Origin of the sequence: Chryseobacterium sp., from assembly GCF_045629545.1 — a bacterium.
Lineage (GTDB): Bacteria > Bacteroidota > Bacteroidia > Flavobacteriales > Weeksellaceae > Chryseobacterium.
Genome location: NZ_JAZQRK010000002.1, coordinates 1 through 57,671, shown reverse-complemented (window position 1 = coordinate 57,671; position 57,671 = coordinate 1). Strand labels below are relative to the sequence as shown.

General features: G+C 33.9%; 52 protein-coding genes and 2 tRNA genes (1 of these 54 running past the window's edge). 23 read left to right on the top strand and 31 right to left on the bottom strand.

The window, feature by feature from the left end; all coding sequences use genetic code 11:
- A protein-coding gene (locus ACKI42_RS00660; protein WP_407401396.1) for a TonB-dependent receptor plug domain-containing protein crosses the window boundary here: on the top strand, nucleotides 1-2,179 show its 3' portion. 206 nt of this gene lie to the left of the window's left edge; only the last 2,179 of its 2,385 coding nucleotides appear in the window; its start codon lies off the left edge, out of view; the stop codon is at nucleotides 2,177-2,179.
- A gap of 56 nt (nucleotides 2,180-2,235) precedes the next feature.
- Here ACKI42_RS00660 and scpA read toward each other — a convergent pair whose 3' ends face one another.
- Both scpA and ACKI42_RS00650 read right to left on the bottom strand, forming a co-directional pair.
- Entirely contained in the window at nucleotides 2,236-4,353 is a 2,118-nt protein-coding gene (scpA, locus tag ACKI42_RS00655; RefSeq protein ID WP_407401394.1) for a methylmalonyl-CoA mutase, read from the bottom strand.
- Nucleotides 4,354-4,507: 154 nt separating this feature from the next.
- Nucleotides 4,508-6,547, bottom strand: coding sequence for a prolyl oligopeptidase family serine peptidase (locus ACKI42_RS00650; protein WP_407401457.1), 2,040 nt, complete (start codon nucleotides 6,545-6,547; stop codon nucleotides 4,508-4,510).
- Between the two features lie 254 nt (nucleotides 6,548-6,801).
- Here ACKI42_RS00650 and ACKI42_RS00645 point away from each other — a divergent pair, with 254 nt between their 5' ends.
- A complete protein-coding gene (locus ACKI42_RS00645; protein ID WP_407401392.1) occupies nucleotides 6,802-7,911 on the top strand; it encodes a Fic family protein in 1,110 nt (369 codons plus the stop codon).
- Between the two features lie 89 nt (nucleotides 7,912-8,000).
- Here ACKI42_RS00645 and prfA read toward each other — a convergent pair whose 3' ends face one another.
- The 3 genes from prfA to ACKI42_RS00630 all read right to left on the bottom strand — a co-directional run bounded on the left by prfA (nucleotide 8,001) and on the right by ACKI42_RS00630 (nucleotide 11,332).
- A complete protein-coding gene (gene prfA / locus ACKI42_RS00640; RefSeq protein ID WP_407401390.1) occupies nucleotides 8,001-9,086 on the bottom strand; it encodes a peptide chain release factor 1 in 1,086 nt (361 codons plus the stop codon).
- Nucleotides 9,087-9,286: 200 nt separating this feature from the next.
- Nucleotides 9,287-9,565 (bottom strand): hypothetical protein, encoded by a 279-nt coding sequence (locus ACKI42_RS00635; RefSeq protein WP_407401388.1) that lies wholly within the window; start codon nucleotides 9,563-9,565, stop codon nucleotides 9,287-9,289.
- Between the two features lie 159 nt (nucleotides 9,566-9,724).
- The gene (locus ACKI42_RS00630) at nucleotides 9,725-11,332 is read right to left on the bottom strand and encodes a fumarate hydratase (RefSeq protein ID WP_407401386.1); all 1,608 of its coding nucleotides are present in this window, start codon (nucleotides 11,330-11,332) and stop codon (nucleotides 9,725-9,727) included.
- Nucleotides 11,333-11,496: 164 nt separating this feature from the next.
- On the opposite strand from ACKI42_RS00630, the gene fumC reads away from it, so the two are divergent.
- On the top strand, nucleotides 11,497-12,888 hold the full coding sequence (gene fumC / locus ACKI42_RS00625) for a class II fumarate hydratase (RefSeq protein ID WP_407401384.1): 1,392 nt from the start codon (nucleotides 11,497-11,499) through the stop codon (nucleotides 12,886-12,888).
- A 49-nt stretch (nucleotides 12,889-12,937) separates the two neighbouring features.
- Here fumC and ACKI42_RS00620 read toward each other — a convergent pair whose 3' ends face one another.
- From ACKI42_RS00620 to ACKI42_RS00585, 8 genes are all read right to left on the bottom strand, one after another.
- Nucleotides 12,938-13,678 carry an ABC transporter ATP-binding protein gene (locus tag ACKI42_RS00620; protein WP_407401382.1) on the bottom strand — a complete coding sequence of 247 codons (741 nt, stop codon included), beginning with the start codon at nucleotides 13,676-13,678 and terminating at the stop codon, nucleotides 12,938-12,940.
- A 21-nt stretch (nucleotides 13,679-13,699) separates the two neighbouring features.
- Complete coding sequence (locus ACKI42_RS00615) at nucleotides 13,700-15,166, bottom strand: DUF5687 family protein (RefSeq protein WP_407401380.1); 1,467 nt, start codon at nucleotides 15,164-15,166, stop codon at nucleotides 13,700-13,702.
- 52 nt (nucleotides 15,167-15,218) lie between these two features.
- Nucleotides 15,219-16,868 carry a DNA repair protein RecN gene (locus ACKI42_RS00610; RefSeq protein ID WP_407401378.1) on the bottom strand — a complete coding sequence of 550 codons (1,650 nt, stop codon included), beginning with the start codon at nucleotides 16,866-16,868 and terminating at the stop codon, nucleotides 15,219-15,221.
- Nucleotides 16,869-16,985: 117 nt separating this feature from the next.
- Nucleotides 16,986-17,888: a DUF4835 family protein gene (locus ACKI42_RS00605; protein ID WP_407401376.1), complete on the bottom strand. Its 903-nt coding sequence runs from the start codon at nucleotides 17,886-17,888 to the stop codon at nucleotides 16,986-16,988.
- 38 nt (nucleotides 17,889-17,926) lie between these two features.
- Entirely contained in the window at nucleotides 17,927-19,129 is a 1,203-nt protein-coding gene (gene coaBC, locus ACKI42_RS00600) for a bifunctional phosphopantothenoylcysteine decarboxylase/phosphopantothenate--cysteine ligase CoaBC (protein ID WP_407401374.1), read from the bottom strand.
- Nucleotides 19,130-19,257: 128 nt separating this feature from the next.
- The gene (locus ACKI42_RS00595) at nucleotides 19,258-19,581 is read right to left on the bottom strand and encodes a DNA-directed RNA polymerase subunit omega (RefSeq protein WP_407401372.1); all 324 of its coding nucleotides are present in this window, start codon (nucleotides 19,579-19,581) and stop codon (nucleotides 19,258-19,260) included.
- Between the two features lie 41 nt (nucleotides 19,582-19,622).
- On the bottom strand, nucleotides 19,623-20,618 hold the full coding sequence (locus ACKI42_RS00590; RefSeq protein ID WP_407401370.1) for an outer membrane protein assembly factor BamD: 996 nt from the start codon (nucleotides 20,616-20,618) through the stop codon (nucleotides 19,623-19,625).
- Nucleotides 20,619-20,715: 97 nt separating this feature from the next.
- Nucleotides 20,716-21,345, bottom strand: coding sequence for a TetR/AcrR family transcriptional regulator (locus tag ACKI42_RS00585; protein WP_407401368.1), 630 nt, complete (start codon nucleotides 21,343-21,345; stop codon nucleotides 20,716-20,718).
- Nucleotides 21,346-21,441: 96 nt separating this feature from the next.
- Here ACKI42_RS00585 and ACKI42_RS00580 point away from each other — a divergent pair, with 96 nt between their 5' ends.
- From ACKI42_RS00580 to ACKI42_RS00565, 4 genes are all read left to right on the top strand, one after another.
- Nucleotides 21,442-22,068, top strand: a complete 627-nt coding sequence (locus ACKI42_RS00580) for a TatD family hydrolase (protein ID WP_407401366.1) — start codon at nucleotides 21,442-21,444, stop codon at nucleotides 22,066-22,068.
- Nucleotides 22,061-22,786 (top strand): ThiF family adenylyltransferase, encoded by a 726-nt coding sequence (locus tag ACKI42_RS00575; RefSeq protein ID WP_407401364.1) that lies wholly within the window; start codon nucleotides 22,061-22,063, stop codon nucleotides 22,784-22,786. Before ACKI42_RS00580 ends, ACKI42_RS00575 begins: the two co-directional genes overlap by 8 nt.
- On the top strand, nucleotides 22,786-23,160 hold the full coding sequence (gene rnpA / locus ACKI42_RS00570) for a ribonuclease P protein component (protein ID WP_407401362.1): 375 nt from the start codon (nucleotides 22,786-22,788) through the stop codon (nucleotides 23,158-23,160). The genes ACKI42_RS00575 and rnpA overlap by 1 nt, the downstream gene beginning before the upstream one ends.
- 96 nt (nucleotides 23,161-23,256) lie before the next feature.
- Nucleotides 23,257-23,868: a DUF4126 domain-containing protein gene (locus ACKI42_RS00565; protein ID WP_407401360.1), complete on the top strand. Its 612-nt coding sequence runs from the start codon at nucleotides 23,257-23,259 to the stop codon at nucleotides 23,866-23,868.
- 50 nt (nucleotides 23,869-23,918) lie between these two features.
- Here the strand turns inward: ACKI42_RS00565 and ACKI42_RS00560 are convergent, their stop codons facing one another.
- The 12 genes from ACKI42_RS00560 to ACKI42_RS00505 form a co-directional block, all read right to left on the bottom strand.
- Complete coding sequence (locus ACKI42_RS00560; protein WP_407401358.1) at nucleotides 23,919-26,123, bottom strand: hypothetical protein; 2,205 nt, start codon at nucleotides 26,121-26,123, stop codon at nucleotides 23,919-23,921.
- A 4-nt stretch (nucleotides 26,124-26,127) separates the two neighbouring features.
- Nucleotides 26,128-26,649: an LptE family protein gene (locus tag ACKI42_RS00555; protein ID WP_407401356.1), complete on the bottom strand. Its 522-nt coding sequence runs from the start codon at nucleotides 26,647-26,649 to the stop codon at nucleotides 26,128-26,130.
- 14 nt (nucleotides 26,650-26,663) lie between these two features.
- Entirely contained in the window at nucleotides 26,664-27,365 is a 702-nt protein-coding gene (locus ACKI42_RS00550) for a hypothetical protein (RefSeq protein WP_407401354.1), read from the bottom strand.
- A gap of 34 nt (nucleotides 27,366-27,399) precedes the next feature.
- Nucleotides 27,400-28,686 carry a sigma-54 interaction domain-containing protein gene (locus ACKI42_RS00545; protein ID WP_407401352.1) on the bottom strand — a complete coding sequence of 429 codons (1,287 nt, stop codon included), beginning with the start codon at nucleotides 28,684-28,686 and terminating at the stop codon, nucleotides 27,400-27,402.
- Nucleotides 28,687-28,727: 41 nt separating this feature from the next.
- Complete coding sequence (locus tag ACKI42_RS00540; RefSeq protein ID WP_407401350.1) at nucleotides 28,728-29,534, bottom strand: tetratricopeptide repeat protein; 807 nt, start codon at nucleotides 29,532-29,534, stop codon at nucleotides 28,728-28,730.
- Nucleotides 29,506-30,015, bottom strand: coding sequence for a hypothetical protein (locus ACKI42_RS00535; protein ID WP_407401348.1), 510 nt, complete (start codon nucleotides 30,013-30,015; stop codon nucleotides 29,506-29,508). Before ACKI42_RS00535 ends, ACKI42_RS00540 begins: the two co-directional genes overlap by 29 nt.
- Nucleotides 30,016-30,039: 24 nt before the next feature.
- Nucleotides 30,040-30,453: a hypothetical protein gene (locus ACKI42_RS00530; protein ID WP_407401346.1), complete on the bottom strand. Its 414-nt coding sequence runs from the start codon at nucleotides 30,451-30,453 to the stop codon at nucleotides 30,040-30,042.
- A gap of 24 nt (nucleotides 30,454-30,477) precedes the next feature.
- Nucleotides 30,478-31,914 (bottom strand): tRNA (N6-isopentenyl adenosine(37)-C2)-methylthiotransferase MiaB, encoded by a 1,437-nt coding sequence (miaB, locus tag ACKI42_RS00525; RefSeq protein WP_407401344.1) that lies wholly within the window; start codon nucleotides 31,912-31,914, stop codon nucleotides 30,478-30,480.
- A gap of 84 nt (nucleotides 31,915-31,998) precedes the next feature.
- Nucleotides 31,999-32,736 (bottom strand): energy transducer TonB, encoded by a 738-nt coding sequence (locus ACKI42_RS00520; RefSeq protein WP_407401342.1) that lies wholly within the window; start codon nucleotides 32,734-32,736, stop codon nucleotides 31,999-32,001.
- 114 nt (nucleotides 32,737-32,850) lie between these two features.
- Nucleotides 32,851-34,050 (bottom strand): diaminopimelate decarboxylase, encoded by a 1,200-nt coding sequence (lysA, locus tag ACKI42_RS00515; RefSeq protein WP_407401340.1) that lies wholly within the window; start codon nucleotides 34,048-34,050, stop codon nucleotides 32,851-32,853.
- Nucleotides 34,051-34,306: 256 nt separating this feature from the next.
- The gene (locus ACKI42_RS00510) at nucleotides 34,307-35,530 is read right to left on the bottom strand and encodes a PolC-type DNA polymerase III (protein ID WP_407401338.1); all 1,224 of its coding nucleotides are present in this window, start codon (nucleotides 35,528-35,530) and stop codon (nucleotides 34,307-34,309) included.
- Nucleotides 35,531-35,635: 105 nt separating this feature from the next.
- Entirely contained in the window at nucleotides 35,636-37,162 is a 1,527-nt protein-coding gene (locus tag ACKI42_RS00505) for a helicase HerA-like domain-containing protein (protein ID WP_407401336.1), read from the bottom strand.
- A 178-nt stretch (nucleotides 37,163-37,340) separates the two neighbouring features.
- Here ACKI42_RS00505 and ACKI42_RS00500 point away from each other — a divergent pair, with 178 nt between their 5' ends.
- From ACKI42_RS00500 to ACKI42_RS00490, 3 genes are read left to right on the top strand one after another with little or no spacing between them, the layout of a single operon-like run.
- Complete coding sequence (locus ACKI42_RS00500; protein ID WP_407401334.1) at nucleotides 37,341-38,750, top strand: rhodanese-like domain-containing protein; 1,410 nt, start codon at nucleotides 37,341-37,343, stop codon at nucleotides 38,748-38,750.
- Nucleotides 38,751-39,116: a rhodanese-like domain-containing protein gene (locus ACKI42_RS00495; protein ID WP_407401332.1), complete on the top strand. Its 366-nt coding sequence runs from the start codon at nucleotides 38,751-38,753 to the stop codon at nucleotides 39,114-39,116.
- A gap of 8 nt (nucleotides 39,117-39,124) precedes the next feature.
- Nucleotides 39,125-39,424 (top strand): thioredoxin family protein, encoded by a 300-nt coding sequence (locus ACKI42_RS00490; protein ID WP_407401330.1) that lies wholly within the window; start codon nucleotides 39,125-39,127, stop codon nucleotides 39,422-39,424.
- Between the two features lie 28 nt (nucleotides 39,425-39,452).
- Here ACKI42_RS00490 and ACKI42_RS00485 read toward each other — a convergent pair whose 3' ends face one another.
- On the bottom strand, nucleotides 39,453-40,205 hold the full coding sequence (locus ACKI42_RS00485) for a nitrilase-related carbon-nitrogen hydrolase (protein ID WP_407401328.1): 753 nt from the start codon (nucleotides 40,203-40,205) through the stop codon (nucleotides 39,453-39,455).
- A gap of 104 nt (nucleotides 40,206-40,309) precedes the next feature.
- Between ACKI42_RS00485 and ACKI42_RS00480 the strand changes: the two genes are divergently transcribed.
- The 5 genes from ACKI42_RS00480 to ACKI42_RS00460 all read left to right on the top strand — a co-directional run bounded on the left by ACKI42_RS00480 (nucleotide 40,310) and on the right by ACKI42_RS00460 (nucleotide 45,379).
- Complete coding sequence (locus ACKI42_RS00480; protein WP_407401326.1) at nucleotides 40,310-40,750, top strand: DUF6646 family protein; 441 nt, start codon at nucleotides 40,310-40,312, stop codon at nucleotides 40,748-40,750.
- Nucleotides 40,751-40,853: 103 nt separating this feature from the next.
- Complete coding sequence (rseP, locus tag ACKI42_RS00475; protein WP_407401324.1) at nucleotides 40,854-42,200, top strand: RIP metalloprotease RseP; 1,347 nt, start codon at nucleotides 40,854-40,856, stop codon at nucleotides 42,198-42,200.
- Between the two features lie 81 nt (nucleotides 42,201-42,281).
- Nucleotides 42,282-42,355 (top strand) — tRNA-Asn (locus ACKI42_RS00470).
- A 194-nt stretch (nucleotides 42,356-42,549) separates the two neighbouring features.
- A tRNA-Asn gene (locus ACKI42_RS00465) sits at nucleotides 42,550-42,623 on the top strand.
- A gap of 224 nt (nucleotides 42,624-42,847) precedes the next feature.
- Nucleotides 42,848-45,379 (top strand): DUF5686 family protein, encoded by a 2,532-nt coding sequence (locus ACKI42_RS00460; RefSeq protein ID WP_407401322.1) that lies wholly within the window; start codon nucleotides 42,848-42,850, stop codon nucleotides 45,377-45,379.
- 410 nt (nucleotides 45,380-45,789) lie between these two features.
- Here the strand turns inward: ACKI42_RS00460 and rpmA are convergent, their stop codons facing one another.
- On the bottom strand, nucleotides 45,790-46,047 hold the full coding sequence (gene rpmA / locus ACKI42_RS00455; protein ID WP_034677604.1) for a 50S ribosomal protein L27: 258 nt from the start codon (nucleotides 46,045-46,047) through the stop codon (nucleotides 45,790-45,792).
- Nucleotides 46,048-46,075: 28 nt separating this feature from the next.
- Nucleotides 46,076-46,453 carry a 50S ribosomal protein L21 gene (rplU, locus tag ACKI42_RS00450; RefSeq protein ID WP_407401320.1) on the bottom strand — a complete coding sequence of 126 codons (378 nt, stop codon included), beginning with the start codon at nucleotides 46,451-46,453 and terminating at the stop codon, nucleotides 46,076-46,078.
- Between the two features lie 164 nt (nucleotides 46,454-46,617).
- On the opposite strand from rplU, the gene ACKI42_RS00445 reads away from it, so the two are divergent.
- Nucleotides 46,618-47,709: an acyltransferase family protein gene (locus tag ACKI42_RS00445; protein WP_407401318.1), complete on the top strand. Its 1,092-nt coding sequence runs from the start codon at nucleotides 46,618-46,620 to the stop codon at nucleotides 47,707-47,709.
- A 32-nt stretch (nucleotides 47,710-47,741) separates the two neighbouring features.
- Here the strand turns inward: ACKI42_RS00445 and ACKI42_RS00440 are convergent, their stop codons facing one another.
- A complete protein-coding gene (locus tag ACKI42_RS00440; RefSeq protein ID WP_407401316.1) occupies nucleotides 47,742-47,993 on the bottom strand; it encodes a hypothetical protein in 252 nt (83 codons plus the stop codon).
- A 146-nt stretch (nucleotides 47,994-48,139) separates the two neighbouring features.
- Between ACKI42_RS00440 and ACKI42_RS00435 the strand changes: the two genes are divergently transcribed.
- The 3 genes from ACKI42_RS00435 to ACKI42_RS00425 all read left to right on the top strand — a co-directional run bounded on the left by ACKI42_RS00435 (nucleotide 48,140) and on the right by ACKI42_RS00425 (nucleotide 50,827).
- Nucleotides 48,140-48,721 (top strand): tRNA-(ms[2]io[6]A)-hydroxylase, encoded by a 582-nt coding sequence (locus tag ACKI42_RS00435; RefSeq protein ID WP_407401314.1) that lies wholly within the window; start codon nucleotides 48,140-48,142, stop codon nucleotides 48,719-48,721.
- A gap of 4 nt (nucleotides 48,722-48,725) precedes the next feature.
- The gene (locus tag ACKI42_RS00430) at nucleotides 48,726-49,343 is read left to right on the top strand and encodes a DUF502 domain-containing protein (RefSeq protein ID WP_407401312.1); all 618 of its coding nucleotides are present in this window, start codon (nucleotides 48,726-48,728) and stop codon (nucleotides 49,341-49,343) included.
- An 80-nt stretch (nucleotides 49,344-49,423) separates the two neighbouring features.
- Complete coding sequence (locus tag ACKI42_RS00425) at nucleotides 49,424-50,827, top strand: tryptophanase (protein WP_407401310.1); 1,404 nt, start codon at nucleotides 49,424-49,426, stop codon at nucleotides 50,825-50,827.
- 43 nt (nucleotides 50,828-50,870) lie between these two features.
- Here ACKI42_RS00425 and ACKI42_RS00420 read toward each other — a convergent pair whose 3' ends face one another.
- Both ACKI42_RS00420 and ACKI42_RS00415 read right to left on the bottom strand, forming a co-directional pair.
- Nucleotides 50,871-51,029 carry a hypothetical protein gene (locus ACKI42_RS00420; RefSeq protein ID WP_407401308.1) on the bottom strand — a complete coding sequence of 53 codons (159 nt, stop codon included), beginning with the start codon at nucleotides 51,027-51,029 and terminating at the stop codon, nucleotides 50,871-50,873.
- A gap of 13 nt (nucleotides 51,030-51,042) precedes the next feature.
- On the bottom strand, nucleotides 51,043-51,267 hold the full coding sequence (locus ACKI42_RS00415; RefSeq protein ID WP_407401306.1) for a hypothetical protein: 225 nt from the start codon (nucleotides 51,265-51,267) through the stop codon (nucleotides 51,043-51,045).
- A 672-nt stretch (nucleotides 51,268-51,939) separates the two neighbouring features.
- Here ACKI42_RS00415 and ACKI42_RS00410 point away from each other — a divergent pair.
- The 4 genes from ACKI42_RS00410 to uvrB all read left to right on the top strand — a co-directional run bounded on the left by ACKI42_RS00410 (nucleotide 51,940) and on the right by uvrB (nucleotide 57,647).
- Nucleotides 51,940-53,637 carry a helix-turn-helix domain-containing protein gene (locus ACKI42_RS00410; RefSeq protein WP_407401304.1) on the top strand — a complete coding sequence of 566 codons (1,698 nt, stop codon included), beginning with the start codon at nucleotides 51,940-51,942 and terminating at the stop codon, nucleotides 53,635-53,637.
- Nucleotides 53,638-53,849: 212 nt separating this feature from the next.
- Nucleotides 53,850-54,221: a BlaI/MecI/CopY family transcriptional regulator gene (locus ACKI42_RS00405; RefSeq protein WP_407401302.1), complete on the top strand. Its 372-nt coding sequence runs from the start codon at nucleotides 53,850-53,852 to the stop codon at nucleotides 54,219-54,221.
- A gap of 2 nt (nucleotides 54,222-54,223) precedes the next feature.
- The gene (locus ACKI42_RS00400; protein WP_407401300.1) at nucleotides 54,224-55,603 is read left to right on the top strand and encodes a M56 family metallopeptidase; all 1,380 of its coding nucleotides are present in this window, start codon (nucleotides 54,224-54,226) and stop codon (nucleotides 55,601-55,603) included.
- A 52-nt stretch (nucleotides 55,604-55,655) separates the two neighbouring features.
- Nucleotides 55,656-57,647: an excinuclease ABC subunit UvrB gene (uvrB, locus tag ACKI42_RS00395; protein ID WP_407401298.1), complete on the top strand. Its 1,992-nt coding sequence runs from the start codon at nucleotides 55,656-55,658 to the stop codon at nucleotides 57,645-57,647.
- The last annotated feature ends 24 nt before the right edge of the window (nucleotides 57,648-57,671 follow it).

The window sequence follows — 57,671 nt, the reverse complement described above, 5'->3', positions numbered from 1 at the left end:
AGATGCGGAAAATTACAACACAGGATTTCTAAACGATATTAATATTGTTCCGAACCAAAACCTAAGTTTTTCTATTGGGTTACAAAAATCTAGCGAGAAGATAGAAGAAGTGGTCATCAACAAAAAAACATATAAAACTACTGCCGAAAGTCCTATTTCGCTCCGAAATATATCCAGCGAAGAAATACAAAAAAATGCGGGCTCCAACCGTGATATTTCCAAAGCTATATTAAGTTTTCCAGGTGTTGGCAGTACTTCTACTTTTAGAAATGATCTTTTCATCCGTGGAGGAAGTTCTTCTGAAAACAAATTTTATATTGATGGGATAGAAACTCCTATTATCAACCATTTTCAAACGCAAGGCTCTAGTGGCGGACCTAGAGGCATTATTACAGTCGACTTTGTGAAAGATGTAGATTTCTACAGCGGCGCTTTTCCTGCAAAAAGAAATGGCGTATTGTCATCTTTGTTTGAGTTTAATCTAAAGCAAGCTAGAAAGGATAAATTGGGTTATAAGGCAATTCTCGGTCTAGATGATATGCAACTTATGGTAGATGGACCACTGAGTAAAGACCAATCTTGGAGTGGATTGTTTTCGGTAAGGAAATCTAATCTACAATTGCTCTTCAAGGCTATTGGCTTGCCATTTTTACCTTCTTATTACGATGCCAACTTCAAAGTTTCGAAGAAATTTAAAAGTGGTGATGAATTGTATTTTATCGGATTGGGCGCAGTAGATCAGTTTAAACTAAATGAAAATGTAGAAAAAACGCCCAATAATCTTTCTTTAATAGATCGTTTACCCGTTTCACCACAATGGAATTATACAGTGGGCGCAGGATACAGACACCTTGCAGAAAACGGTAACTGGCTTTTTACAGTGAGTAGAAATACGCTAGATAACCAATCTACCAAGTATTACAAAAATATAGAAACTCCTGACAATCTTTTATTTAAATATCAATCTCAAGAAATTGAAAACAAAATACGAGTAGACCGAAACTTATCGGTAAAGGATTATCAGGTGAGTTTTGGAGCCAACATGAACGCTTCTACTTATAAAAACAATTCTACAAGCAAGATTGTAAGTCAGAGTGCGATCAATTTTGATCAATTGGATGTAAATCTTAATGTTTTGCAATATGGACTTTATGTGCAAGCTGCCAAAAAATGGTTTGATAATAAACTTCAACTATCTGCAGGTGTAAGAATAGATGCGAGTAATTATTCTGAGCAAACAAATAATCCTCTGGAACAAATTTCGCCAAGATTTTCTTTGAGCTACCGTTTTGCGCCTCAATTTGCCTTTAATTTTAATACCGGAATATTTTATCAATTGCCAACCTATACTGCATTAGGATTCTCTGAAAACAGCAATTTTACCAATAAAAATACTTTAAAATATATTCAGAATTCTCATCTCGTTGGAGGTTTTGAATATAATGGTAAAAATAATCTAAGAATAACGCTAGAAGGATATTATAAGAAATACAAAAATTATCCTTTCTCGCTCAGAAACCAAATTAGTATAGCTAATATTGGAGGCGAGTTTGGCGTAGTGGGTAGCGAACCTTTAGATTCTAGAGGCATTGGAGAAACGTACGGTTTTGAAATATTAGCTCAAAAAAGAACGACAAACAATTTTTATGGAATTGTAGCCTATACTTTTGGTTATTCTAAATTTAGCAACGAAAACAAAGATTTACTCCCTTCATCATGGGATAGTAGACATATTATGACGCTAACTGCTGGAAAATATTTCGGCAAAAATTGGAATATTGGAGCGAGATTTAGGATGCAAAGTGGACTTCCAGAAACGCCTTACGATTTGCAAAGAAGTGCACTTACCCAAATTTGGAATGTTGCCAATGGACCAGTGCAAAACTACAATTACCTGAATACTCTAAGAGGCAATCTAGCGCACCAATTGGACATTAGAACAGAGAAAAAATGGGTTTTTAGCAAATGGCAACTTACTGCGTATGTAGACATTGTGAATATTTATGGCTCTTCGAATCCTAGCGCGCTGCCTGTTGTAAATCTACAAAGAGATGAAAATAACAATGGAATTATTGCCAACCCTAATGACCCCGAGAATCTTCAATATTATAATTTAGAATTAGATAAAAAAGACAAAAGCACACCACTTCCCTACTTCGGGTTGATTTTTGAATTTTAAACAAATAAAAGCTAACCTCACAGTTAGCTTTTATTTTATATGAGCTCTCGATAAGATTAAGAGAGCATTTTTTCTAAAATTTCCACTGCACATTTTGGCAAATTGGTTCCAGGTCCGAAGATATGATCTGCCCCATTAGCAAACAAATAATCGTAATCTTGTTGAGGAATTACTCCACCTACAACGATGGTAATATCATCTGCGCCTAGTTTTTTCAGCTCTTCTACCACTTGAGGCACCAAAGTTTTGTGTCCTGCCGCAAGAGAAGATACTCCAAGAATATGAATATCGTTTTCCACGGCTTGTTTAGCTACTTCCTCTGGCGTTTGGAACAATGGGGCAACGTCTACATCAAATCCCATATCTGCGAAGGCTGTAGCGACTACTTTTGCACCACGATCATGACCATCTTGTCCCATCTTTGCTACCATAATTCTTGGACGACGCCCTTCTTCTTCCTCAAATTTCTGAGTAAGTGTTAGCGCTTTCCCGAAATATTCATTTTTACCTGCATTCATTGCGTAAACTCCTTGTATTGTTCTAATATTGGCTTTATAACGTCCGAAGCTTTCTTCCATCGCATCACTCATCTCACCAAGTGTTACTCTTCTTCTCGCTGCTTCAATGCATAATGATAAAAGATTTCCTTCGCCTGTTTTTGCACATTTTTTTATATCATTGATGATTTCCGCTACCGCTTCAGCATTTCTTTCTGCTTTTATGGTCTCTAATCTTTCAATTTGTTTTCTTCTAACTTCTGTATTATCAATATCTAAAATATCAATTTGACCTTGTTTTAAAGAAGATTTAAAAGAATTTACTCCAATGATGAATTCTTCTCCAGAATCTATCTTCGCTTGCTTTTTTGCTGCAGCTTCTTCAATTCTCATTTTCGGAATTCCTGCTTCAATAGCTTTTGTCATTCCACCTTCTTTCTCTACCTCATCGATGTACTTCATCGCTTCCTCAATCATTTGCTGAGTAAGAGCTTCAACCAAATTACTTCCTCCCATTGGATCTACCACATCGCAAATTCCGCTTTCTTGCTGAAGAATAATCTGTGTATTTCTAGCAATTTTAGCTGAATAATCAGTAGGTAAAGCAATGGCTTCATCTAAGGCGTTGGTATGTAGAGATTGTGTCCCTCCCAAAGCTGAAGAAAGCGCTTCTATTGCAGTTCTTGTAATATTATTAAAAGGTTCTTGCTCTGTTAAAGACCAACCCGAAGTTTGAGAATGCGTTCTTAACGCTAATGATTTTGGATTTTGAGGATTAAATTGCTTCAACAAAGTTGCCCAAATATATCTAGCGGCACGCATTTTAGCAATTTCCATAAAATGATTCATTCCAATTGCCCAGAAAAATGACAAACGTGGTGCAAAATCATCCACATTCATTCCTGCTTTTATTCCTGTTCTCACGTATTCTAAACCGTCAGCAAGCGTATAAGCCATTTCTAGAACAGGAGTTGCTCCCGCTTCTTGCATATGGTAACCAGAGATAGAAATAGAATTGAATTTGGGTATATTTTGAGAGGTATACTGAAAAATATCTGCGATAATCTTCATAGAAGGTGTTGGCGGATAAATATAGGTATTACGCACCATAAATTCCTTCAAAATATCATTCTGGATAGTACCAGAAAGTAAATCTTGAGAAACACCTTGCTCTTCAGCTGCTACGATATAGAAAGAAAGAATTGGCAAAACAGCTCCATTCATCGTCATAGAGACAGAAATTTGATCCAATGGAATTTCGTTGAACAAAATCTTCATGTCTTCTACAGAATCTATTGCCACTCCAGCTTTTCCAACATCTCCCACAACTCTAGCATGATCTGAATCGTAGCCTCTATGCGTAGCCAAATCGAACGCTACAGAAAGTCCTTTCTGTCCTGCTGCTAAATTTCTTCTATAAAAAGCATTAGACTCTTCTGCAGTAGAGAAACCTGCATACTGACGTACTGTCCATGGTTTTTGTACATACATAGTAGAATAAGGTCCTCTAAGATAAGGAGCGATGCCTGGGGAAGTTTGGGTAAGATTTTTATCTTTTATATCATTAGGAACATAAGAAGATTTTAGTTCTAGCCCATCTTTTTCGAAAGGATAAATCTCTAAAGGTCTTTCTGATATTGTAAATTGAGGAGTTTTATTGGTGATTTCTCTTCTCATGAGTTTAGTTGATATTTAAGCGTTAAAAATACGGATTTTTGGAATAAGAAAAATTGAAAATTCGTATTGAACTATTTTCCATCTTACAGATCAATTACAAACTAAGGAAATTTTAGTTTTATAAATAAAAAATGAGCCTTACTCGGCTCATTCCTTATTTCAATTTTGTTATTCCCATTTCGAATAGTGCGAAAGAAAGTAAATCTGCATTTTCACCAATCACTTGCTCTGTAGATCGTCCTGCTCCGTGTCCTGCATTTTTTTCAATTCTTAGTAAAATTGGGTTTTTGCATTTTTGTTTTTCTTGCAATTCTGCCCCAAATTTGAAGGAATGTGCAGGTACTACTCTATCATCATGATCACTTGTAATAATCATAGTGGAAGGATAGCAAATATTCTTCACATTGTGAACTGGAGAATAAGATTTCAAATACTCAAACATTTCTTTACTGTCTTCTGCAGTTCCATAGTCATAAGACCATCCTGCTCCTGCGGTAAATTTATTATATCTCAACATATCCAAAACTCCAACTCCTGGGAAAGCAACTTTTGCTAAATCTGGTCTCATGGTCATCGTTGCGCCCACCAATAATCCACCATTGGAACGTCCAGAAAGTGCCATATATTCTTTTGAAGTATATCCTTTGGATTGCAAATATTCGCCTGCTGCAATAAAGTCTTCAAACACATTTTTCTTTTGCATTTTTGTTCCTGCATCATGCCATTTCTTACCATATTCTCCACCACCACGGATGTTTGGTACTGCGTAGATTCCTCCATTTTCCATCCAAATTGCATTCACTACAGAAAAAGAAGGTTGTAAACTCACATTGAAGCCACCATAAGAATACAGAATCGTAGGATTTTTACCGTCTAGCTTAATACCTTTTTTATAGTTAATCATCATCGGAACCTTAGTACCATCTTTTGAGGTATAGAATACTTGTTCCGAAACATAATCTTCTGGATTGAATTTCACATTAGGTTTCTGATAAACCTCAGATTTACCACTTTCGATATTATATTTGTAAATGGTACCTGGCGTAGTATAATTGGTAAAAGAAAAATACAAATCCTTCTCAGTTTCTTTAGCGCCAAAACCTCCAATATTTCCTTTGCCCGGTAGACTTATTTCTCTAATTAATTTTCCTGAAAGATCATATTGTTTTACCTGATCTATTGCATCTACCATATACGTAGCAAAAAAATAACCACCACCCGTAGATATGCCAAGTACATGTTCTGTTTCTGGGATTACATCTTTCCAAGTATCAGGAGAAGGATTTTTAATACTGGTTTTTACCAAACGCATATTGGGAGCATCTTTATCTGTAAAAATAAATAACTCGTCGCCTTTGGTTTCAACAATATTGGCATTGATATCGAAACCTTTATTGATTTGAACAAAATCTCCACCATTTTTAAGATCTTTAATGAAAATTTCGTTTCCATTGGTAGCATTAGCTGCAGAAATGATGAGATATCGTTGGTCTTCAGAAACGCCCGCACTTAGGTATCGCCTTTGCATTTTTTCTCCTCCAAAAACCAACTGGTCGGCAGATTGTTTTGTCCCCAATTTATGGTAATAAACCTTGTGTGTATCCGTCATCCCAGAAAGTACAGTTCCCTCTTTGGGTTTATCGTAACTCGAATAATAAAAACCTTCATCGCCCAGCCAAGAAATACCACTGAATTTTACATCTACTATGGTTTCATCAATTTGTTTTTTGGTAATTGCATCGATGATGATAATTTTGTTCCAATCGCTACCGCCTTCAGAAATAGAATAGGCTGCTAAAGTTCCTTTTTTATTAAATGATAATTGAGACAGCGATGTTGTTCCTTTTTCAGAAAATTGGTTAGGATCTAAGAATATTTCTATATTCCTTGTTTTGAGATTCGTTCTGTATAATACAGATTGCGCTTGTAGCCCATTATTTTTATAAAAATACGTGTAATCTCCTTCTTTAAAGGGAGCACCAATTTTTTCGTAGTTCCAGATGTTTCGCAGTTGATCTTTTATTTGATCTCTGAAAGGAATTTTAGAAAGATAATTTTGAGAATAAGTGACCTCTTCATCTACCCACTTTTTGGTTGCTTCAGAGTCGTTTTCCAAATCTCTATAAGGGTCGGCAACTGTAGTTCCGAAGTAGATATCTTTTTGGTTTCCCTGTACTGCTTTAGGATAATTCATTTTTTGAGCATAAAAAGTTGCTGAAAATAATACTCCAGCCGTTAGTAATATAGGTTTGATATTCATTGCGAATGATTTTCTCAAAAATAAGCAAACTTGCGCAAATAGTAAAGTTCTAACAACAGTGTTTTTCATCTTTTAATGACGATAATAGTAATGATTCGTATATTATTACATCACTATGAGCCGATTAAAAACGCTAATCGGCTCATAATTTTGCTATATTTGAGCCGAATAATATTAATAATCGGCTCATGGATTATATCTGGCAATCGGAAATGTTTCCAAAATTTGAATTTTCAAAACAAAAAATCATACCCATTATTCAAAAATTCGCACATGATTTGGGCGAATTTAATGGGATGGTCATAGGTTTTCCACAAGAATTAAAACTCAATTTGTTTGCCGAAATTTTAGTATCGGAAGCTATAGAAACCTCAGGAATAGAGGGAGAATATTTCAGCCGAGATGATGTAATGTCTTCTCTGAAAGCCAATCTCGGTATAAAAAACTATCATGAAAAGAGCAGAAACAAAAAAGCAAATGCAATTGCTCATTTAATGATAGAAATTCAGAAAAACTATCAAATTCCAATGTCTGAAGAATTGCTTTTGCGTTGGCATCACATTTTGATGGAAAATGAAAAAGGAATAAGTGCAGGAAAATTTCGTAAAGGAACTGAACCTATGCAAGTAGTTTCTGGTAAATTTGGAGATTTCACAATTCATTATGAAGCACCATCGTCAAAAGATTTGCCCAAGATGATTGTTGAATTTGTAAGATGGTATAATAATTTTGTAGATGTAGATTTAGGTAAAATTGGCGAAGGTATTGTGCTGTCTGCACTAGCCCACCTCTATTTTGAAACTTTGCATCCTTTTGAAGACGGAAATGGAAGAATTGGAAGAGCTTTGGCAGAAAAAACTTTGTCAGAAAAATTTGACGCTCCTATTTACATTAGTATTTCAAAATCTATTCAAAAAGATAAACAACGATATTATAACGAGCTAAAAACTGCACAAAGAAATCTACATATTGATAGTTGGATGAGATATTTCTGTCACATTTTACAAGATGCTCTATTAGATTCTAAAAAAGTTGTATTATTTACATTGAAAAAGACTGCTTTCTTTGATTTGTATCAGCATCAAGTGAATGAAAGACAATTGAAAGCCATTAATAAAATGATGGAAATGGGTGAAAATAGTTTTATAGGCGGAATGTCGTCGAAAAAATACATTTCTATTAACAAAACATCCAAAGCTACTGCCACAAGAGATTTACAGCATTTGGTAGAGATAGGAGCATTCTTAAAAATGGGTAATGGGCGCTCTGTTGCATATGAAATAAATTATGAGAAGTAAAAATTCATTTAATTAAAATTCAAAAGCTCTATAAAATAAATAAAGCTCCCGATTTCTCGGAAGCTACTATTATTTGGTAAAGAAAAGAATTAATAATTTTCTTCTTCTCCTTTCATTTTCTCAGCATTTTCTGCCATGATTACAGCATCTATCATCTCACCAATGTCACCATTCATGTAGGCATCTAGATTGTACATAGATTTGTTGATTCTATGATCCGTGACTCTACCTTGAGGATAGTTGTAGGTTTTGATCTTTGCAGAACGGTCACCTGTAGATACCATAGATTTACGTTGAGCCGCAATATCACCTACAGATTTTTGAACTTCGATATCATATAACTTAGTACGCAACATCTCCATCGCCAACTCACGGTTAGCCAACTGAGAACGCGCTTGCTGACAAACTACCACCATACCAGAAGGTTTGTGAGTAAGCTGTACTTTGGTTTCTACCTTGTTTACGTTCTGTCCACCAGCACCTCCAGAACGAGAAGTTTGCATCTCTATATCCGCAGGATTTAGTTCGAAATCTATTTCTTCTGCTTCAGGTAAAACAGCCACGGTAATTGCCGAAGTATGTACTCTTCCTTGAGATTCTGTCTCCGGAACACGCTGTACACGGTGTACACCAGATTCAAACTTCATGATACCATAAACGCCATCCCCTTCAATCTTTAGAATCAATTCTTTGTAACCTTTAGAAGCCTCACTAGAATCTGTGATTTCGTGCTTCCAACCTTTCGTTTTAAAGTACATTGCATAAGCTCTGTATACATCTTCTACAAAGATAGCAGCTTCATCGCCACCAGTTCCTGCGCGAAGTTCTACAATCACATTTTTATCATCTGTAGGATCTTTTGGGATAAGCAATACTTTCAGCTCTTCTTCCAAACCAGGTAGTTTTGCTTGCGCTTCTACTTTTTCTTCTTTTGCCATATCCACCAAATCTCTATCAGAACCATCAGCAATGATTTCCTCAGATTCGGCAATATTATCTAATGCGCCTTTATATAAATCGTAAACGCGAACAATTTTACCTAAATCGCTGTATTCTTTATTCAGGGATGAATATTTTTTTTGATCCGAAATGATATCGGGCTGAATAATAAGGTCAGCAACCTCATTATATCTTTGTTTTATAGCTTCCAATTTAGGAATCAAACTCTTAGACATAGTAAAAATTTAGTTGGTAAAGATACGGAATTGATGACGAACAAAAAAAGTAGATTTTTGCGAAGGTTTCAATTGTATCTAGTGGATTATTATTAAATATAAAACACAGAAAAACCACCGACGAATCGATGGTTTTATATATATTGTTTTGCTTTGATATTACTTTTTCAAAATTCAGGTGAAAAAGCAATGACAATCAATTAATGATGTCCGTGACTTGTGTGGATAAAAGGACCATGACCTTTAGGAGCACTGTAGATTACCTCTACACCTTCTTGCTCATTAAGCATTTTACTTCTTATAACTTCAGGATCGAATGGTTTTACTTTCCCGAAATATTCTTTTAATCCTTCTGTTAACCACATTGGGATAACAACACCAAAAAACATTATAATACACCAGAATCCCACTAGGAACATTGTAACAAAATAGATTGTCCAAAGGAACTGATAAAACGGCCAAAATGCTGATAACATCATCTTCTTATAGATTTTAAGCAAAAGTAAGCCTTTTTTCTTTTTTAGCAAAGAATAAAGAACCTTAATTTTGCAATTTATTATTATTTTAAACTAATTAAATATACATTACGAGGCTGGTAGAAAGTAATTACTCTCCCATTTTCAGTCTCAAAAGTTTTTTTAGTGCGCTAGAGAGGCAAAAAAATCATTTCCTTTGTCATCTGTAATGATGAATGCTGGGAAATCTACGATTTCAATTTTTCTCACTGCTTCCATCCCCAACTCTGGGAAATCTACTACTTCTACAGATTTGATGTTTTCCTTTGCAAGAATAGCAGCTGGACCACCCACCGAACCTAGGTAGAAACCTCCATATCTATTACAAGCATCAGTAACGTCTTTACTTCTATTCCCTTTTGCAAGCATAATCATACTTCCACCATTTGCTTGAAATTCATCAACGTAAACGTCCATTCTACCAGCAGTTGTAGGTCCGAAACTTCCTGAAGCCATTCCTTCTGGTGTTTTTGCTGGCCCTGCATAATAGATTGGGTGATTCTTGAAATACTCTGGCATGGGTTGTCCTGCGTCTAGCATTTCTTTTATTTTTGCGTGCGCAATATCTCTAGCTACGATAAGTGTTCCGTTCAGTTTCAAACGAGTTTTGATAGGATACTGAGACAATTCTGCTCTTACTTCAGCCATTGGTCTGTTAAGATCTATTACCACAGGCTCTTCTAGATGAGGTGGTGTTGCTGGTAAAAATCTCTCTGGGTTTACTTCTAGTTGCTCCAAGAATACACCCTCTTTGGTAATTTTACCTTTGATGTTTCTATCTGCAGAACAAGAAACTCCCATCCCTACTGGGCATGAAGCAGCGTGACGAGGTAATCTGATAACTCTTACATCATGGGTAAGATATTTCCCTCCAAACTGTGCTCCAATAGCACTTTCCTGACAAATTTGTTGTACCTTTTTCTCCCACTCTAGATCTCTGAAAGCTTGACCTCCCATATTTCCTTCTGTAGGTAGATTATCATAATATCCTGCACTTGCTTTTTTCACTGCAGCAAGATTGGCTTCAGCAGAAGTTCCTCCAATTACAATGGCAAGGTGATAAGGTGGACAAGCAGCAGTACCTAAATCCATTATTTTTTCTTGTACAAATTCTGTTAATGATTTTTCGTTCAGTAACGATTTTGTTTTTTGGTATAAGAAAGTTTTGTTGGCAGATCCTCCACCTTTTGCTAAGAATAAGAATTTGTAAGCTGAACCTTCTTCTGCATAAAGATCAATCTGAGCAGGTAGATTAGACCCAGAGTTTTTCTCTTCGAACATAGAAAGGGGTACAATCAGAGAATACCTTAGGTTTTGATCTTGGTAGGTATTATAGATTCCTTTTGATATCCACTCGGCATCATTGGCTCCTGTGTATACATTTTCTCCTTTTTTACCTACACATATCGCTGTACCAGTATCTTGGCAAGATGGCAAAGCACCTTGTACAGCTACTGCAGCATTTTGTAGTAAGTTGTAAGCTACAAAACGATCGTTATCCGAAGCCTCGGGATCGTCTATAATGTTTTTTAGTTTTTGCAAGTGAGCAGATCTTAGCATAAAAGCTACATCTTTCATTGCATTTTCGGCTAATAGTTCTAAAGCTTTTGGGTCTACGGATAGAATTTCTCTGTCTCCAAGTTTTTCAACTTTTACATAATCCGAAGTAAGTTTTTTGTATTGTGTATCGTCTTTTAAGATAGGATAAGGTTCCTGATAAGAAAACTCCATGGATGAATTTTTTTCTTTAAAATTAATTAGATGTAAATTTAAGAATTGTAAAATCTTCTGTTTAAACTATCTAAATAAAATAACTCACTTATTTGATATTTATAATCATTATAAATTGCACTCTTCCCGTACTTTGTTTAACTTTAATAAAAATATCAATCACAATGAAATTTAGAATAGAAAAAGATACCATTGGCGAAGTACAAGTGCCCGCAGATAAGTATTGGGGCGCACAAACTGAACGCTCTAGAAATAACTTCAAAATAGGACCAGAAGGCTCTATGCCTCACGAAATCATCGAAGCATTTGCCTATCTGAAGAAGGCAGCTGCCTACACAAACGCCGAATTGGGTGTATTGTCGGAAGAAAAAAGAGACATGATTGCCCAAGTGTGCGATGAAATATTGGAAGGAAAACTAAAAGATCAGTTTCCTTTGGTTATTTGGCAAACAGGCTCTGGAACGCAATCTAATATGAACATCAACGAGGTGATTTCCAACAAGGCACATGTAAATACTGGTGGAAAATTGGGTGAAAAATCTGAAATTCACCCCAATGATGATGTAAACAAATCTCAATCTTCTAACGATACATATCCAACGGCAATGCACATTGCAGCGTATAAAAAAGTAGTGGAAGAAACTTTACCAGCGATTGAAAAACTAAAAAATACGTTAGCCGAAAAATCAGAGCAATATAAAACAGTAGTAAAAATAGGCAGAACGCATCTTATGGATGCTACTCCACTTACTTTGGGACAAGAATTTTCTGGCTATGTAGCGCAACTTTCTTACGGTATAAAAGCATTGAAAAATACACTTCCTCACCTTTCTGAGTTGGCATTGGGTGGTACTGCAGTGGGAACAGGGCTGAATACACCAAAAGGTTATGATGTAAAAGTGGCAGAATATATTGCAAAATTTACTAACCTACCTTTTGTTACAGCAGAAAACAAATTTGAAGCTTTGGCAGCTCATGATGCAATTGTAGAATCTCATGGTGCTTTGAAGCAGATTTCGGTATCTTTATTCAAAATCGCTCAGGACATTAGATTGCTGGCATCCGGACCACGCTCTGGGATTGGAGAAATACACATTCCTGAAAACGAACCTGGTTCTTCTATTATGCCAGGAAAAGTAAATCCTACACAAAATGAAGCATTGACGATGGTTTGTGCTCAGGTCTTAGGAAATGATACTACCATATCTTTTGCTGGAACACAAGGAAATTACGAACTGAATGTTTTTAAACCCGTGATGGCTTACAATTTTCTGCAATCTGCACAACTGATTGCTGACGCTTGTATTTCCTTTAATGATCATTGTGCTGTGGGAATAGAGCCCAATTTACCAAGAATAAAAGAGTTGGTAGACAAATCTCTAATGCTTGTAACCGCTCTAAATACCCATATTGGTTATGAGAATGCAGCAAAAATTGCAAAAACTGCACATAAAAACGGAACAACTTTAAAGGAGGAAGCCATCAATCTAGGATTGGTTACCGCTGAACAATTTGACCAATGGGTTGTCCCAGAAAATATGGTAGGAAGCCTTTAGATTAAGCAAAATTAAAAGAAAAACTCCGAGTCATTTCGGAGTTTCTTTATTAAATATTATCGGTGGAAATGGTTTCTATAACTCCTTCCTCGTTGGGCATGGCAAAGAATTTTTCTAGTTCTTGTAGTGTTTCCGGATTAGTTTGTATATCCTTTACGATTTCACCTTTATTCAGTGCTACAATCCTATCGCAAACCTCCGTGGTGTGCTGCAAATCATGACTAGAAATAAGGAAAGTAATATGCTCTTCTTTAGACCATTCTTTAAACAAATTTTTAAGTTTAATCTGCGTGGTAGGATCCAAATTGGCAAAAGGTTCGTCCAAAACAATAATTTTAGGCTTTCCAATAAGTGCACCAACAATGCCTACTTTTTTCTGATTTCCTTTGGAAAGATCTCTGATGTATTTGCCAGAATTAACAATTTCACCATTAAAAAAATCTGAAAATTGAATGATAAATTGATCCACACTGGCTTTATTTTGTCCACGAAGTTCACCCAAGAAATAAAAATACTCTTCTGGCGTAAGGTAACCAATAAGGAAAGTTTCGTCTATAAAAGCTGAAACATCTTTTTTCCACTCTTCTGAAATGTTAACCTGATTGTTATTAATTTTTATAGTTCCTGTGGTGGTTTGTATTAAATCTAAAAGACAACTGAAGAGCGTAGTTTTTCCCGCGCCATTGTTCCCTACCAAACCAAAAGTTTGTCCGTCTGGAATTTCTAAATGAGGGATATGAAGTACTTTTCTATTTTCGTAAACTTTTGATATATTTTGAATTGAGATCATGATGAAGTTAATTTGTGTTGGTTAATTTGTTTGTTTAAATGCAATAAGCGTAGAATATTTTTCCTTTTTGTAAAGAGAAACTATATAATTAAATGTTTTTTCTTTCCATAAAAATCCTATAATACCTAATATCGCAATGCATAAAATACCATAATAGATATTGAAAAAATAATCTACAACACCAAAAACTGACATTGGAATTCCCATCTGAGGGATCATCAAAAGAAACGTTTTAAGATTAAAACTATTTTTCTGAGAGAATGCTTTTGCCTTAGAATTAAGATCTACAGAAGATTTATTATAAGCGCCTCCCAATAATACCAATTGAGAATTGACACCAATATTATAGATAGATCCCGCCACTATGCCCAGATACAATTGCCATCCATAATAGATATAAAAGGTAGCGATAATAAGAGAGATTGCCGTAACAATATTCATCAGCCACCATTTTGCATTAAGGTAATCTTTATAAGGCACATTAGAAGTCATCATCAATGGATAATAAGAACTATCGAAAGAAGGAATTCTCTGACCAAACATAAACTGAAAACCTCCTGTAACGAATAATCCCATGAAAATCATCATAAAAGGTTTTTGATAAACTCCACCTGAAAATATCAGGAAACCATAGCATAAAAATAAAACCGAGGAAACCAAAACTCCTTTTGCAGCCTTGCTCCTTCTAAGAAGTCTGATATCATTATTAATAAATGTACCAACAGCTCCGTATTTTTCTAGAATAGCAATATTCTGAGTTTTACCTACTTCTTTTTTCACCTCTAAACCTTCGTCTAAATAAAAAGTTTTATACACAAATTGATACGCTACATAAACAATAGCTATAAGGAAAACTACAGGAACTATTGCCAACCAAGGATACTCGTAAAAAGCAAAGAATACCTTTTGTGAAATTTCTCTTAAAGAAAATATTTTGTAATAATCTAAACCTCCAAGTGCAGCAAACACGATTGCAATACTAAAGACCCAACGATCTTTACCATTAAGCAAAATATTAAGAAAATTGTTGAAATAAACGATCGCTATTGCAGCAATATTAAACCCTAAAACGCCTACCATAGAGAAACCATCAATAAGCAACCTAACAGAAAATGGAATAAAGAAAAAAGCCCAAACCCAGCAGAAAATAGAGGTTAGCGTTTTTACCAACGTATATTGCACCACTTGCTTTCTAGAAATATTCATGGTAAGGAAAGGCTTAACATTTTGAGTGGAAAGTTGTTGCCACATGTGTCGTAAAACAAGATCCAATATCCAAAAATAAATCATTCCGCTCGCTAATACTTGCAAAGGATTTTTGTGCATTTTGGATTTCACTATTTCATAGCCGCCAATGCTTAATGCAAGCATTATTCCTACAAAATAAATCATAGCAAAGCCCATGAAAATCTTCATGCCAATATTAGCACCTAAAGATGAGGATCGAAAAAAACTCTTGAATTCTAATTTTAAAAATCTCAGAAACATATTTGCATTTTGCTATATATGTAGCTGGTTTATAGTATTTGTTACAAATTATTTACCCAATTAGCTCTTTTGCTTGAGCCATTGCCGCGTCGGTAATCTTACTTCCAGAAAGAAGCTGAGCAATCTCGTTCAGTTTTTCTTCATCGCTAAGAGCAATAATATTAGACTGCGTTTTGCCGTTGATGTCTTGTTTTACCACTTTATAATTATCATTACCTTTTGCGGCAACTTGTGCAAGGTGAGAAATCACGATAAGCTGCATATCTTTGGACATTTCGCGCATTACATTTCCTATTTCTTCGGCTACTTTACCAGAAACTCCAGTATCAATTTCGTCTAAAATAAGTGTTGGAAGATCATCACTTTCTGCAATAATTTTCTTTACAGCCAACATTACACGAGACCTTTCTCCTCCAGAAATTGCCGTCTGTATGGGCTTTAAAGGAAAACCAGAATTGGCTTGAAATAAAAGTTGAATATTTTCTTTACCAAATTGATTAAATTCTACAGCATCCGAAAGATCAATATCTACTTTGGCTTTTTCTAATCCTAGTTTTTTCAATAAACCTTCAGCCTTTTTAATAAAAACCGGAATGCTCTTTTTTCTATTCTTAGATAACTTCTCTGCTATAGATTGAAGTGTTATTTCTTTTTGCTCAAGGTTTTCTAAAATCTCAGAAATATGGTTCTCTATATCAGCAGCACCTTGTTGGTCGCCCGCTAATTGATCTCTTATTACAATAAGATCTGCAAGATTCCCTACATTATGTTTTAGAAATAAAACATTCAGTTTATTATTCAATTCAGATACTAATGCTAAATTTTCTGGGTTGATGTCTATCTTTTCGCCTTCATTTTCTAGCTCAGAAATAATATCCTTCATCTCTACGAAGGTCCCATCTAGTCTTTGGTATAATTCTAGAAAGTTGGTAGAAACTTCTGCAACCTTAGAAAGTTTATTTTTTGCCTCATTAAAGAAAGATAAAATACCAATTTCCTCTTGGTGAAATCTAGACAATATTTGCGCTACATTTTGAGAAATCATCCCTGCATTTTCTTGCACAGACAATTGGTTTTGGATCTCCTCAAAGTCGATATCATCTAGCTTTAGCTCTTCTAGTTCGGTAAGCAAAAACTGCTTGTAGTCGCTTTCTTTATTACTCTCCGACAATTGATTTTGTAATTTTCTCAACTGATTTTTTAAACCTTGAAATTCTAAGAAATTTTGCTGATATTCTTCAACAATTTTCTTATTAGAACTCAATCCATCAATTATTTTAAACTGATATTCTGAAGTAAAAAGATTAGAAGTTTCAAACTGAGAATGGATATCAATCAATTGGGAAGTGAAAGATTTCAATACATCTAGCGTTACCGGTACATCATTGATGAAGGCTCTAGATTTCCCTGATGGCAAAATTTCTCTTCTTACAATGGTTTGATGCTCATAATCGAGATCATTCTCTATAAAAAATTTTTTAAACTGATTGTTCAGGTCAAATTCCGTTTCTACAATACTTTTCTCCTCAGATTTTGCAATGGATTTTACGTCTGCTCTTTCTCCTAAGATCAACCGTAATGCACCCAAAATAATAGATTTTCCGGCTCCAGTTTCTCCTGTAATTACTTGCAAACCATTTTTAAGAGATACATCTAGTGCATCAATTAGGGCAAAATTTTTGATATATATTCTCGAAAGCATGAGGAATAGAAGATTAGAAATTGCTGCAAATATAAAATTTTAGAATTCAGAATTCAAAAATTTCGGCCATACAATTTTTATTAGTTATAAATGATACTCGACTTTTGGAAAACTATATTATTTCCACTTACTCCATTTAGAATCTGAATATTTGGGGGCAAAAGTAATCATCAGCTGTTTCAAATCTCCCAAAACAATACCACCATTATTACCAGAATTAAAGAGATTAAAGATTTCATCATTTTTATTATCTATGAAAACATTGAAAAAATAATTTTGTTGGAAGGAATTTTCAAAAGTTTTTAATTGCATTAGACTATCAAAGATAATTTTTTTGTACTGAGTTTGATCTTGGTTATACATACCATCTAATCCCGCTCTATGATACGTATAAATCGTTGCACGCAATTGGTTCATGTTGGGATTCAGGATTTCTCCAATAAGTATAGATCTACTTCTAGGCTCATTGATCTGTCCCCAACCTTCATAGCCTCTATTTTGAGCATTTTGAGATATTTGTTGCGCCTTAGAAAACCACTGTGTTCCTGCCATAGATTGAAAACTATCTGCATCATAACCCAATATAAGATATATATAAAAACTAACGACATCTATCAAATTTTTACCAGAAAATTGTCTTTCGTTAAAAACTAGATTTTCGTTTTCTACATATTCAAAAGCAAATTTGGTGTCCTGCACATTCAGCAGTGGAGATTCATAAGTGGTGCCAAAAACAGGACGAACAGCCTGTACCACTATATTTCCTTTGAATTTGTTTCCGTTTTTCTCTATTAATACTATAGAGACATTAGATTTTATCTTTTCGAAATTTTGTAGTTTTTTTCCCGTCCAGCTTGTGTTATTAATGAAGTCTCTAAGACTTTTCTCCAACGATTTGTACGCTTGCTGATTACTCCCTGGCAATTGCTGAGCATTTACCTGAACTGTTGCTAATATCTCTTGCGAGAAAGCACTTTGGAAGCAAAAGAATAAAAGGATAAAAAGGATATATTTTTTCATTTTTCTATTAATAATTGAGAACGTGAAATTTAGTGCTTTTATTTTAAAAGTTGGGTTTCTACACAATCTAGTATATCTTTGGCTACATCATCTTTAGACTTCAGCGAAAATTCTTTTTTCTCTGTTTTGGTAAAAATTTTTATTTTGTTGGTATCATTTTTAAAACCTGCTCCTTCATCACGAAGAGAATTTAGAACAATCATGTCTAGATTTTTTTTCTTCAACTTCCCTTTTGCATTTTCTTCTTCATTCTGTGTTTCTAGCGCAAATCCTACCAAAAACTGATGCTTTTTTTGATCGCCCATTGTTTTTAGAATATCCGGATTTTTCACCATTTCTATGCTGAAAGTATCTTCGTTTTTCTTAATTTTTTCTACGGCAATATCTTTCGGTGCATAATCTGCAACGGCGGCGCTTGCAATACCAATATCTATTGCTTCATAAAATTCAAAAACCTTGGCAAGCATTTCCTTTGCAGATGTCACTCGATGTAGATCTATATTTTCATGTTTAGATTGCAAAGCGCTTGGTCCAGAAACCAAAATTACTTTCGCTCCTCTTTCCGCAGCTTCTTCTGCCAAAGAATATCCCATTTTACCAGAAGAATGATTCCCAATGAAACGGACAGGGTCTATGGCTTCATATGTTGGCCCAGCAGTAATGAGTACTGTTTTTCCTTCTAGAGATTTCGTACATGGTTTGCCAAAATAGTTTTCTACCGTTTGGAATATGGTTTCAGGCTCTGCCATTCTTCCTTGTCCTACCAATCCACTTGCCAATTCTCCATTTTCAGCAGGAATAATAATGTGTCCATATTCTTCAACCAATTCTAGATTTTGTTGTGTGGAAGGGTGTTGATACATATCTAGATCCATCGCAGGCGCTACAAATACTGGGCATTTTGCAGACATATACGTTGCTATAACCAAATTATCACAAATGCCATGTGTCATCTTTGCCAAAGTATTTGCAGTGCAAGGAGCCATAATAATAGCATCTGCCCACAGTGCCAGCTCCACATGACTGTTCCATGTTCCGTTTTCGTTATAAAATTCGGTATATACTGGCTTTTTGGATAAAGTAGAAAAACTAAGTTTGGTAACAAAATTCTCTGCATCAGGCGTCATAATCACTTGTACTTCCGCACCCGATTTTATGAACTGTCTAATAAGAAAATGAATTTTGTAAGCAGCAATGCCGCCAGAGACAGCAATAAGAATCCTTTTATCTGAAAGAGTCATGGAATGTATATTTTTTTTAAAGTACTAAAATACTTATTTTTTCTAAGATGAGAAGGTATATTAATAGCAAAGGTCATAAAAGAAATAATTCCTTTATGACCTTCGTTTATAAAAAAGATATTTGATATCTATTTTCTCTCTTCAGTTTTTCTGAAGTACACTTCTCCGTCCAACCACTCTTGGATAGCAATAGACGTTGGTTTTGGAAGCTTTTCGTAATGTTTAGAGATTTCAATTTGTTCTCTGTTTTCAAAAACTTCTTCCAATGTGGAATTATGAACTGCAAATTCGTCTAATTTATTGTGTAACTCAGTACGGATTTCTGCATTTATCTGCTCAGCTCTCTTCCCCATGATAACAATAGCTTCATAGATTGAACCTACTTTATCTTCAATCTTATCTTTATCGTAAGTAATTGTATTTACTTCTGCTTTTGTATCTTTTACGCTCATTTTCAGAAAATTATTTATTTATAAGTTGGCAAATTTACGAATTATCTTTGGATTTTGAAAGTGGCAGCTGGAGGTGGAGTTTGTAACGCCGCACTATCTCTTTGCATTTGCATTGCTTTCTTTTCGTTAGATAATTGTTCTTTAGCCTGCTGTTCTACTTTATTTTGATCAGCCATCTTTTCAGCTAATTTTTTTTGTTTTGCCGTCAGCACAGCAATCCTTTGTTCCGTATCTTTTTTTACGACTTGAAAATCTACTTTTTCCTTTTCCAATTTTTGTCTTAGATCGATAGCTGTTTTAGCATATTCTGTACTTGGAAGCTCTTTCTCTACTTGTTTAGAAAATGCAAGTGCATTATCTATACGTTCTTCTTTAAGTTCGAAAACAGAATTTTGAGCCAAATAATATTTAGCCTTCATCATATAATCATAGATTTTTGGACGAAGTTTTGTACTCGGATAATCTTCCAATACATTTTCAAAAGCGGTAGATGTAGATTTATAATTTGCCATCTTGTAATACTGCTTCGCATTCTCATAAGCTTTAAATTCTAGCTTATAGGAAAGTTCATCAATCAATGTATTGATATTTTTTGATCTTTCGGAATTGGGATAGTTGGTAAGAAACTCTTGCAATTCATTAATCGCCAATTCTGTACTCGTTTGGTCTAGATTATAATCCATAGAACCATTATAATAACACAATGCAGACATATAAGAAGCTTCTTCTTTCCTACTATCTTGCGTAAATGTAACAGCAAAATTTTTGAATTGGTGACCAGCTAATTTGTAGTTTTTATCATAATAATTAGCATAAGCAGAATTGAATACTACATTGGCCGCATCGTCTGTTCCTGCCACAAGATTGGGAAGTCTATCATAAAGTGCTAACGCATTTTTCCATTTCTTTTTAGCAAAATTATCGTTCGCTGTCTTCAGGATAAAATCTTTATCCGCGCTTTTCATTGCTTGATCTTGCTGACTGGTACATGCTGAGATGACAGCTATGGCAAAAATACCTAAAATATATTTTTTCATATAATATTCAACAGTTCTCGGATTTACCGATCTATTAATCTGCAAAAATATAACTTTTTTGCTAAAAGTATTATTTTTATGATTATTTAACGCAAATTTAATCGGCTACATATCCCAGACTTGCAAAAACACTCATCAGAAGATTGATCCTTACCTTTTTTTCCGCTTCCACCATATAAGTTTGATGATCTTGGTGTGGGACGTAAAGCTCGTAAAAATTTTTGTTTCTGATTACAAATAAAGTAGATCCTATAATCGTTGTTAATATATCTTCTGCCTTGGGTGCATAAGTGAATACCCCTACGGATACTCCTTTTTTGATCACTTCTTCTAGTTTTTTTACAAATAGTTGATAAAAACCCAACAGTTCATCCTTTAGATTATCCGTTCTTCTAAGCTCTTGTGTTACAAATCCATGAAAATAATTATATTTAAACAAATGAGAAACAATATACTTGATCATTTCTTTCATTTGCATATCTGGCTTTCCACTCTTTATAGTATCAGCAAACTCAGAAAAATTTTCTCTTGTTTTCAGCACTCTATATTGATATAGATAAGACATCATCTTCTCTTTGGAACCAAAATAATAAGAAATCATCGCCACATTAATATTGGCTTTGGATGATATATCTCTCACAGAAGTACCTTCGTATCCTTTTTTAGCAATAAGCTCTTCTGCTACATCTAGAATATGAATTTGCTTATCAGTAAATTTTTTTCCCATCAAGGTTGTTTTTAGTAAAGTTAAGAAATATTTAACATTATTATAAACAGTGGTTTAAATTTTTTTTTAATTATTTTTAAATAGCTACTTTTGAAAATGGATTTTTTTGATTTTCATCATCATAAGAAGAATTACACCTTCGGAATTTACAACCTAAATATAGGAGATACAGCTCCAGATGTACTTTATTCTATTGGAATTCACCCCCAGGATATCTGCAGAGATCAATTGAAATTTCAATTTAATTGGTTGCAATCTGAAATCACTTCAAATTGTTTTGCTATAGGAGAGTGTGGATTAGACTCTTTGGTTAATGTAGACGAAGAAACGCAGAAAAATGTTTTTTTAAGACAAATAAATCTTTCTAATGAAATAAAAAAGCCACTAATTATCCATTGTGTAAGAAAATATTATGAAATAATTTCTCTAAGTAGAAATGCCCAGCAAGCAATGATTATTCATGGTTTTAATAAAAAACAAAAGATTGCGATAGATCTTCTTGAAAATAAATTATATCTCAGTTTTGGAAAAGCGGTTTTGTATAATCTATCTTTGCAACACACGATAAAGTTTGTACCCATTGATAAATTGTTTTTGGAGACCGATGACTCTGATTTTAATATTTCAGAATTATATCAAAAGGTATCCGAACTCAAAAATATATCTTTAGAACAGCTTCATAATCAAATAAAAGAAAATTTAGAAACGATAAGCAATGGATAAGCTTTGGCTAGAAAGAACAGAACTTCTAATAAAAGAAGAAGGAATAGATAAACTTACTAATGCTACAGTTTTGGTAGTAGGTCTTGGTGGAGTAGGCTCTTTCGCTGCAGAATTTTTGGCGCGATCTGGAGTAGGAACAATGACTATTGTAGATGGAGATACGGTGGATATTACTAATATTAATAGGCAGCTTCCAGCATTACACTCCACCATTGGCAAACACAAGGTAGATGTAGTGGGCGATAGACTGATGGATATTAATCCTGCTCTGAATTTGGTAAGGATAAATGAATTTCTAAATCCAGAACGTATGGCAGAGGTTTTAGATTCTACTCCATTCGATTATGTTTTGGATTGTATTGATAGCATTACACCAAAGGTAACTTTGATACTTGCCGCAAAAAGGAGAAGAATAAAAATTGTAAGTGCAATGGGAGCTGGTGGAAAATCTGATCCCTCCAAAGTATTGGTAAGAGATATCAGCAAGACCCAAGAGTGTCATCTTGCAAAACAAGTCAGAAAAAGACTAAAAAAGGAAAAAATAGATAAAGGTATCCGTTGTGTTTTTTCTTCTGAAATACAAGACGAAACCAGCTTGAAGTTGACGGATGGAAGCAATTACAAACGATCTTTCTATGGAACGATAAGTTATATCCCTGCTATTTTTGGGCTTTATGCGGCTTCTGAAGTTATCAATTACCTTGTGAACAAAGACTAATGACCAATAATAAATATCCTAAAGAGGAAAAACTAAAAAAAAAGAACGAGATTACTCTACTTTTTGAGAAGGGAAAGTGGAGAAACTCAGGCAAACTGAGAATTATTATTCTAAAAAACCATCCAGATTTATCTGTTGACAATGTAAAGCTGGGTGTTTCCGTATCCAAAAGATATTTCAAGAAAGCTGTTTTTAGGAATCGAGTAAAAAGGCTTCTCCGAGAGTGTTATCGTCTGAATAAAGATTTATTTAAAGAAAATTTCGGCGACAAAACGGTTGCAATGTTGTTTTGGGTTTCACCAGAATTACCTGCAAAATTTCAAGAAGTAGAAGCGGAATTCATAAAATTGTGTCAGTCACAAAAAAAGTCTTAGATATTCTAAGACTTTTTTTGTGAAAACGTTCTAGAAGATATACTTTTTTTACATTATATTTTTTTCGTAGCTTTATACAAACAATTGATGCAAAATATGTTAGACAATATCCCTTATCTTCCCTACTTACTCAGTGCCTTCGTGGGTATTGGTTTGGCTGCCGCTTCTGGTTTCAGAGTTTTTTTACCTCTGTTTGCTGTGAGCCTCGCATCCTATTTCCATTGGATTCCTTACCACGAGAGCTTCGCTTGGCTTTCAGGCTTACCTGCACTTATCACAACTGGGATTGCGATGGTGGTTGAAATATTGGCGTATTATATTCCTTTTGTAGATCATTTACTAGATACTGTTTCCGTACCAATGGCAACGGTAGCAGGATCTGTTTTATTTGCAAGTCAGTTTGCAGATTTGGGAACACTACCCCAATGGGGACTAGCACTTATTGCTGGCGGTGGAACTGCAGCTACCATCAGCACTGGTTTTGCAGGTTTGCGCGCAGCTTCTACGGCAACTACCGGAGGATTGGGAAACTCTGTGGTGGGAACTACAGAAACGGCAGGAGCCGGCGTGATGGCAATATTGGCAATGGTAGCTCCTATTCTCGCAGCTATCTTTGCAATTATATCTATAGTTCTTATTATATATTTGGGCAAGAAGGCTTGGAAAAAAATTAGAAAAACCAAAAATAGTCTAACAATTACTTCATAAAAAAATCGGCTAAATATTTCATTTTGCCGATTTTCACTTTATAAGAATAGTTAATTCTTCGATTTATTGTCCTTTATTTCTTTTACTTTACCTTCGAAGTAGGCTTTTCTATCGGGATGCTTAAGCGCCAGTGTTTGGTAAGCTTTTATTGCCTTTGTATATAATTTTTGCTCAATATACAATTTTGCTAATGTTTCCGTCATCAAATGAGAAATATCGTCATTCTTTTCTTTAACTACGAAATTTACCTCATCTTTTAATTGGCTAATTTTTGGACTATTTTCTATAAAAGATTCAATTACTTTGTTCTTTTTCTCCAATACATCCTCCTCTATTTCTTCGGTTCTATCTATTTTCAACCAGCTTTGCCAAGTATTAATAAAACCTGGTACATTACTATCATCTACCATTGCAACTGTGGTTGTAGGCAAAGTTTCTTCTTTTATAATAGAAGGGATTTTCATTTCCTTAGAAAGTATTGTAGCAGTAGGATTTGATAATTTTTCAGTATTAGCGACAATCGTATTTCGTTTTATTTCAGTAGAAATCAGCTCCATATCACTAGTATCTTCAGTATCGATAGTAGTAGGTTTTTGTTCCACAATCTCTTGTACTCTTGCGTTAGTAAATTTGGATTCCTTTTTAGACAAGATAGAATCGGGTACATGAGCATCAATACTCATAGGTTTCCAAGTAGAAACGAGTTGTTCTTCCACGATTTCTGCGCTTTTTTCTTTCTCTTCAGTAAAATCTACTTCAGCGATTATTGGTTCTTCCTTCACTACTTGTGGTTCTATCACCATCATTTCTTCATTTTTAACCTTAAATGATTGAATTTCGGAAAAGTTAAGATCTGTAGAGTTTTCTTCAAGTTGAGTTTCTAAAGGTTTTTCCTCCACTTCTTTTTTAGCTTTCATCTTTTTCTCTACTTCTTCTATCAGTCTGCGCATTTCATCTTCATGCTTGTTGATAGAGTTAGATATCTGTGGTCCTTCTGAAACTTCATTGAAGGTGGTCCTATCTATTTTTACATTTGGCAAAAAAGAATCTGTACCATGAAAACTAAGCTCCGCTTCATCAGTAACCTCAGCAATTATTCCTTCGTCGGTTATTTTATCTTCTTCAATAATACTTTCTGCGCAACTTTCAACAGCAATAGTTTTCTCAGTAGAATTTACTTTTAAAGTAGGCAGACTATCATTTTCGATTTCTGGTTTTACTTCTATAGTATGCCTCTCCTCTCCTATTTCAAGAAATGGTCTTGCTAGTACATTATCATCAATTTTAGAATCACTATTTTCACATACTCCTTCTTGAGATCCTTTCTTTATATCTGAATTGATGGAAACATATTGTTCAACATCATCATTATGATGAATAACAATACTACCAGATTCTAGTGTAGACTCTAGATCAATGGTATCATTATTAGTTTCATTTAGGAAATTTTCTTCTCCCTCGAATAAGATTCTGTTTCTTTCGCCCTCTACAAAAACCACAATTGGCAATGGAGTTTTATCTTCTAAAACTTGTATAATTTCTTCCGACGCATACTTAGATTCAGCGTCTATAGCTGTAGAAACTGCTATATCCTCTGCAATTTTACATCCATTTCCGTCAAACTCTACAACATTTTGCAATACTCCATTCTCATCTAAACTGATAGAATTTACCTCAGCATTCGTATCATTGTCAATAGTATTATTTTGCATTATTATAGAACCAGATTCTAGTGTAGACTCTAGATCTATTGTGTTATTATTAGTTTCATTTAGGAAATTTTCTTCTCCCTCGAATAAGATTCTATTTCTTTCGCCCTCTACAAAAATAGTTTTAGGCTCAGGCTTTGTCTCTATTAAATCTTGAGTAATCTCCTCATAGTTGTGAAGTGAAGATGACAGTTTTATTGGTTCTTGCGCAAAAGATCCCTCTATTGGCTGTGCTTGTACCTCAGATATTTTCTCGGGATCTACTTTTGCACCCACTTCTTCTTTTTCTACCTCAATAGGTTTTACTTCCTGTTGTATCTTACCATTGATCAGTTGGTAAAGAATTTTCTTATCTGTAGTATATGCTGCTGTGGTAGATAGTACTTTTTGGTAATTATCTTGGTCGTAAAGGTGAACACCATACAGATGAAGTGCCCTAATATTTTGTATATAAGGGTATGAATTGATCTCCTCTCTTAATAAAGATAAATCATCTGATTGGATATTTTTGGGATTCTTAAGTAATTCTAAAACTCTAGCATTCATCTTATTACCAATTTGCTACGATATCGTTAAATATTTTATTTATAATTCTATCTGTCGCAATTTTCACTTGTGACACTTCTATATCACTTTGTGACAAACTGCTGTTGAAAACTGCTTCATCAGAATATGTTCTATCAAAACTCACATCAGGATGAAGTTTATTTTCGTAGTGCACTTTTACTGTAATAGTAAGTTTGTTCTGTGATTCCTGAATAATACCTGCAGATGTCTGTTGGGTATTAGAACTGATAGTAGTAGGCGTGATGGTATAATCTACAATTTCACCTTCTATCAAAATATCAGGGTTTTCTTTGGTTCCCTTCAAAGTAGTTCTCTGTAGAAACCTATTCTGAATACTTGTTGAAAATTGTTGCGCCAAGGCCGGATTTACTAATGGTGCAGTGTTGGGAAACTCGTTGATTTGTATTGTTTTTTCATCGGTAAGTGATGATCCTGTAAAACTGTAACAAGAATGCAGAGATCCTGCACAAATCATTAATATCAAAAAGTACTTCAGTTGATTCATTTTAAATTTTAATTTTAGTATTTTTCTTTAATACCAATTTCTGTAATTTCGTCGTATTCTATTTGCTTCAATGCATCCTCAAAAGCGATATAATGTGTTGTATACATATAAGGCATGGTTACCAAGACTCCTATACCGCAAGCAATAGCTCCTATTTGAGATAAAATCAATACAATAATACTGAATATAAATATCATTAGAAGATTTCCTTTGGTCATTATTTTAGACATTTTCCAAGCAGTTTTTATATCCGTAATACCTTTTAGAGAAAATAGTGCGGGAATATAAAATCCTTTCAGAACAAAATAAAATAAAGCTACAAAAATAAAAATCATATAAAGAAAACCGAAAATACCAGCCCCTATACCAGCAATTTCATTTTGAAGTAGCATAATGCCTGGAAAGATAAAAAACATTGGTATAAAAAGTACAAACAATCCTGCAATCATAATTAATTGAAGAATAAAATAGGTGGAAAAATTATCAAAATTAAATATATCTCCAGGGCTAGATGGTCTATGATTTTTCACATCTCGCAGATATTTGTACAAATTTCCCATGGCAAGAAAACCGCAAAATGGGATGATAGACATGATAAGACATAGAAAAGTTGCCAACGCAATATTTACAAATTCTTTCTTTAGAAGCTCATATCCTTCACTTAGATACAGATTCATATTGAAATTAATTGGTCTTGGAGATAATTTTACATTCATAATTTTTTGTGTGGTGTTTGGTGTTCGTGTTATTTTATTCTTCTAGATTGTATTGTTTTATTTTTCTGTATAAAGTTCTTTGAGAAATACCTAGCTCATCTGCTGCTTTGTTTCTTCTCCCATTGTGTTTCTCTAAGGCTTTTATTATTAGATCTTTTTCATTATTTTGAAGTGATAAAGATTCTGGCCTATTTTCTTCAATTACGATGTCCTCAAAATCCTGATAATCTTCTTCATTATTGCTAATGACGGTAGGGTTTTGAACTTCCAAATTATTTGTATTATTTTCTAAATATAGGAGTGTATTGTTTGCAGGAGATTGTTGCGCTTCTGGAGTATAAATTCTATTAATCAGATTTTTCTCATGATTGCTAAGATCTGCCGTCCCTTTATTTTTTATAAGCTCGGAAGTTAGTGATTTTAAATCATTAATGTCATTTCGCATATCAAAGAGAATCTTGTACATAATTTCTCTTTCGTTGCCAAAATCGTTTTGTTTTTGAGTATTGGGAGCGTTTACCACCATTGGCAGATTGGCATTCATCGGGATATATTCTGTAAGCCTGGCTACTGTTACCGCTCTGTCTCTTTCTACTACCGTCATCTGTTCTACCAAGTTTCTTAATTGACGGATATTTCCTGGGAAAGCATAATTTTCTATATAATGTACTGCACTTGGCTCCAAAACCAACTCTGGCATTCTGTATTTTTCGGCAAAATCTATTGCAAATTTCCTGAAAAGCAGGTGTACATCACCTTTTCTTTCTCTCAAAGGCGGCATATCTATTTGTACCGTATTCAGACGATAAAACAAATCCTCACGGAATCTGTTGTCTTGTATCGCCTTCATCATATTCACGTTGGTAGCCGCTACAATTCGTACATTGGTTTTTTGAATCTGAGAAGAACCTACTTTCATAAATTCTCCACTTTCCAACACCCTTAGTAGACGAACCTGAGTTTGCAAAGGCAACTCTCCTACTTCATCCAAAAAGATAGTACCACCATCTGCTACTTCAAAGTAGCCTTTTCTAGTGGCAGTAGCACCCGTAAAAGCACCTTTTTCGTGCCCAAATAATTCAGAATCTATTGTCCCCTCTGGGATTGCTCCACAGTTTACAACAATATAAGGCTGGTGCTTTCTTTTGGATTCTGAATGAATGATTTTCGGAATAAATTCTTTTCCCACACCACTTTCTCCGATTACCAAAACGGAAATATCGGTAGGGGCAACTTGTATAGATTTTTCTAGCGCACGGTTGAGTACAGGATAATTCCCTATAATTCCGAAACGTGCTTTTATAGATTGTAAGTCTGACATTGTATTACATTTAAAGTTAAAAAAAAATAAGATTTTAAAAGTTACAGCGCTTCAATTTGCGATCTGTACACTTTGTTAAAATGATGAGTATAGCCTTCTTTCATGGTTTTGCCCTCATCGTAGCTTGCTAAAGCCTTCTTTTTTAAATCTAAATAATCTTTGTTTCTGATTTTTGATACTTTACTTTTATAATATATGTTTTCTGAAAAATCGTTGTATTTACTTTGTTTTTCGAAGTTTTCTAAAGCTTTATCATATTTTCCAAGTTGGTAATAGGTAACTCCGAGTTGGTAATAATCGTAAAACCCAACTTGATGATCTTTTTGAGCCAACTGATTTTCTAAAATTGAAATAGCTTTTGCCTTTTGCCCCAAAGCCGAATAGCAAAGTGCCTTGGCAATATGCAACTCATAATCTCCGTTGGCTGAATATCCCAAATACCCTGTTGGATAAATTTTCTCTAAAGATTCAATATCTGCAATTGCTCCTTTATGATCTCTCAAAAATTGGTATTTGCACCAACCTCTGTAACCAAGATGTTTTTTAGGATCTAGTGCGACAGCTTTATCTATCAGTATTTTCCAAGTAGCAAAATCTCCTCTTTTAAGATAAGGAACAGATTTTTCCGAATACAAATGAGAAAATGTAGGGCAAAGTTGTATCGCTTTGTCAAAGCCCTCCTGAGATTGACTACTCCTTTGGTTGTATTTTTCTTCCAGTAAATTATACATTTCACAAGCTTTCTTGCAATCGTCACCTTGTACCGAATTGCAATTCACTTGTGCTGTAATCTGAACAGAAACAACTATAAATAGAATGCTAAGGCAATATTTCTGAAACTTTTCCATCTTCTATTTTATAAGTTAAATACTGATAGTAATCTAATTTTACCCCGTTATATTCTTTAATTTTGCAACCCTCTAACTTTTTAGTAAAACTTAATAGCTGATTGGCTAATATTTGATCAGAATTTTCTTCAATATAATTGAAATTCATAGATTTTGCTCTAAATAGACCAGATTTCCCTTCCCAATTCACCAAAAATCTAAAGGTAATATATCCATTAGATTCTTTATTTCCCTGAAGCTTTAGTTTTTCTAATTGCTTGATAATGGCAATTTTTTCACCTTCAAATTCAAAACCTTTGGTGTCATTATAATATTGAAATCCCAAATCTTTTTCAAAACATCTTTTGAATTTTGGATCATCTATTTTTTCTTCAAAAAAAATATCTCCTACTTGCGCAGAATACGTTGAAGTCATCTCTTTCTCCGTCTGGCATTGCATAAACACCGATGCGAATAAAAGTAAAAATAAAATATGTTTCATGCTTATACTATTTCATTATATCTTCTACTCCTCTGTTTCTAATTCTAAAAAACCATATGCATATGGCTTACTGTGATGTTCTGTCTCGAAGAGATAAAATCGTTTTGTGGTCTTAGATAGCTTTTCATCTACCAAAAGAACCCAGCTGTCATTCATACATTTATCCTCTCCAGTTGTCAATTTTTCTTGAGCAATACTATAATTCACTCCTTCTTCTACGGGGTAAATATCTTTAAGATTTTCTGCAAATTTCCAAACACTTGAACATGGAATATCTGGATAGTTGATTTTATAGCTTCCGTTTTTATTTTTCTGCACTTCAATTTTCCAAGTTTGATGATCCACCTGAATTCCAAACCCAAAATATTTTTCTGCTTTATTCTGAGCAAAAAAAACATTAGAAATAATCGCGAAACATAGAATGAGAAGATACTTCATAATTATTTTTAGATGAACTTATAATTACTCTACCACTCTCCCAATAAGTGTGCCTTGGGTATTGTCATACACAAATACGTCTACAAAATCTCCTAATTTTTGTCCTTCTGCCATATCAAATACACAAACAGCATTCTGAGAGTTTCTTCCCTTCCATTGTTTGTCATTTTTTCTAGATACACCTTCTATTAAAATTTGGTGGACTCTTCCTACATAGCCTTCCATTCTTTTTCTGGAAAGCTCACGCTGTAAGTCTATCACTTCTGCTAGACGTCTTTGCTTCACTTCAGCAGGGATGTCATCAGCCAGCTTTTTGTGCGCAGGTGTTCCTGGTCTTTCAGAGTAAGAGAACATATAACCATAGTCATACTCCACTTCACGCATTAGACTTAGGGTCTGTTGGTGATCTTCTTCGGTTTCTGTACAAAAACCAATAATCATATCTTGTGAGAATGAAATATCTGGAACAATTTCTTTAGCTCTTTTTATTAAATCTAGATATTCTTGACGGGTGTGTTGACGATTCATCAACTCCAGTATTCTATCGCTGCCACTTTGTACAGGAAGGTGAACATAGCTACAAACATTCTCGTGTTTCGCAATTACATGGAAAACTTTTTCCGTCATATCGTGCGGATTAGAGGTAGAAAAACGAATTCTCATATTGGGCACTGCATTGGCTACCAAATCTAGCAACTGAGCAAAATCTACCGCAGTAGCTTGTTGCATTTCAGAAGCTTTAGCGAAGTCTTTTTTCGGGCCACCACCATACCAAAGGTAAGAATCTACATTCTGACCAAGAAGTGTAATCTCTTTATAACCAGAATTTAGCAAATCTTTACATTCTTGGATAATGGAGTGTGGATCTCTACTTCTCTCGCGACCTCTAGTGAAAGGTACTACGCAAAATGTACACATATTATCACAACCTCTAGTGATGGTTACAAAAGCAGTAACTCCGTTTCCTCCTAATCTCACAGGATTAATGTCGGCATAGGTTTCCTCTTTAGATAGAATAACGTTGATGGCATCTCTACCATCATCCGTTTCCTTCAATAAATTAGGCAAATCTCTATACGCATCGGGTCCTACCACAAGGTCTACCAATTGTTCTTCTTCCAAAAATTTGGTTTTCAGACGCTCTGCCATACACCCCAAAACACCCACCGTCATATTAGGTTTTTCTTTCTTTAGATTTTTGAATTGAGCCAAACGCATTCTTACAGTTTGCTCTGCTTTTTCTCGGATAGAACAAGTATTCAGTAAAATAAGATCTGCTTCTTCTACTTTTAGAGTGGTATTGTATCCCTGATCATTAAGTATAGAGGCAACAATCTCAGAATCTGAAAAATTCATTTGACAGCCATAGCTTTCTAAGAATAATTTTTTTCCGTTTTCTGGTTTTTCTAATATGGCAAAGGCTTCCCCTTGCTTGGTCTCGTCTATATATTTTTCTTGCACTGTAGTAGTTTTTGAGAATTATAAATTTTTAAATTATAATTGAATGTGCAAAGATACAAAATATTGTGACAGAATGGCAGGAGACTAACGTTCTTCAAAAGTGATAGAAAAACTCATCGGATTGCTAATTCTATATTTTATCGGAATGTCATTGTAAAACGCAGGTTTCCAAACTTTTTTTAATCTAGAAAGCGTTCTTAGGAATTCATTATTAAAAACTGGATCGAATATAGAAGGAAATATTCTTGGATTTATTATTTTACCCTCTTCACTGATGTAAAATTCTAAATTGAATTTCCCATTGATATGATAATCAGAAAATAATGCCATAAAATTATCATGAAGATCTTTATCAAACGCTTTAAAACCCTTTGGATACTGTGCTGGAATCAAATATCTGCTTGCAACATATCCTTCTTTATACTCATTCATAAGATGTTTGGGGTAGACAATAAATTCTGTTATAGCGCTGTATTTATTGTTGTACACCTCAGCAGGTTTCCAATTATTAAGGTTTTTAAGCACAAGCATAGAAACATCATACGCACATTTATTTTTAGCAATTTGATCTACATCTGTATCCTTTACAATTTTTACACTTCCTTCTTTAGTGACTATTATTCTTGGTTGATAGATTTCTTTAGCATCACAATTTGATACTTTTTCATCAACTAATATCTGATGAATCTCTTTATAAAGTGAAACCTCACCTCCTTCATAAAAATATTGATCTGTAGGGTATTCATCAAGAATCTGAGCATTGAAATTAGAAAATAAAGCGCTTACAAAAAGCACCGAAATAAAGCGAATTTTATTTATCATTGTGTATTTTATAAGGAAAAAAAACTTGCGTTAATATAAGATTATCCCGCAAAAAAACAAGAAACTTCATACCAATTGCATGAAGTTTCTCTATTTATTATTCTTGAAATAGTATTACAAAATCTCAATTTGATTTCTTAATAAATCCTCGAATTCGTCTCTTTTTCTAATTAAATGTGCTTTACCGTCTAAGAAAAGAACCTCTGCAGGTTTTAGCCTAGAGTTGAAATTGGTACTCATTTCAAAACCATACGCTCCAGCCGTGTGGAAAGCCAAAATATCGCCTTCTCTTACTTCATGCAGTTTTCTGTCCCATGCAAAAGTATCCGTTTCGCAGATATTTCCTACCACTGTATAAATTCTCTCGGCACCTTTTGGGTTGGATAAGTTTTCTATGGTGTGATAAGAATCGTAGAACATCGGACGAATAAGATGATTAAAACCAGAATTTACACCTACAAATACAGTTGCTGTAGTTTGCTTGATCACATTTGCTTTTACCAAAAGATAACCGCTTTTTCCTACCAAGAATTTCCCTGGCTCAAACCAAAGTTCGAATTTTTTCCCAGTTTCTTTCGTGAATTCAGAAATTGCTTTTTCCACTTTTTTACCCAAACCTTTCACATCTGTTTCCATATCAGATTCTTGATAAGGAATTTTGAAACCACTTCCCATATCCAAATACTTTAAGTTTGGGAAATGAACAGACAATTCTAGCATAATCTCTAGCGCTTGCAAAAAGACCTCAGGATCTTTTATTTCGCTCCCAGTATGCATGTGAAGACCTTCTACATTTAGATTGGTGCTTTTCATCACTCTTTCGATATGACGCATTTGGTGGATAGAAATACCAAATTTAGAGTCGATATGACCAGTTGAAATTTTATGGTTTCCTCCCGCGTAAATATGCGGATTGATTCTTACAAAAATAGGATAGGTATTCCCGAATTTGTTCCCGAATTGTTCTAAAATTGAAATATTATCGATGTTGATATGAACTCCGTGCAACATGGCCTCTTCTATCTCCGCAAGGTCTACACAATTGGGCGTGAAAAGTATTTTTTCTTTAGTAAAACCCGCTCTCAGTCCTAGTTTCACCTCATTGATGGATACACAATCTAAGGAAGCCCCAAGACTTTTTATATATTTTAAAATATTGATGTTCGTTAATGCTTTCGCCGCATAAAAGAACTTAGTATGTTTCAAGAAAGAAGACGTAAGTTTCTCGTATTGAGTTTTGATTGATTCTGCGTCATAAACATACAACGGCGTGCCATATTCATTGGCAATTTGTAGCAAATCTTTTGAATTCATAATTTTATTTTAACATAAAAAAAGGCAGATTCTTCGAGAAGAGTCTGCCGCAATATTATTTTTTTTATGCAAGACGACTCTTTTAGGTATTCCAAACCTTTGAAAACTTCACAGCTCCCTTCTTACCAGTTTGTTTCTGTCTAAAATTTTGCATTGCGTATTATTTTATGGTGCAAAAATACTATTTATTTTTGATACCTTGATTTTGAATCGATTTGGTTTCTCCAAAAATTTCCGAATTTTATAAATTGCACAATTATTTTGGCAGTGGCAAAGTCTCGAAATCACCTTTTAATAAAGCCAATTGCAAATCGTTTGTTAAATCCAAAGTTGAAAGTGGTAGATCTATTTTTAGTTTGTTAATTTTACTTAATGTTTGGATCTGAGTGAATAAATCGTAGAAACCGTAAGATTTTACCTTCCCATTCTCCATGATCAGAAATAACTTTTCTCCCAATTTTCTTCCTGCGCCCAACCAAAGCAGATTTTTATGTTTAAAATCTATTTTTAATTTTAAATTTTCTACCTCTACAAACTCTGGAAATTTCTCTATAAAACGTACCGCTTTTACACCTTGCGTAAAAGATTTAAATTTCAAAATAGGTTTCTGTTGCTTGTTGAGCAAATTTTTTTCTACAATATATCCATCATTCCTAAAATACAATCCGAAAGGCAAATGTTCTGCTTTCTTCCTATTTTTGGTATTTGAGATTAATTTAGCAATAATATCAGTCCCAGTAAGTTCAAAATTAATTTTAATAACTTCTTGTTGGATATCTTCCCACTTTTTAGATTTAGAATTAAATAGTTTTTTCGCAAACTTATTGATGTTCGTCACTTGATCCGAAAATATTATTTTTCCGTCTTCATTATGAAGATAAATAAAGCCTTTATCATGTGGCAAATCTTGGGTAAGATGCCTTATTTTGTTGATGTACGTCTTGGCATTTACCTCATCATGGTACTCTTGTATAATCTCATTTTTGGTATCTTTTGACACCAAAAGTTTAAATAATTCTAAAGTTGCTCTAGCATCGCCTTCTGCTCTATGCGCATTCAACAAAGGAATTCCTAAAGATTTTACCAACTTTCCCAAAGAATAACTTTCGGCATTAGGGATCAGCTTTTTGGCCAACGGAATAGTATCAATGGTATTAATAGTGAAAACATATCCCAACCTTTCAAAGGATTGGCGAAGCATTCTATAATCAAACTCGATATTATGTCCAATCAGGATGGTATCTTGCGTAATTTCAATCACTCTTTTAGCTAATTCATGAAATTTTGGAGCAGTTTTCACCATATTGGGTGTAATATTGGTAAGTTTTTGCACAAAAGGCGTAATATCACTTTCAGGATTAACCAAGGAAATAAATTGATCCACTATTTTCTGTCCATCAAACTTGAAAATGGCTATATCTATAATGCATTCTTTCCTAAAACCTGCACCATTACTCTCTATATCTATTATTGAATACATTGACATCTTGTTATTCTAAAAATCGTTTTGCCTCTCCTCAATCTTGAATCTAGTTTTTTGGGCAATTCTGCTAAAATAATAAAAAATAGATAAAAAACGCTGTTCCTATCTTTTTCTTCCTCCTAATCCAAACATTCCGAGTAAAGCCTTTGCGCCTTCCCTCATCAATGTATTAGCAAAGGTGCGGCCAGCACTACTTTTCATCACTTGCTCGAACATTCCTGGTTCTTCTTTTACAGGTTTTGTTTTTTGTGTTGGAGCTGAATTTTGTACCGCTTGCTCCATCCGAGAAGCCAATATTTCATAGGCAGATTCTGAGTCTATTGTTTTTTCATATTTCGATACCATGGTAGAATTAGAAGTCAGTTGATTAATTTCTTGGTCATTCAAAACATCCATTCTAGATTCTGGAGAAATAAGATACGTGTGTACCAATGGCGTAGGAATTCCTTTCTCGTCTAGAGCCGTTACAAAGGCTTCCCCAATTCCTAAATTTTGGATTAAATTGGAAGCATCATAAAATTCTGTAGTGGGATAATTTTCTACCGCTTTGGATATTTCTTTTTTGTCTTTTGCGGTAAATCCTCTCAACGCATGCTGAATTTTCAGTCCCAACTGCGACAATATATTTTCTGGTACATCTCCAGGAATCTGAGTGATAAAGTAAATACCAACCCCTTTAGAACGAATCAGCTTCACCATAGTCTCAATCTGTGAAACCAAAGCTTTAGAAGATTCATCAAAAATAAGATGTGCCTCATCGATAAAAAGTACCAATTTGGGTTTCCCACTATCTCCTTCCTCTGGAAACGTCATGTAGATTTCTGCAAAAAGAGAAAGCATAAACGTAGAAAATAGTTGAGGTTTTGTCTGGATATCAGCAACTCTCAAAATATTCACTACGCCTTTTCCATCTCTAGTTTCAAGCAAATCATGGACGTCAAAGCTCAATTCTCCGAAGAAATCTGCGCCACCTTGTTGTTCTAGTGATACAATTGATCTAAGTATAGCCCCTAATGAAGCCGAAGAAATAGATCCGTAATTAGCAGAAAGTTCAGATTTACCTTGTGCATCTGTAGTTACATATTGTAGCACTTTTTTTAGATCATTAAGGTCTATCAGAGGCAAACCTTTATCATCGCAATATTTAAAAACAATAGACATAATACTCTGCTGAGTATCATTAAGCACTAAAATTTTACTTAATAATATCGGACCAAATTCCGTCACCGTAGCTCTTAGTTTTACCCCTTTTCCACCAGAAATACTCATTAGCTCTACAGGAAAAGCTTGTGGATTGTATGGTAAACCTGTTTTTGCATATCTATCTTGCACAGAAGTACTTAGTTCTCCCGCTGTTGCAATCCCCGAAAAGTCACCTTTGATGTCTAATACCAAAGAAGGAATTCCTGCATGAGAAAGTTGTTCTGCAAATACTTGCAGGGTTTTGGTTTTTCCTGTTCCAGTGGCACCAGCTATCAAACCATGTCTATTGATGGTTTTTAGAGGAATTGTAACATTCACTTCGGGTACTACATTCCCATCTAGCATTCCTTTTCCTAGTATAATATGGTCTCCTTTGGGAGTATATCTTGCATTGAGTTCTTCTATAAATTTTGCTTGATCTGCCATTTGATTTTTTTTACAACTTATAAAGATAATTTTTTTTCGGAAGATGATAGAAATTTTCCTTAAATTATAGTATATAGATTTAATCTATTATTATCGTTAATTTATTTTATTAATTTTTAAAAAATAAACCCGATTTTTGTATGCTTATTTAATGAACAATAAAATTGTTACCCATCAAATGAAAATTGAACAAATATATACTGGCTGTTTAGCACAAGGCGCATACTATATCGTTTCCGAAAACGAAGCTGCGATTATAGATCCTCTAAGAGAAGTAAAACCTTATCTAGAACGTTTGGAAAAGGATAATGTATCTCTAAAATATATTTTTGAAACGCATTTTCATGCAGACTTCGTTTCTGGACATTTAGATCTAAGCAAAAATACCAATGCACCTATAGTGTATGGTCCCACTGCAGAACCTAATTTTGAAGCTATCATTGCTGAAGACCAGCAAATTTTTGAAATTGGTAAAATAAAAATTAAAGCCCTTCATACTCCAGGACACACGATGGAAAGTACCACGTACTTACTGATAGATGAAAACGGGGTTGAAACTGCAATCTTCACAGGAGATACTTTATTTTTAGGAGATGTAGGAAGACCAGATTTGGCACAAAAGGCAACCAATATGACACAGGAAGATCTTGCGGGCATTTTATACGATAGTTTACAAACCAAGATAATGCCTTTGGATGATAACATTACGGTATATCCAGCTCATGGCGCTGGTTCTGCGTGTGGTAAAAATATGCAAAAAGAAACTGTAGATATTTTGGGTAACCAAAAGAAAACCAATTATGCGCTGAATCAACCTGACAAAGAATCTTTCGTGAGAGAAGTTTTGGATGGTTTGTCTGCTCCACCAAAATATTTCGGAATGAATGTCGCTTTAAACAAAGGTGGGTACGAAAGTTTAGAAACTGTTTTAGACAAAGCGCTTACTCCCATAAATGTTGCAGATTTTGAAAAGTATGCTGAAGAAACTGGAGCACTTATTTTGGACACTAGAAGTCCTGTCGAGTTCCAGAAAGGTTTTGTTCCTAACGCAATTAATATCGGTCTGAAAGGGGATTTTGCTCCTTGGGTTGGTAATCTTATTGTAGATGTGAAACATCCTATATTACTTATTACAGACGTTGGAACAGAGGAAGAAGTAGTTACGAGATTGAGCCGTGTAGGTTTCGATAATGTAGGAGGATATCTAGAAGGAGGATTTTCTTCTTGGAAAGACTCTGGAAAAGAGATAGATGAGGTAAAGAGGATTTCACCTGAGGAATTTGCTGCTCAGTTTAATAAAGATTCTAAAGTAATTGATGTAAGAAAATTCACAGAATATGCTGCAGAACACATTGACAATGCGTATAATAAGCCCTTGGATGCTATTAGTGATTGGGTAAAAGATATTGATGACTCGGAGCATTTTTTCATCCATTGTGCGGGTGGCTATAGAAGTATGATAGCTGCAAGTATTCTAAACTCTCATGGCATTAGAAATTTCACCGAAATAGAAGGTGGATATAATGGAATTAAGAAAACAGAAAAATTTCCAACCACTGATTTTGTTTGTCAGTCTAAAACTTTATAAATGAACAAATTATTATTAGGATTTATAGGTACACTTTTTTTGGTCTTAACCTCTTGTACAACTGCAAAACCCGTTTCTTCAATTCCTAAATACAATATAAAGGAAATTGTAAAAAGTGAAGATGTAGTTTTATTAGACGTAAGAATTCCTGAGGAATATGCTGAGGCAACAGCCAATAATGCGATTAATATTCCGCTAGATAGTTTGCAAAACAATATAGAATCTCTAAAAGGGAAAAAAGTAGTAGTCTTCTGTAATCGTGGGATACAAGCAGATAAAGCGGTAGATTTATTGTCTAAAAATGGCATTGAAGTCTACGATGGAACCACATGGAAAAATGTAAAAGCCATTCAACAAGAAAAATAATAGAAAAGATGTCACAAAAATTTCAAGAAATTATAGATTCCGAAAGACCTGTATTGGTAGATTTTTTTGCTACTTGGTGTCAACCTTGCAAAGTACAATCTTCTGTACTGAATACAGTAAAAGAAAACGTAGGTGAAGCTGCAAGAATCATCAAAATTGATATCGACCAATATCCCGCAATTGCCAACCAATTTGGGGTAAGAAGCGTGCCAACAATTACCTTCTTCAAGCAAGGAGAACTTTTATACAAAGAAAGTGGCGTACACGATGTGAATACGCTCACTCAATTGATAAAACTATACTCTTAAACTGTGATTATTCACAGTTTTTTTATGTTTAAAATTGAATCTTAAAGTCATCTTTATCATTCAAAAATTGAAAATAATCTCTAAAATTAAAAAGATCAATTCTATTAAGCTCTGCCGAAATAATGTTTCCTTCTTTCTGAGAAATATCCGAGCCATCTGCAAGAAAACAATGCGAACTTTCTTTGTACAAAAGATTATTTCCGTCTGTACCAATTCTATTCAGTCCAAAAACAAAAGATAGATTTTCAATTGCTCGCGCTTTTAGTAGATGTTCCCAAGCTCCTACTCTTTTTTCTGGCCAATTGGCGACGTATAAAATAACATCATAGTCATCATTATTTCTAGAAAAAACTGGAAAACGCAAATCATAGCACACTTGCAAAAGAATTCGGAAACCCAAATATTCTACAATAACCCTTTCTTTTCCTGCGGTGTACACATTATTTTCCCCCGAAAAAGAAAACAAATGCCTTTTATCATAAAAAGCAACCTCGCCATCTGGTTTTACAAAATACATTCGGTTGTAATATTTACCATTTTTTTCTACAGGTGCCGATCCGCAAAAAGCAGCATTTTTTTGCTTCGCCATTTTTTTTAGAAATTCCAAAGACTCCTCATTACGGTCTGCAACATCAGAAGCATCCATACAAAAACCAGTAGAAAACATCTCTGGTAGCAAGAAAAGATCTGCCTTCTCTTGTGCCAAATAATTTTCTATGTTTAGGAAGTTTTGGGTTCTATCTTTCCAAACGATATCCAAATTGATGCCTGTAATCTTCATAATTTCTTGTAAATACTTGTATAAAATTACAATTAATAATTGATTTCGGTTTTATATTTGATGCTAATAATTTTTCAAAATCATTTTAAACAAAATAAAAATCTATGAAGAAATTGGTATTTATGGGGATGGCAATGCTTACCGGAGCCTTTGCAAATGCACAAGCGTACACAGGAAAAGGAGATCAAAAAGTAAATTTGGGGCTTAATGCTTATGGCTATGGTACTGGTATTACTGCTACTTATGACTACGGGCTCAATCAGCTTATTTCTGTGGGAGGTGGCGCCAACGCATATTTTGATGGGTACAAAGACAATAATAAAGACAACAGAGTATTTGTTTTCGGGAGAGTAAATTTCCACTTAAGTGAGGCTTTAGATTTACCTGCGAAATTTGATCTTTACCCAGGGGTAAACCTTGGAGTTTTGGGCAAAGATTTTGGGATTGGAGCGCATATTGGTGCACGATATTTTTTCACAGACAAAATTGGCGTTTTTGCTGAAGTTGGTAATAATGGAAGTCTGGGTGTTTCTTTCAATTTTTAGAAAAACACTACATAAGTGACAAAGCTTCTCGTGATGAGGAGTTTTTTTATTTGGCATCATTTTGATAATTGTTACCTTTGCAATTAAAATCTAAAAACAATTAATGGAATTAGCAATTAAGATCTTTCAATTTATATTAAGTATATCAATATTAGTGGTTCTACACGAACTTGGGCATTTCTTGCCTGCAAAATATTTTAAAACCAAAGTAGAAAAATTCTATTTATTTTTTGATCCTTATTTTTCTATTATAAAAAAGAAAATTGGCGAAACAGAATATGGTATCGGATGGCTTCCATTCGGTGGATATGTGAAAATTGCTGGGATGGTAGATGAAAGCATGGATACCGAACAGTTGAAACAACCTGCACAACCTTGGGAATTTCGTGCAAAACCAGCTTGGCAGAGATTAATCATTATGCTAGGAGGAGTCACTGTCAATTTTTTCTTGGCTTGGTTGATCTACGGATGTCTTTCTTTCTTCAATGGAGAAACTTCTTTTGATACTACCAAAGTGAATGCACCCATGCACTATACTAATGTAGCAAAAGCTATGGGTTTCCAAGATGGTGATGAAATCTTGAAAGTCGACGGAAAAGTACAAAACAATCTAGATAAATTGGCGCTTGATGTATTATTAAGTGACGAAATTACGGTAAAAAGAAATGGTAAAGAAGAAACTTTTGCTACCAATGATGATGGTAAAGCAATGGCTTTTAAAGATGAAAATCCAAAAGCATTTCTTACTCCAAGATTCTCAGCTATTATCGATACTATCGTAAATCCAAAAACTATGGAAGCTGGATTGAAAATAGGTGACGAAATAGTTTCTGTAAATGGAGAAAAGATAGCATACTATGATGAGTTACAACAAGCTATTATCAAAAATCCAGGTAAAAACATTAATGTAGACGTGATAAGAGCTGGCGCAGTAGAACCATTGGTTTTACCTGTTTCTGCGGATGGAACATTAGGGATATCATCTGACAAGCAGATGACAAAATTCTATGAAACCAAGCATTTTTCTTTCGTTGAGTCTATTGGCAGAGGATTTACTAGAAGTATAGAAAGCTTAACCTATCAAGTAAAACAGTTCAAACTAATCTTCAATAGAAAAGTACAAGGGTATAAAAAAGTAGGTGGACCAATTGCTATCATAAACAATATGCCTGTGGACAAAGCTAGCGATGGTACCGTATCTGTGGATTGGACAGCATTCTGGAGTTTTACAGCAATGTTCTCAGTTTGGTTAGCATTTTTGAATCTTATTCCTATCCCAGGATTGGATGGTGGTCACGTTATTTTCACTTTATACGAAATGATTGTAGGAAAACCTGTTCCACAAAAAATACTAGAAAATGCACAGATGGTAGGTGTTATCTTCCTGTTAGGCTTAATGTTAGTCATCTTCGGGAATGATATTGTGAAAATTGTGATGAATAAATTTTAAATATTTTTAAATATTTTTAAATAAATATTTGCACGGTACAAATATCTGTCCTATATTTGCACCACCTAAAAATAAGGACATTCCTCCTTAGCTCAGTTGGTTAGAGCATCTGACTGTTAATCAGAGGGTCCTTGGTTCGAGCCCAAGAGGAGGAGCGTAAAGACTTACATTTATTTGTAAGTCTTTTTTTTGCTCTAAACTTTTATGAATTTTAATTTTTATAAAATATTTTTAAAATTTAATTTACTGAAAAATAATACAATAGCACATTTTACCCGATAGATGCTAGAAAATATTTGCAAGATTTAATTTTTCGTTTTATATTTGCAAAACCTAAAACAGAGGACATTCCTCCTTAGCTCAGTTGGTTAGAGCATCTGACTGTTAATCAGAGGGTCCTTGGTTCGAGCCCAAGAGGAGGAGCGTAAGACTTACATTTATTTGTAAGTCTTTTTTTTGGTTTCTAATTTCCCTTTTCATTCATTCGGTATTGATTTATCACACTTCAGGTTGTATTTACGTCAAATTCATGCTTCGAATTTCGTTACATTTGCCATTTGTAACTAAAAATTAAAAGTCCTTAAAAAACTTTTAAAATAAAAAAATAACAGCACGCTTTTTGTTTAAGCCATTGCACGAAGAAACACATGATGTCAACCAAGAATTTAAAATTTTATTTCAGCTATACTTTCCTACTCCTTCTTACTAGCTTTTTATCCGCACAGAATACCGCTTCAGGTAAAATTGTAGACGAGAAGACCCATAAAGAAGTAATTGCAGTTTCTGTATTCATTAACGACAGTAATACGCCTACACTTGTTACCACCACCGGAAATTTCAGCATACAATCTGATAGTATTATATATAAATTGAAATTCTTAAAGAAAAATTACGCCTTAGAAACCGTTGACATTTCAGCCGAAAATAACAATAACCTCGTGATACAGCTTTCTTCTGAAAAAGTGAGTAGCATACAGGAAGTGGTGATCCACAATGAGAAATCAAAATTTAAAAATAAAAAAGAAAATCCCGCATACAAGATTATGCAGGAAGTGTGGAAGCGTAAAAGAAATAATGGGCTAGACAAATTCGATACATATACTTATAACGAATACGAAAAAATACAATTTGACGCTAATAATCTAGATAGTGCTTTTATGCACAAAAAGATTTTCAATAAACTAGATTTCATTTTCGATTATGCAGATTCCACCGCAAGAGGAAAGATGGCACTTCCCATCTTTCTAAATGAGGCGATGTATAAAAATTATGGCGAAAATAAACCTAGCAAGAAGAACAAGAAACTATTAGTTGCGCAGAAAACTTCAGGTTTCCAAGATAATCAGATTATTACGCTTACTGCAAAAAACTTGTACCGAGACATCAATATCTATGATAATACTCTGAATTATTTTGATATCGGTTTCCCTTCTCCAGTCGGTACAGACGGATTCAGCACATATGATTACAATTTGGTGGATACTATTTCGGTAAGAGGTCAAGATGCCTACAAAATACGCTATCTCCCAAAAAGAACAGAAGTTTTGGCCTTCCAAGGATATTTATACATCGATACGGATTCTTATGCTGTTTTGGGCGCTACTTTGAAATCTACGAACAAAATAAACGTCAACTTTATCAATGCTATTTCTACAGAGCTAGAATATGACAATCCTGATGACCAGACTTTTTTACCCAAAAAATTTATAACTGAAATAGAGATGACACCATTCTCTAAAAAGAAAACCTCTAAAAGTATTGTAGCGAAGAGAAGCGTTGATTACTCCGACTACGAATTTAACAAACCATTAGAAGCTTCTGTCTTTACAAGAAAAGAGGAAGAATACGATAATAAATTTGTAGATAAAGATGATGCCTATTGGGCACAAGCAAGACCCGACTCTTTATCCAAAGCTGAACAAGGTGTCTACAACATGCTCGATCAGCTTCAGAAAACACCCAAATTCAACCGTATGGTGAAGATCTATGAAACATTAGGATCTCAGTATTATAATGTGGTAAAAGGTATTGATATTGGCCCTATCTTCTCTATCTATGGTAAGAATGAAGTGGAAGGCGATAGAATACGTTTGGGTGCAAGAACTTACTTTACTCAAAATGATCCTTGGAGAATACAGTTCTACAATGCTTATGGCTTCAAAGACAAGCAATTCAAATATGGCGTAGAAGGTAAGTACATGTTCAATAGAGTGAATCGTTTTACTTTGGGAGCTGGTACAAGAAGAGATATTATGCAGTTGGGTGTACAACTAACAACGGATGACGGGATTATGTCTAGATCATTTGCTTCTTCTACGGTTTTTGCAAGAGGTGAAAACGCATCATTAAGTTCTGTAAACCAAACCAACGTTTTTGCTTCCATAGAACCTTGGAAAAACTTCCAAATAAAACTTGACGGAACACTACAAAGTATAAAATCGGCAAATCCAGACGGATTCAATTTGATGTATTACAGAAATGGTGATTTAAGAAAAACAGTGAATGATTCTCATGTGACCCTAAGCTTAATTGCTAGACCTGGTGCAAAATTTTCTCAGACTGGAGTAGATCGTTATGAACACGGTACCTTGGCACCCACTATCGTTTTGAAGTATACAAGAGGAATAGAAGGCTTATTTAATGCTGATTATAATTACAATAAACTACAGTTTATGTTTTACAAACCTATGCTGATAGGAAGTTGGGGGAAAATGCTATTTAATTTCGAAGCAGGTAAAAACTTTGATACCGTACCTTTGGCACTACAAAATGTAATCCCTGGAAACCAATCTTATGGTTTGGTACAAAATACATTTGCTCAGCTAAACTATTATGAATTTGTTGCAGATACTTACACTACCCTTCACTTAGAGCACCATTTTAACGGAAAAATATTATCATACATTCCTTTAATTAAAAAATTAAAACTAAGAGAAGTGGCGTTTATCAGAGGAGCTTATGGAACTTTGAGTGATGCCTCTAAAAACATCAATGTCGATGGCATGAAATACTCTGCTCCAGACCAACAAATCTATTACGAATACGGATTTGGGATAGAGAATATTGGATTCGGGAATATTAGAATTTTCAGGGTAGATTTCAACTGGAGAGGAAACTATATGGATAGACCAGAAGCCAATAAATTTGGGATAAAAGCAGGATTCCAGTTTGGGTTTTAAGATTTCTCAACAATGTATTTCTTTAGCCAGTGGAACCTTGATGTCGTTTACATATTACGAAATTGTATTCTTTATTTTAGTCTTAGCGATTAATATTTATCTATTCAAAATTAGAAAAAAATCAAGCTAAATCGCTTCACGAAAATATCTATATTTTTGCTTTTCTCTATATTGATTCCTTACACATCAAACACAATTGAAGCTAAAAACATATATAAAAAATATACAATCGTTGATCGCTTTAATCTTTGGTATCTTCTCTTCAAATATCCTGTTTGGCGGTTAATAGGGATTATAGAAATATTATTCTTATCAAAATTGCAAGAAAAAAAATCTGTTACAAATTTTTAGAACATAAAAAAATCCTCAGCAATAATGCTGAGGATTTATTTTTATAAAACGCTTGTTAATTATGCGTTTGGTTCAATAGATACGTATGATCTGTTGTTTGCTTTCTTTCTGAAAACTACTTTACCGTCTACAAGAGCGTGTAAAGTGTGATCTTTACCCATACCAACGTTTTCACCTGGGTGATGTTGAGTACCTCTTTGTCTGATAATAATGTTACCAGCAATAGCGTCTTGTCCACCGAAAATCTTCACACCTAATCTTTTAGAATGAGATTCTCTACCGTTTTTGGAACTACCAACTCCTTTCTTATGTGCCATTTTATTTTAAGGTTTTTTGGTTAAACAATTATTCTGCGCTTTCAGCGTCAGCTTTTTTAGTTGTTTTTTTAGCAGGCTTCTCTGCTTTTTTTCCTTCAAATCCTGTAATACCAGTGATTTTGATTTGAGTAAGAGATTGTCTGTGTCCGTTTTTCACTTCATAACCTTTTCTTCTTTTCTTTTTGAAGATGATTACTTTATCAGCTTTTACGTGCTCTAAGATCTCTGCCTCTACAGTGATACCGCTTACAGCTGGGGCGCCTACAGTGATTGCTCCGTTTACAGTAAGTAAGATTTTATCGAAAGATACTTTTCCTCCTTTATCTCCTTTCAAACGGTTCACAAACAACTTCTGGTCTTGCTCAACTTTATATTGAAGCCCTGCTATTTCTACAATTGCAAACATTGTCTATAAATTTTTAGTTAATTCGAGGTGCAAATGTACTGATTATATTTCAATTAAGTAAGACAAATTTTATTTTTGTATGATTTTAAATAAAATTAATTCCTTTTTATTGTGGAATATCGTATTGCTAATAATTGTACTTTTGAAAATTATATTCAATCTATATGCAAAGAGACCTCTATATTGATTTTGCCAAAGGTTTGGCAACCCTTTCTATTATATTTATACATACTGCATTTTGGTCGGGGCAATTTTACATTATCCCAGAGATTCGAGTTTTTTCTTTGGTTTTCGATGTGGCACTTTTTTATGCATTAAGTGGAGTAACTTCGGGTAACAATATCGAGAAAACCCTTTATAGATTGCTCAAATTGCAGATTACCTACATGATTTTTGTAACGCTGCTTTTCTTCCTCGATTATTTTTTTAAAGTTTTTGGGCTTACCTTTTTTTCTTTAGAATGGCTTCAGAGCTTCTACTCTACTTTTGGATCTAAATATTCGGCAACAAGTGTATCTACCAGTCCACAGTGGCAAAATCTCGGAAATTGGTATTTACACGAATACACCAATGCAGATACTTTCCCGGTAGTAATGGGAAGTTTTTGGTATCTGAAAGTCTATTATATCCTTACCGTGTTTGGCGTTTTAATTTTAAAATTCTTTCCAAAACACATCAATTGGTTTTTAGGAATTTGCATAGCTTTAACAATCTTATTTAATGTTTTCCCAGAATATTATCCCAACGGGCAAGTTGGATATGTAGCTTTCTACATGGCTATATTTCTGATTGGAAACAAAATGAAAGGAAAAAAAGTCCCTACAAAGATGATTCCGGTACTTTACGGATTGGTTGCCGCAGCTCTATTTTGGATGTTTTGGTACTACGGAAATGAAATATTTTTCAAAATCAACAAAAAGAAATTCCCGCCACAAACGCCATATATTATCTGGACTTTCTTCTCTTTGACGACGTTGTTTGTTTTTTACAACCGTTTAAAAATTACAAAAGACAACTTCATCACTTATATCGGGAAAAATGCAATTTTCTTTTATTTTGGCCAGGGGATTAGCTCTTCATTGGTTTATTTTCTTGTTGTTCCGATGAAAGAATCTTTAGAATGGTGGATTCTAATGCCTATTATATATACTATAAATGTGATATTAGCGTTTGTTATCTCTGCAGGATTAAAGAAAGTAGATACAACGGGCTGGAATATTTTAGCTTATTTACGCAAAAAAACCGCACATTTATAGCGCGGTTTTTAACATGATTAAGTGTCTAGTCCTTAATTCTTATTAGAATTTCCTCTTACAATGATAGCAATTAAAATGATAAATAGAATAGCTCCAACTACCCAATAGATAGGATTAGAATACCATTCTTCCGTTGTAGTAGTGGTAGTACCCGTAGTAGTAACTTTTACCCTAGTGTCTGCTGAATTCCCAGAATCTTGTGCAAAAGATAATACTCCGAGGAATAAAGAAAAAATAGAAATCGATAACCTTTCAAGGCATTTTGTAAATATTTTAGTATTCATAGTAATATTTTTTTATGATAATTCAAAACATCCAACATTGTGCCACGAATATAAAAATAAAAAAAAAAAAAAAACAATTATCAATAAATTACATGCAGTAACATTTCATTTTTATTAATTAAATTTACACCAAATTATTCACAACAATGTTCAAACTGAAACTTCCTACCGACCCTAGGTGGGCAAATATTGCAGAGGGAAATCTACAGGAAATACTTACAGACCATGCTTGGTGTGAGCAAAAAGCAGCAACCAATGCTATTGGTCTTATTACCATGCTTCCAGAACGTCCAGATATTGTGACGGAACTTTTGGCGATTGCACAGGAAGAGTTAGAACATTTTGGACAAGTTTTAGAAATCATCAAAAAACGCGGTTATATTTTTGGGCGTACCAGAAAGGACGATTATGTAAACGAGTTGGTAAATTTTATCCAAAAAGGTGGACATCGAGATACAATGATTGTAGACAAAATGCTTTTTGCTGCCATGATAGAAGCTAGAAGTTGCGAAAGATTCAAAGTTTTAACAGAAAATATTCAGGATGAAGAATTACGAATATTTTATAAAGAGTTAATGATTTCTGAAGCCAACCATTACACTACTTTCATTGGGTTTGCCAGAGAATTGGGCGAGCCAGAAGCAGTAAACAAAAGGTGGGAAGAATGGCTAGAATATGAAGCCAAAGTAATACAATCTTACGGTAACAAAGGAAGCATACACGGATAAAAAATTGAAGAAACCAACAGCTGAAAATATGACCAATATGTTCTTGAAAAATTTTTTTCAAGGATTACTAATCATTGGTCCCATTGGATTAACCATATTTGTTATTTGGTATATTATATCTTCCATAGACAATATTATACCTTCTGTCGCCAAAGAAATTCCTGGGCTCGTTTTCGTATCCACATTAGTTGCCACTGCGTTGTTGGGTTATCTAGGTAATAAATTCGTAGTTGGGCGTTTCTTCGTTGATGCTATCGATCGTATTTTAGAGAAAACTCCAGGTATTAAACATATTTATTCGCCTACAAAGGATGTAATGTCTTCATTTGTTGGTGATAAGAAAAAATTCAACGATCCTGTTTGGGTAAAAACCAACGAAAATCCGGAAATCTGGAGAATTGGTTTTCTTACACAAAAAGAAATGGCGGATGTAGAAAAGCAAAATTATGTTGCAGTGTATCTACCTCATTCTTATGCCATATCTGGATGGGTTATTGTAACCGAAGAAAAAAATATAAAACCTGTAATAGGGATGAATGCAGCTGCAGCAATGAAGTTTGCGGTAAGTGGTGGTGTAGCAGGTTTTCATTCTGATGAAAACGTTTTTAAAGCTCCAGAATAATTTTCTTTATTCATTTTAAAACATCTTTTATTTAGAAATTCTTTTTCATAATCTACTACTATAATTAATACTACATACTCATGAAACTACCTTATGCAGAACCATTTCGTATAAAAATGGTTGAAGAAATCCGTCAATCCACCAGAGGAGAACGAGAAATTTGGCTTAAAGAAGCAAAGTTTAATTTATTTAATCTAAAATCTTCACAAGTTTTTATAGATCTTCTTACAGATTCTGGCACCGGAGCGATGTCAGATACTCAGTGGGGAGCAATAATGACGGGCGACGAAAGCTATGCAGGCTCTCGTTCTTTTGAAGAATTACACAATACTGTACAATCTATTACTGGATACAAATATTTACTTCCTACTCACCAAGGAAGAGCCGCTGAAAATGTTTTGTTTTCTGTATTGGTAAAAGATGGCGACATTGTACCCGGAAACTCTCATTTTGACACTACAAAAGGACATATTGAAATAAGAAAAGCACATGCTATAGATTGCACTATAGATGAAGCTTTTGATATAAATGATCTGCACCCTTTTAAAGGAAATATCAATTTAGAGAAACTAGAAGAAGTCTATAAAAAGTATCCAAAAGAGCAAATACCGTTTTGTTTGGTAACAATTACTTGTAATTCTTCCGGTGGGCAACCTGTTTCGCTTGAAAATATGAAGGCAGTTAAAGAACTTTCAGATCGCTACGGAATTCCGGTTTATTTTGATTCTGCGAGATTTGCCGAAAATGCTTATTTCATTAAGAAAAGAGAAGCTGGACAAGAAAACAGAACCATCAAAGAAATTGCCAAAGAAATGTTTTCTTATGGTGAAGGGATGACCATGAGTTCTAAAAAAGACGGATTGGTAAACATTGGTGGATTTATAGCTTTAAATGATGAAGAATTGTACAAAAAAGCTTCAAATTTTACCATTATTTTCGAAGGTTTTATCACCTACGGCGGTATGGCGGGAAGAGATATGGCAGCTTTGGCTGTTGGACTAAACGAAGCTACAGAATTTGCTTACCTTGAAAGCAGAATTTCTCAGGTAGAATATCTAGGAAATAAGCTTATAGAATATGGAATTCCGATACAAAAACCCATCGGTGGACACGCTGTTTTTATTGATTCTTTAAACTTTTTGCCAAATGTTTCTCGTTCAGAATATCCAGCACAAACTTTAGGTTTAGAAATTTATAAAGAAGCAGGAATTAGAACGGTAGAAATTGGAACTTTATTGGCAGATAGAGATCCTGAAACCAGAGAAAACCGTTATCCAAAGCTAGAATTGGTGCGTTTGGCGATTCCTAGAAGAACGTACACCAATAATCACATGGATTACATCGCTGCAGCCGTGAAAAATGTGTATGAAAGAAGAAACGAAATCACAAAAGGATACCAAATTACATGGGAACCAGAAATTTTAAGACATTTTTCTGTGCATTTAGAAGAAGCTGATGGAATTGTAGAATTACAACCAAAATAAATAATTAGGGCGCAAAATCAAAGATTTTGCGCCCTAATTATATCTACTTAATAAATTTCACCAAATAAACTATTAAGTATCCCGAGAAAGCCAAAAGACTACCAAAACTAATAATAGATGGAAGATCCCACATATCCTGATAATATTTTGTAAATAATACAGCTGATGTCTGAACAACTAAAAGTAAGGCTAATGGTTTCATAATTTAATATTTTTTAATTATTTTTTGTAAATTTTTTAAGATATTTTATAAAAATTGCGATAATCGCTCCGAAGCAAATTCCCCAAAGGAAGGATTTCTTTACAATTTCTTTAATTTCTTCATTTCCGTAAGAAATCATCGTATCGAAAATGGAAGAACTAAAAAAACGAACAAAAATCAAGGCTATGATCAAAAATGGAATTGCTTTTACTAAAATGTTTTTAATATTTGGCTTCATAGTTTATTTCGTGATTTTTTTTAATAAAAAGGATAATATTACATAAAATAGGACTCCTGAGAGTAAACTTTGTATACAGATTTTTATTGTAGATTCTCCAATCTCTTGATCAAAGAAAAAACTGAAAGAAAAAAGAATTAGCACAAATACTGCGGCGGCAAGAAATAGTTTTAGACTCATCATGCTTTTTGATTTTTGAAAAAATTTCTAGTGATTTTAACCATCATTATTGTTACAGAAATATTTAGAAACAATAACACATAATTGCTTTGTACGTCTAATGGTTCTTGAAAAAAGTTTGTCATTGCGGTAAACAATATCGCTAAGTTGGTTGTATAGAGCATTATGCTTATAACAAATTGTGTTTTCGTTGGATTTGTCACCCAATTGGTTTTTTCCTTCATAATTTTATCAGTTTAAATTTTTAGGGTTTTATTTTGTTTCTGAGACAAATATATAATCGCAAAAAACCATTTTCCAAATCGTTAAAATTCCTGAGCTAAGTGAAAAGAAAATTTGTATATACGAAGAGAAAAATTATCTTTTCCAAAAGGAAAACAACCTTTCTAAAAAGAAAAATTTAAAATTTTAAGTATTGAATACCAACCCATTACCATCTGTATATATTTAATCGAAAAATTTCCGTTATTTTGCATACAATCTATACTATCAATGAGAAATCCTATACGGTTTTATATATTTATTTTGTTTTTAACTTTGTCTTTTGATGTAATAAAAGGACAGGAAAATACAAAACCTGAGACATTTTCAAAATTTGAAAAAATTCAGCAAGATATTTTTTCAACTACAGATAGAAAACAATCTTTTGCTCTTTCCCAACAATATGTTGAACTAGCAAAAGCTGAAAAAAATTCTAAAGAATTATTGAAGGCTTATGAAAACGCATCTGTAACAGCTACTGATAGCATTGGTATAAAATACGCAGATAGTATACTAAACTTATCAATTAAGCTAAAAGATCAAGTCGAAATTGGAAATTCATACTTCACAATAGGAAATAGAAGTCTACTGATTTTCGATTATAAAAAAGCAGCAGAATTTTCTGTTATATCTTACGATTATTTTAAAAGTCAAAATTCTGAAGAATTTGCAAGGAAATCTTTATCAACAATCGGAAAACTTAAATCTATTATAGGCGAGGATCAGGAGGCTCAAAAACTTTTTAAACACCAATACTTATACTTTAGAAAAAATCAAATAAACACCGATAATAAACTTTGGTATAGTAATTATTTAACTTTATTGATTCTGGCAAATGCAAAATTAAAATACCATAATGAAAATGAAACTTTAATTAAAGAATCTTACAGTTTTTATAAGGAAAACAAAGGTTTAAATTCTTCTAAATTTGCCGTATATATTACAGACGGTTCCAACGACTTTTACATGGGGAGATATGAATCTGCGATACTTAAGATAAAAACTGCTCTAGTTTTAATGAATAAAACAAATTATCAAGTTTCTGATAATTTTAATTTTCTTTTAGCACAGTGTTATTGGAAATCTGGACAAATAGAAAAAGCTTTCCCAATATTTAAACAGATAAGAGATAATTATTTTAAAACTAAAAAAACTTCTTTGGCTTTTCGGCCAGCTTTTGATTTTTTCACAGAATATTACAAAAAAAACGGAAATACGGAACAGCAATTGGCATCATTAAATGATCTTTTAGAATATGATAAATATGAAAAAGATATACGTAGCGACGTACAACTAAAGCTTAAAGAATTTGATGAAAAATATAAAATAGAAGAGGGAAATAATGCAGAAAAGAAACAGACCTTCAGCGACTTCATGAGTTACGCAATCATCTTTCTAAGTTCTCTTGCTGTAATTTATTATGTCATTAAGAAAGTAAAATCCAATAAGAAGCCTGAAATAAAAGAGTTTTCTGATGTTCACAATTTAAGGGATAAAAAATTTACAGAGGAAAATTTACAACCAAAAACCACAGAAAGTTTTCATGAGGACGAAATTGACTACAATTCGTACCGACCAATCAACAAACTTACTGTAGACCAAATCATCATTGCTATGAAAATGTTTGAAAAATCTTTAGGCTATCTTGAGCAAGATCTTAAATTGACTGCTTTGGCACAAAAATTCAATACAAACGACAAATATCTTAGTAAAGTAATCAAGATAAAAACAGGAAAAACCTTCAACGCATATCTTACAGATTTAAGATTTGAGTATCTTGATGAAAAACTTAAAACAGATCCTCAATTCAGAAACCAAAAAATCAAGGATATATCTTCAAAATTAGGTTTTGGAAGTCCTGAGTTCTTTGCTACGGCTTTTAAAGAAAAATATGGAAAATCACCCAAAGAATTTTTCGATTTATCATAGAAAAAAAAAATTTTAGAAACCTAAGACATTTTTCTGTGCATTTAGAAGAAGCATAATTTTTATATTTAAACGAGTATTAGTAGGGTTTAGAAGAAATTTCTAAACCCGATTTTTTTATGTAAACATCAGATTATTAAAAATTTAACTAAAAATAATTAGGTGAAATAAAAATTAATTCTACATTTGTAGAACAATATTGTAAAATGTAGAATATGAAAGAAATAAAACTGACTGATGCAGAAGAAGTAATCATGGAAATTCTTTGGGATAAAAAAAAGGTTTTCATGAAGGAGATTTTAGAAACGTACCCAGAACCAAAACCTGCAGTTACCACTGTTGCTACTTTGATAAAAAGGATGCAAAATAAAGAATTGGTAGGTTATACTCTTTTTGGAAATTCTAGAGAATATTATCCAAAAGTGGAAAAAAGCGATTATTTCAAAGAGGAAATGAATACGATGATCAATCGTTTTTTCAACAGTTCCGTATCGCAATTTGCTTCATTTTTTACGTCAAAAACAAAGATGAGCCAAAAACAACTGAAAGAACTTCGTGAGATTATAGACCAACAAATAGACGAATAACAATGGAAACCGTTATCATAAAAATAATAGGATGTTCGGGGATTGTATTAGGTTTATACTATGCATTTCTAGCGAAAGAAAAAACATTGGTTTTTAATCGTTTTTATCTGATAATCGGTATCGCTTTATCTTATATGATCCCATTTATCAGCATTGAACTAACAAAAAATGTTGCAGAAAAATCGATGTTAATTTTCGAACAAGAAAATCCACAATCTATTACTCATAACGTTGTACAAACAGAATCTGGAAGTTTAGATTTTCAGTTTTTACTTATGATAATTTATAGCGTTATCTGCGGACTGATGTTGGCTAAAATGCTTTATTCTATTTTTAAAATTAAAACTTTAAAAGGTAGAAAAATGAAGTATAAAGATCGAAATATCTTTCTGCTAGAGCAAGAAATGGCACCTTTTACCTTTTGGAACACTATTTACTTTTCCGAAAGTTATTTTAAAAATAATACTATTGATGAACGCATTTTTTTGCACGAGGAAGTTCATGTGAAGCAAAAACATACTGTAGACCTCCTGTTTATTGAGGTTATTAAAGCTTTTTCGTGGTTCAACCCATATATCTACTTGTACAAAAGTACAGTAATTACCAACCATGAGTTTATAGCAGATGAGGAAGTAATCTATCAAAATAAAAATATCAAAACCTATCAACAACTTATTTTAAATGAAGTTTTAGTACAACAAAATCTAAAACTTACGCATCAATTTAATTACAACAACACCAAAATACGATTTATTATGATGACTAAGAAAAATTCTAAGTTTGCCTTGGCAAAAAGATATGTGTCAATACCGGCGTTTGCTATTTTGACATTTGTGTTTGCAGAAAAAGTGTACGCAAATCCTACTTTATCCGAAGATAGCATTCCAAAGCAGGATTCTAACTACATTCAGCTTTTTGAAAAGGCTAAAAATATTGATCTATCTAAAAAAAATACTATTCTTACAGATACCATTACTCCTTCCAAATCAATAAAAGAAAATATTGATAAAGTTCACAAAGAGACCTCTACAAATCACGCTAACGTTTATAATAGTGAATCTAAAGGCATAACTAATCCTGAATATCCTGGAGGAATTAATATATTTAGAACTGAAATTTCAAAGAATTTTGATGGTTCTGTTTTCCCTTTAACTGAAAATGGTTTACACAGAGCTGAAATAAATTTTACGATAGAAAAGGATGGCTCGGTAACATCTATTTCTTCGATTGGAAATAATGAATTTTTCAATAAAGAAGCCACAAGAGTAATTAATAAGATTACTGAAAACGTAAAATGGAAACCCGCAACCAAGGATGGTGAGCCAATTGCCTATAGATTTAAACTTCCACTCACAATGAGTTTTGAATCGTTTAAAAAATAATAATTACAAAGAGTTCGGCATCGGACTCTTTTTTATTTGCTAAATTTGCAAGATGAAATTTAAGCTTCAATCAGAATATCAACCCACTGGAGATCAACCCACTGCCATAGAAAAATTGACGGAAGGTCTTAATATTGGCGAAAAATATCAGACTTTACTAGGAGTTACAGGTTCTGGTAAAACTTTCACGGTAGCTAACGTTATTAATAATGTACAAAAGCCTACTTTGGTTTTAGCGCATAATAAGACATTGGCGGCACAACTTTTTATGGAATTTAAAGAGTTTTTTCCAGATAATGCGGTTGAATATTTTGTAAGTTACTACGATTATTACCAGCCTGAAGCCTATATTGCAAGCTCGGGAACTTATATTGAAAAGGATCTGAGCATCAACGAAGAAGTAGAAAAACTTAGGCTTTCTGCGTCTGCAAGTTTGCTTTCGGGGAGAAGAGATGTCTTAATTGTAGCATCAGTTTCTTGCATCTATGGTATAGGAAATCCTACCGAGTTTCACAAATCTCTTATCTCACTAGAAATAGGAGAAAAAACAACGCGTACCGCATTACTTCATGCACTGGTTGAGGCTTTGTACTCTAGGACTTTGGGAGACTTTCAGCGTGGAACATTTCGTGTAAAAGGAGATGTGGTAGATGTATATCCTGCGTATGCTGATAATGGAGTAAGAGTTCAGTTTTTTGGAGACCAAATAGAAAAAATACAAAGTTTTGATCCACTAACAGGAAATGTAGATTCAGATTTTGACAAAATCCAGATTTATCCTGCCAACTTGTTTGTTACCTCAAAAGAAACTAGAAATGGTGCTGTGAGAAATATTCAAGATGATATGGTGAAACAAGTAGATTTCTTCCAAGAAATTGGCAAACCATTAGAAGCCAAAAGACTTCAAGAAAGAACAGAACTGGACCTTGAAATGATAAAAGAGCTAGGATATTGTTCTGGTATAGAAAACTATTCTCGTTATCTAGACGGTAGACTTCCCGGTACAAGGCCTTTCTGCTTGTTAGATTATTTCCCAAAAGATTATCTAATGATAATCGATGAAAGTCATGTTACAGTACCGCAAGTTCATGCGATGTACGGAGGCGATAGAAGTAGAAAAGAAGCTTTGGTAGATTATGGTTTTAGATTACCTGCTGCAATGGATAATAGACCCTTGAAGTTTGAAGAATTTGAGGCTATTCAAAATCAGGTGATTTATGTTTCTGCTACTCCAGCAGACTATGAGATGGAAAAAACTGGTGGCGCTTATATAGAGCAAATTATTCGTCCTACCGGATTATTGGATCCAATTATTGAAGTTCGTCCTACAATCAATCAGATAGATGATTTGATGGAAGAAATTCATAAAAGAGCTGCTGTTGACGAGAGGGTTTTGGTAACTACTTTAACAAAAAAAATGGCGGAAGAGTTGACGAAGTATTTCACAAAATTCGGGATTAGAACAAGATATATTCACTCAGATGTGGAAACGTTAGAACGTATACAGATTATGCAAGATCTTCGTTTGGGAGTTTTTGATGTTCTTATTGGGGTCAATCTTCTTAGAGAAGGTTTAGATTTACCTGAAGTTTCTCTTGTAGCAATTTTGGATGCAGATAAGGAGGGAATGCTGAGAAGTAGGAGATCTATGATACAGACGGTGGGTAGAGCCGCAAGAAACCTTAACGGAAGGGCCATATTGTATGCTGATAAAATTACAAAATCTATGGAATCTACTATTAATGAAACATTGTACCGTAGAGAAAAACAGATAAAATACAATGAAGATCACGGTAAAGTACCGATGGCTTTAAATAAAAAAATATCTGAAAATTTGGTAGGAAGAAGCAAAGATTTCCCTGATGCCAAATACACACAAAAACAAATTTTGCAAAAAGTAGCCGAAGTGAAATCTACCTATGCCACAGAAGATGTAGAGAAATTACTCGCACGAAAGCAAAAAGAAATGGAAGCTGCAGCAAAGAATTTAGACTTTATAAGAGCAGCACAATTGCGTGACGAGATATTAGCTTTGAAAGGGTAATTCTAATAATAATTTCGGCGGCAT

Coding starts and splice junctions, on each gene's coding strand:
- ACKI42_RS00500 (WP_407401334.1), top strand. CDS start 37,341: ATGAAAATTGAACAAATATATACTGGCTGTTTAGCACAAGGCGCATAC.
- ACKI42_RS00580 (WP_407401366.1), top strand. CDS start 21,442: ATGGATTTTTTTGATTTTCATCATCATAAGAAGAATTACACCTTCGGA.
- uvrB (WP_407401298.1), top strand. CDS start 55,656: ATGAAATTTAAGCTTCAATCAGAATATCAACCCACTGGAGATCAACCC.
- rseP (WP_407401324.1), top strand. CDS start 40,854: ATGGAATTAGCAATTAAGATCTTTCAATTTATATTAAGTATATCAATA.
- ACKI42_RS00480 (WP_407401326.1), top strand. CDS start 40,310: ATGAAGAAATTGGTATTTATGGGGATGGCAATGCTTACCGGAGCCTTT.
- ACKI42_RS00495 (WP_407401332.1), top strand. CDS start 38,751: ATGAACAAATTATTATTAGGATTTATAGGTACACTTTTTTTGGTCTTA.
- rplU (WP_407401320.1), bottom strand. CDS start 46,453: ATGTTTGCAATTGTAGAAATAGCAGGGCTTCAATATAAAGTTGAGCAA.
- ACKI42_RS00630 (WP_407401386.1), bottom strand. CDS start 11,332: ATGGAGTTTTCTTATCAGGAACCTTATCCTATCTTAAAAGACGATACA.
- ACKI42_RS00460 (WP_407401322.1), top strand. CDS start 42,848: ATGATGTCAACCAAGAATTTAAAATTTTATTTCAGCTATACTTTCCTA.
- ACKI42_RS00440 (WP_407401316.1), bottom strand. CDS start 47,993: ATGAATACTAAAATATTTACAAAATGCCTTGAAAGGTTATCGATTTCT.
- fumC (WP_407401384.1), top strand. CDS start 11,497: ATGAAATTTAGAATAGAAAAAGATACCATTGGCGAAGTACAAGTGCCC.
- ACKI42_RS00445 (WP_407401318.1), top strand. CDS start 46,618: ATGCAAAGAGACCTCTATATTGATTTTGCCAAAGGTTTGGCAACCCTT.
- ACKI42_RS00400 (WP_407401300.1), top strand. CDS start 54,224: ATGGAAACCGTTATCATAAAAATAATAGGATGTTCGGGGATTGTATTA.
- ACKI42_RS00555 (WP_407401356.1), bottom strand. CDS start 26,649: ATGAATCAACTGAAGTACTTTTTGATATTAATGATTTGTGCAGGATCT.
- ACKI42_RS00545 (WP_407401352.1), bottom strand. CDS start 28,686: ATGTCAGACTTACAATCTATAAAAGCACGTTTCGGAATTATAGGGAAT.
- ACKI42_RS00420 (WP_407401308.1), bottom strand. CDS start 51,029: ATGAAACCATTAGCCTTACTTTTAGTTGTTCAGACATCAGCTGTATTA.
- ACKI42_RS00490 (WP_407401330.1), top strand. CDS start 39,125: ATGTCACAAAAATTTCAAGAAATTATAGATTCCGAAAGACCTGTATTG.
- ACKI42_RS00530 (WP_407401346.1), bottom strand. CDS start 30,453: ATGAAGTATCTTCTCATTCTATGTTTCGCGATTATTTCTAATGTTTTT.
- ACKI42_RS00410 (WP_407401304.1), top strand. CDS start 51,940: ATGAGAAATCCTATACGGTTTTATATATTTATTTTGTTTTTAACTTTG.
- ACKI42_RS00520 (WP_407401342.1), bottom strand. CDS start 32,736: ATGATAAATAAAATTCGCTTTATTTCGGTGCTTTTTGTAAGCGCTTTA.
- ACKI42_RS00485 (WP_407401328.1), bottom strand. CDS start 40,205: ATGAAGATTACAGGCATCAATTTGGATATCGTTTGGAAAGATAGAACC.
- ACKI42_RS00575 (WP_407401364.1), top strand. CDS start 22,061: ATGGATAAGCTTTGGCTAGAAAGAACAGAACTTCTAATAAAAGAAGAA.
- prfA (WP_407401390.1), bottom strand. CDS start 9,086: ATGTCTAAGAGTTTGATTCCTAAATTGGAAGCTATAAAACAAAGATAT.
- ACKI42_RS00505 (WP_407401336.1), bottom strand. CDS start 37,162: ATGGCAGATCAAGCAAAATTTATAGAAGAACTCAATGCAAGATATACT.
- ACKI42_RS00585 (WP_407401368.1), bottom strand. CDS start 21,345: ATGGGAAAAAAATTTACTGATAAGCAAATTCATATTCTAGATGTAGCA.
- ACKI42_RS00510 (WP_407401338.1), bottom strand. CDS start 35,530: ATGTATTCAATAATAGATATAGAGAGTAATGGTGCAGGTTTTAGGAAA.
- scpA (WP_407401394.1), bottom strand. CDS start 4,353: ATGAGAAGAGAAATCACCAATAAAACTCCTCAATTTACAATATCAGAA.
- rpmA (WP_034677604.1), bottom strand. CDS start 46,047: ATGGCACATAAGAAAGGAGTTGGTAGTTCCAAAAACGGTAGAGAATCT.
- rnpA (WP_407401362.1), top strand. CDS start 22,786: ATGACCAATAATAAATATCCTAAAGAGGAAAAACTAAAAAAAAAGAAC.
- ACKI42_RS00565 (WP_407401360.1), top strand. CDS start 23,257: ATGTTAGACAATATCCCTTATCTTCCCTACTTACTCAGTGCCTTCGTG.
- coaBC (WP_407401374.1), bottom strand. CDS start 19,129: ATGACTCTTTCAGATAAAAGGATTCTTATTGCTGTCTCTGGCGGCATT.
- ACKI42_RS00650 (WP_407401457.1), bottom strand. CDS start 6,547: ATGAATTATCCTAAAGCAGTACAGGGAAACCAAAAAGATATCTACTTC.
- ACKI42_RS00590 (WP_407401370.1), bottom strand. CDS start 20,618: ATGAAAAAATATATTTTAGGTATTTTTGCCATAGCTGTCATCTCAGCA.
- ACKI42_RS00620 (WP_407401382.1), bottom strand. CDS start 13,678: ATGATCTCAATTCAAAATATATCAAAAGTTTACGAAAATAGAAAAGTA.
- ACKI42_RS00645 (WP_407401392.1), top strand. CDS start 6,802: ATGGATTATATCTGGCAATCGGAAATGTTTCCAAAATTTGAATTTTCA.
- ACKI42_RS00635 (WP_407401388.1), bottom strand. CDS start 9,565: ATGATGTTATCAGCATTTTGGCCGTTTTATCAGTTCCTTTGGACAATC.
- ACKI42_RS00605 (WP_407401376.1), bottom strand. CDS start 17,888: ATGAAAAAATATATCCTTTTTATCCTTTTATTCTTTTGCTTCCAAAGT.
- ACKI42_RS00610 (WP_407401378.1), bottom strand. CDS start 16,868: ATGCTTTCGAGAATATATATCAAAAATTTTGCCCTAATTGATGCACTA.
- ACKI42_RS00560 (WP_407401358.1), bottom strand. CDS start 26,123: ATGAATGCTAGAGTTTTAGAATTACTTAAGAATCCCAAAAATATCCAA.
- ACKI42_RS00425 (WP_407401310.1), top strand. CDS start 49,424: ATGAAACTACCTTATGCAGAACCATTTCGTATAAAAATGGTTGAAGAA.
- ACKI42_RS00435 (WP_407401314.1), top strand. CDS start 48,140: ATGTTCAAACTGAAACTTCCTACCGACCCTAGGTGGGCAAATATTGCA.
- lysA (WP_407401340.1), bottom strand. CDS start 34,050: ATGAATTCAAAAGATTTGCTACAAATTGCCAATGAATATGGCACGCCG.
- ACKI42_RS00405 (WP_407401302.1), top strand. CDS start 53,850: ATGAAAGAAATAAAACTGACTGATGCAGAAGAAGTAATCATGGAAATT.
- ACKI42_RS00615 (WP_407401380.1), bottom strand. CDS start 15,166: ATGTTTCTGAGATTTTTAAAATTAGAATTCAAGAGTTTTTTTCGATCC.
- ACKI42_RS00540 (WP_407401350.1), bottom strand. CDS start 29,534: ATGGAAAAGTTTCAGAAATATTGCCTTAGCATTCTATTTATAGTTGTT.
- ACKI42_RS00595 (WP_407401372.1), bottom strand. CDS start 19,581: ATGAGCGTAAAAGATACAAAAGCAGAAGTAAATACAATTACTTACGAT.
- ACKI42_RS00415 (WP_407401306.1), bottom strand. CDS start 51,267: ATGAAGCCAAATATTAAAAACATTTTAGTAAAAGCAATTCCATTTTTG.
- ACKI42_RS00535 (WP_407401348.1), bottom strand. CDS start 30,015: ATGAAACATATTTTATTTTTACTTTTATTCGCATCGGTGTTTATGCAA.
- ACKI42_RS00550 (WP_407401354.1), bottom strand. CDS start 27,365: ATGAATGTAAAATTATCTCCAAGACCAATTAATTTCAATATGAATCTG.